Origin of the sequence: Alkaliphilus pronyensis (assembly GCF_009017275.1) — a bacterium.
Taxonomy (GTDB): Bacteria; Bacillota; Clostridia; order Peptostreptococcales; family Natronincolaceae; genus Alkaliphilus_C; species Alkaliphilus_C pronyensis.
Window position 1 is genome coordinate 1 of record NZ_WBZC01000012.1, and the last position, 57,671, is coordinate 57,671.

General features: G+C 34.8%; 52 protein-coding genes. All 52 read right to left on the bottom strand.

Going from position 1 to position 57,671, the window contains the following annotated elements:
• Nucleotides 1-121: 121 nt before the first annotated feature.
• The 52 genes from F8154_RS03875 to F8154_RS04130 all read right to left on the bottom strand — a co-directional run bounded on the left by F8154_RS03875 (nucleotide 122) and on the right by F8154_RS04130 (nucleotide 57,604).
• Nucleotides 122-1,924 carry a UvrD-helicase domain-containing protein gene (locus F8154_RS03875; RefSeq protein WP_151860285.1) on the bottom strand — a complete coding sequence of 601 codons (1,803 nt, stop codon included), beginning with the start codon at nucleotides 1,922-1,924 and terminating at the stop codon, nucleotides 122-124.
• Between the two features lies 1 nt (nucleotide 1,925).
• Nucleotides 1,926-4,070 carry an ATP-dependent nuclease gene (locus F8154_RS03880; protein WP_151860286.1) on the bottom strand — a complete coding sequence of 715 codons (2,145 nt, stop codon included), beginning with the start codon at nucleotides 4,068-4,070 and terminating at the stop codon, nucleotides 1,926-1,928.
• Nucleotides 4,071-4,114: 44 nt separating this feature from the next.
• Nucleotides 4,115-4,516, bottom strand: coding sequence for a prepilin peptidase (locus tag F8154_RS03885; RefSeq protein WP_151860287.1), 402 nt, complete (start codon nucleotides 4,514-4,516; stop codon nucleotides 4,115-4,117).
• Between the two features lie 44 nt (nucleotides 4,517-4,560).
• A complete protein-coding gene (locus F8154_RS03890) occupies nucleotides 4,561-4,827 on the bottom strand; it encodes a helix-turn-helix domain-containing protein (protein WP_192930149.1) in 267 nt (88 codons plus the stop codon).
• Entirely contained in the window at nucleotides 4,817-5,146 is a 330-nt protein-coding gene (locus F8154_RS03895; RefSeq protein WP_151860289.1) for a hypothetical protein, read from the bottom strand. Before F8154_RS03895 ends, F8154_RS03890 begins: the two co-directional genes overlap by 11 nt.
• A 10-nt stretch (nucleotides 5,147-5,156) precedes the next feature.
• Nucleotides 5,157-5,366 carry a mercury transporter gene (locus tag F8154_RS03900; protein ID WP_151860290.1) on the bottom strand — a complete coding sequence of 70 codons (210 nt, stop codon included), beginning with the start codon at nucleotides 5,364-5,366 and terminating at the stop codon, nucleotides 5,157-5,159.
• A 12-nt stretch (nucleotides 5,367-5,378) separates the two neighbouring features.
• Entirely contained in the window at nucleotides 5,379-6,218 is an 840-nt protein-coding gene (locus tag F8154_RS03905; protein ID WP_151860291.1) for a conjugal transfer protein TrbL family protein, read from the bottom strand.
• Between the two features lie 30 nt (nucleotides 6,219-6,248).
• Nucleotides 6,249-9,431 (bottom strand): S-layer homology domain-containing protein, encoded by a 3,183-nt coding sequence (locus F8154_RS03910; protein ID WP_151860292.1) that lies wholly within the window; start codon nucleotides 9,429-9,431, stop codon nucleotides 6,249-6,251.
• 40 nt (nucleotides 9,432-9,471) lie between these two features.
• Entirely contained in the window at nucleotides 9,472-9,690 is a 219-nt protein-coding gene (locus F8154_RS03915; RefSeq protein WP_151860293.1) for a DUF6133 family protein, read from the bottom strand.
• A gap of 87 nt (nucleotides 9,691-9,777) precedes the next feature.
• Nucleotides 9,778-10,110 carry an Mbov_0395 family pilin-like conjugal transfer protein gene (locus F8154_RS03920; RefSeq protein WP_151860294.1) on the bottom strand — a complete coding sequence of 111 codons (333 nt, stop codon included), beginning with the start codon at nucleotides 10,108-10,110 and terminating at the stop codon, nucleotides 9,778-9,780.
• A gap of 3 nt (nucleotides 10,111-10,113) precedes the next feature.
• Nucleotides 10,114-12,246, bottom strand: coding sequence for a VirD4-like conjugal transfer protein, CD1115 family (locus tag F8154_RS03925; RefSeq protein WP_243141155.1), 2,133 nt, complete (start codon nucleotides 12,244-12,246; stop codon nucleotides 10,114-10,116).
• A gap of 162 nt (nucleotides 12,247-12,408) precedes the next feature.
• Nucleotides 12,409-13,371, bottom strand: a complete 963-nt coding sequence (locus tag F8154_RS03930; RefSeq protein WP_151860295.1) for a relaxase/mobilization nuclease domain-containing protein — start codon at nucleotides 13,369-13,371, stop codon at nucleotides 12,409-12,411.
• The gene (locus F8154_RS03935; RefSeq protein WP_243141163.1) at nucleotides 13,320-13,646 is read right to left on the bottom strand and encodes a plasmid mobilization protein; all 327 of its coding nucleotides are present in this window, start codon (nucleotides 13,644-13,646) and stop codon (nucleotides 13,320-13,322) included. Before F8154_RS03935 ends, F8154_RS03930 begins: the two co-directional genes overlap by 52 nt.
• Nucleotides 13,647-13,703: 57 nt before the next feature.
• Nucleotides 13,704-14,006, bottom strand: coding sequence for a hypothetical protein (locus F8154_RS03940; protein WP_151860297.1), 303 nt, complete (start codon nucleotides 14,004-14,006; stop codon nucleotides 13,704-13,706).
• A gap of 217 nt (nucleotides 14,007-14,223) precedes the next feature.
• On the bottom strand, nucleotides 14,224-15,576 hold the full coding sequence (locus F8154_RS03945; RefSeq protein ID WP_151860298.1) for a PIN-like domain-containing protein: 1,353 nt from the start codon (nucleotides 15,574-15,576) through the stop codon (nucleotides 14,224-14,226).
• An 86-nt stretch (nucleotides 15,577-15,662) separates the two neighbouring features.
• Nucleotides 15,663-15,974 (bottom strand): hypothetical protein, encoded by a 312-nt coding sequence (locus F8154_RS03950; protein WP_151860299.1) that lies wholly within the window; start codon nucleotides 15,972-15,974, stop codon nucleotides 15,663-15,665.
• Between the two features lie 42 nt (nucleotides 15,975-16,016).
• Entirely contained in the window at nucleotides 16,017-16,334 is a 318-nt protein-coding gene (locus F8154_RS03955; RefSeq protein WP_151860300.1) for a hypothetical protein, read from the bottom strand.
• A gap of 66 nt (nucleotides 16,335-16,400) precedes the next feature.
• Nucleotides 16,401-17,228, bottom strand: a complete 828-nt coding sequence (locus tag F8154_RS03960) for a hypothetical protein (protein ID WP_151860301.1) — start codon at nucleotides 17,226-17,228, stop codon at nucleotides 16,401-16,403.
• Between the two features lie 13 nt (nucleotides 17,229-17,241).
• Entirely contained in the window at nucleotides 17,242-18,198 is a 957-nt protein-coding gene (locus F8154_RS03965; protein ID WP_151860302.1) for a DUF3991 and toprim domain-containing protein, read from the bottom strand.
• A gap of 11 nt (nucleotides 18,199-18,209) precedes the next feature.
• The gene (locus F8154_RS03970; RefSeq protein ID WP_151860303.1) at nucleotides 18,210-18,917 is read right to left on the bottom strand and encodes a JAB domain-containing protein; all 708 of its coding nucleotides are present in this window, start codon (nucleotides 18,915-18,917) and stop codon (nucleotides 18,210-18,212) included.
• Nucleotides 18,910-19,158, bottom strand: a complete 249-nt coding sequence (locus F8154_RS03975) for a hypothetical protein (protein WP_151860304.1) — start codon at nucleotides 19,156-19,158, stop codon at nucleotides 18,910-18,912. Before F8154_RS03975 ends, F8154_RS03970 begins: the two co-directional genes overlap by 8 nt.
• A 33-nt stretch (nucleotides 19,159-19,191) precedes the next feature.
• Entirely contained in the window at nucleotides 19,192-26,883 is a 7,692-nt protein-coding gene (locus F8154_RS03980) for a DUF6908 domain-containing protein (RefSeq protein WP_243141156.1), read from the bottom strand.
• On the bottom strand, nucleotides 26,846-27,874 hold the full coding sequence (locus F8154_RS03990; RefSeq protein WP_151860306.1) for a ParB N-terminal domain-containing protein: 1,029 nt from the start codon (nucleotides 27,872-27,874) through the stop codon (nucleotides 26,846-26,848). Before F8154_RS03990 ends, F8154_RS03980 begins: the two co-directional genes overlap by 38 nt.
• Entirely contained in the window at nucleotides 27,867-28,664 is a 798-nt protein-coding gene (locus F8154_RS03995; RefSeq protein ID WP_151860307.1) for a ParA family protein, read from the bottom strand. Before F8154_RS03995 ends, F8154_RS03990 begins: the two co-directional genes overlap by 8 nt.
• Nucleotides 28,665-28,809: 145 nt before the next feature.
• Entirely contained in the window at nucleotides 28,810-30,693 is a 1,884-nt protein-coding gene (locus tag F8154_RS04000) for a recombinase family protein (RefSeq protein WP_151860308.1), read from the bottom strand.
• A gap of 254 nt (nucleotides 30,694-30,947) precedes the next feature.
• Nucleotides 30,948-31,274, bottom strand: a complete 327-nt coding sequence (locus F8154_RS04005) for a hypothetical protein (RefSeq protein WP_151860309.1) — start codon at nucleotides 31,272-31,274, stop codon at nucleotides 30,948-30,950.
• A gap of 31 nt (nucleotides 31,275-31,305) precedes the next feature.
• The gene (locus F8154_RS04010; RefSeq protein WP_151860310.1) at nucleotides 31,306-32,004 is read right to left on the bottom strand and encodes a metallophosphoesterase; all 699 of its coding nucleotides are present in this window, start codon (nucleotides 32,002-32,004) and stop codon (nucleotides 31,306-31,308) included.
• Nucleotides 32,005-32,040: 36 nt separating this feature from the next.
• The gene (locus F8154_RS04015; RefSeq protein WP_192930151.1) at nucleotides 32,041-32,385 is read right to left on the bottom strand and encodes a hypothetical protein; all 345 of its coding nucleotides are present in this window, start codon (nucleotides 32,383-32,385) and stop codon (nucleotides 32,041-32,043) included.
• A gap of 198 nt (nucleotides 32,386-32,583) precedes the next feature.
• Nucleotides 32,584-33,363, bottom strand: coding sequence for an endonuclease/exonuclease/phosphatase family protein (locus F8154_RS04020; RefSeq protein WP_151860312.1), 780 nt, complete (start codon nucleotides 33,361-33,363; stop codon nucleotides 32,584-32,586).
• Nucleotides 33,364-33,450: 87 nt separating this feature from the next.
• Nucleotides 33,451-33,879 (bottom strand): hypothetical protein, encoded by a 429-nt coding sequence (locus tag F8154_RS04025; RefSeq protein WP_151860313.1) that lies wholly within the window; start codon nucleotides 33,877-33,879, stop codon nucleotides 33,451-33,453.
• A 166-nt stretch (nucleotides 33,880-34,045) separates the two neighbouring features.
• Nucleotides 34,046-34,189 carry a hypothetical protein gene (locus F8154_RS15020; RefSeq protein WP_192930152.1) on the bottom strand — a complete coding sequence of 48 codons (144 nt, stop codon included), beginning with the start codon at nucleotides 34,187-34,189 and terminating at the stop codon, nucleotides 34,046-34,048.
• A gap of 22 nt (nucleotides 34,190-34,211) precedes the next feature.
• Nucleotides 34,212-36,467 (bottom strand): ATP-dependent DNA helicase, encoded by a 2,256-nt coding sequence (locus tag F8154_RS04030; RefSeq protein WP_207706823.1) that lies wholly within the window; start codon nucleotides 36,465-36,467, stop codon nucleotides 34,212-34,214.
• A gap of 508 nt (nucleotides 36,468-36,975) precedes the next feature.
• Nucleotides 36,976-37,413 carry a sigma-70 RNA polymerase sigma factor region 4 domain-containing protein gene (locus F8154_RS04035; protein WP_151860315.1) on the bottom strand — a complete coding sequence of 146 codons (438 nt, stop codon included), beginning with the start codon at nucleotides 37,411-37,413 and terminating at the stop codon, nucleotides 36,976-36,978.
• Nucleotides 37,414-37,809: 396 nt separating this feature from the next.
• Nucleotides 37,810-38,355, bottom strand: a complete 546-nt coding sequence (locus F8154_RS04040) for a hypothetical protein (protein ID WP_151860316.1) — start codon at nucleotides 38,353-38,355, stop codon at nucleotides 37,810-37,812.
• 164 nt (nucleotides 38,356-38,519) lie between these two features.
• Nucleotides 38,520-39,011 carry a hypothetical protein gene (locus F8154_RS04045; RefSeq protein WP_151860317.1) on the bottom strand — a complete coding sequence of 164 codons (492 nt, stop codon included), beginning with the start codon at nucleotides 39,009-39,011 and terminating at the stop codon, nucleotides 38,520-38,522.
• A gap of 21 nt (nucleotides 39,012-39,032) precedes the next feature.
• On the bottom strand, nucleotides 39,033-39,524 hold the full coding sequence (locus F8154_RS04050; RefSeq protein ID WP_151860318.1) for a hypothetical protein: 492 nt from the start codon (nucleotides 39,522-39,524) through the stop codon (nucleotides 39,033-39,035).
• A gap of 5 nt (nucleotides 39,525-39,529) precedes the next feature.
• Nucleotides 39,530-40,147 carry a hypothetical protein gene (locus F8154_RS04055; protein WP_151860319.1) on the bottom strand — a complete coding sequence of 206 codons (618 nt, stop codon included), beginning with the start codon at nucleotides 40,145-40,147 and terminating at the stop codon, nucleotides 39,530-39,532.
• Complete coding sequence (locus tag F8154_RS04060) at nucleotides 40,123-41,172, bottom strand: ADP-ribosylglycohydrolase family protein (protein ID WP_151860320.1); 1,050 nt, start codon at nucleotides 41,170-41,172, stop codon at nucleotides 40,123-40,125. The genes F8154_RS04055 and F8154_RS04060 overlap by 25 nt, the downstream gene beginning before the upstream one ends.
• A gap of 24 nt (nucleotides 41,173-41,196) precedes the next feature.
• The gene (locus F8154_RS04065; RefSeq protein ID WP_151860321.1) at nucleotides 41,197-42,378 is read right to left on the bottom strand and encodes a PDDEXK-like family protein; all 1,182 of its coding nucleotides are present in this window, start codon (nucleotides 42,376-42,378) and stop codon (nucleotides 41,197-41,199) included.
• Nucleotides 42,375-43,430: a DUF7669 domain-containing protein gene (locus F8154_RS04070; protein WP_192930153.1), complete on the bottom strand. Its 1,056-nt coding sequence runs from the start codon at nucleotides 43,428-43,430 to the stop codon at nucleotides 42,375-42,377. The genes F8154_RS04065 and F8154_RS04070 overlap by 4 nt, the downstream gene beginning before the upstream one ends.
• Nucleotides 43,381-43,875 (bottom strand): hypothetical protein, encoded by a 495-nt coding sequence (locus tag F8154_RS04075; RefSeq protein ID WP_151860323.1) that lies wholly within the window; start codon nucleotides 43,873-43,875, stop codon nucleotides 43,381-43,383. Before F8154_RS04075 ends, F8154_RS04070 begins: the two co-directional genes overlap by 50 nt.
• Nucleotides 43,876-44,120: 245 nt before the next feature.
• The gene (locus tag F8154_RS04080; protein ID WP_330577834.1) at nucleotides 44,121-45,455 is read right to left on the bottom strand and encodes a nucleotide-binding domain-containing protein; all 1,335 of its coding nucleotides are present in this window, start codon (nucleotides 45,453-45,455) and stop codon (nucleotides 44,121-44,123) included.
• Nucleotides 45,439-46,563: an SAVED domain-containing protein gene (locus tag F8154_RS04085; RefSeq protein ID WP_151860325.1), complete on the bottom strand. Its 1,125-nt coding sequence runs from the start codon at nucleotides 46,561-46,563 to the stop codon at nucleotides 45,439-45,441. Before F8154_RS04085 ends, F8154_RS04080 begins: the two co-directional genes overlap by 17 nt.
• 259 nt (nucleotides 46,564-46,822) lie before the next feature.
• Nucleotides 46,823-47,206 (bottom strand): hypothetical protein, encoded by a 384-nt coding sequence (locus tag F8154_RS04090; protein ID WP_151860326.1) that lies wholly within the window; start codon nucleotides 47,204-47,206, stop codon nucleotides 46,823-46,825.
• A 20-nt stretch (nucleotides 47,207-47,226) separates the two neighbouring features.
• Entirely contained in the window at nucleotides 47,227-48,186 is a 960-nt protein-coding gene (locus F8154_RS04095; protein WP_207706825.1) for a caspase family protein, read from the bottom strand.
• Nucleotides 48,187-48,244: 58 nt separating this feature from the next.
• Nucleotides 48,245-49,228 (bottom strand): helix-turn-helix transcriptional regulator, encoded by a 984-nt coding sequence (locus F8154_RS04100; protein ID WP_151860327.1) that lies wholly within the window; start codon nucleotides 49,226-49,228, stop codon nucleotides 48,245-48,247.
• Between the two features lie 19 nt (nucleotides 49,229-49,247).
• The gene (locus F8154_RS04105; protein WP_151860328.1) at nucleotides 49,248-49,433 is read right to left on the bottom strand and encodes a hypothetical protein; all 186 of its coding nucleotides are present in this window, start codon (nucleotides 49,431-49,433) and stop codon (nucleotides 49,248-49,250) included.
• A 144-nt stretch (nucleotides 49,434-49,577) separates the two neighbouring features.
• Nucleotides 49,578-49,799 (bottom strand): YdbC family protein, encoded by a 222-nt coding sequence (locus F8154_RS04110; RefSeq protein WP_151860329.1) that lies wholly within the window; start codon nucleotides 49,797-49,799, stop codon nucleotides 49,578-49,580.
• 26 nt (nucleotides 49,800-49,825) lie between these two features.
• Nucleotides 49,826-50,509, bottom strand: coding sequence for a M48 family metallopeptidase (locus tag F8154_RS04115; RefSeq protein WP_151860330.1), 684 nt, complete (start codon nucleotides 50,507-50,509; stop codon nucleotides 49,826-49,828).
• Nucleotides 50,510-50,514: 5 nt separating this feature from the next.
• A complete protein-coding gene (locus tag F8154_RS04120; RefSeq protein ID WP_243141157.1) occupies nucleotides 50,515-53,643 on the bottom strand; it encodes a type I restriction endonuclease subunit R in 3,129 nt (1,042 codons plus the stop codon).
• Nucleotides 53,643-54,932, bottom strand: coding sequence for a restriction endonuclease subunit S (locus F8154_RS04125; RefSeq protein WP_151860331.1), 1,290 nt, complete (start codon nucleotides 54,930-54,932; stop codon nucleotides 53,643-53,645). The genes F8154_RS04120 and F8154_RS04125 overlap by 1 nt, the downstream gene beginning before the upstream one ends.
• The gene (locus F8154_RS04130; RefSeq protein WP_151860332.1) at nucleotides 54,929-57,604 is read right to left on the bottom strand and encodes a type I restriction-modification system subunit M; all 2,676 of its coding nucleotides are present in this window, start codon (nucleotides 57,602-57,604) and stop codon (nucleotides 54,929-54,931) included. Before F8154_RS04130 ends, F8154_RS04125 begins: the two co-directional genes overlap by 4 nt.
• Nucleotides 57,605-57,671: the final 67 nt, after the last annotated feature.

Sequence of the window (57,671 nt, forward strand, 5' to 3'; positions counted from 1 at the left end):
TCTTTTTTAAATTATCGATGTTCAATTTACATTACTTGTAATTATTTACATCCAAATCTATGTTGCATTTTGCAAATGCCTAAAGTAAAATATTTTATCAAAAATAATTAATTCGTGTAATTTAATCTATAACATCATACTCAAAATCATAACCTACTAAATTAGGGGTTGGTGACTTTCCCGAAGGATTATAATAGTTCACTCCCCTTCCCCTTTCAGATATCAAATGAAGGTTTTTCCTCGCTCTTGAAGACATCACATATAATAACTTATTTGAATTTTCATCTCCATTTTTATCTTTAAAATGTGGTAAATAATCATTTAGCAACGCAAAACCTATGACTGTATCATATTCTTCACCTTTTGTTCCATGTATTGTAGAAATAGTTATGCCTTCTCTTGGTTTAAATGCTCTTCTAAAGCTAGAGATATCACTAATAAAATCTGCTCCCTCTTTTTTTAACCTTTCAATACGAGCCTTAGAGCTTTCAAAAAATGAAATATAATGATTCTTTATTGAAGAGTACGAATCTATATTTAAGTTAAGAAATCCACACAGTTCCCCAAAAAACAATTCAAGGTGTTTAAGTCCATCACTCTCATTAATTACTATCGAATTAATAATCTTCAAAAGTCTCTTTTTTGTCAATCCATCTAATGAATAGCCAACAACTTCAAGTTCTTTAATAATGTCATTAGCCCATCTTAAACGCCTTATATAAAAATTAGGTGATGGCTCTGATAAAACTAGCCTTGCAACTTTATACCAGAAATTATCAATATCTCTTGAAAAAGGTACTAATCCCGGTCCATCAAAGCTACAGTCAGGTAATCTAGACGTTAGTTGTCTTGTTATAGACCCTAAATGTATCCACTGAGGTGCAACAACACAGATCTCATTTGCTGTGATACATTCATCATCTAAATTAAACTTAATTAATCTCACGATCTCATTAACTACCTCTTCTTTACTAAGGGATAGATTATATGTTATTTTACTAGAATATAATTTCAAATCGCCTTCAGCACGTATGGTAGATTCATATACCTTAAAGTTTTCAAAATAACTTATCATTTTTTGTGAAGACCTATAATTATTCTCTAAAGAGTACTCACACAGATTAAAACCAAATATTTTCTCTAATTCTTCTTTTTCCATTGGAAAACCGCCCAGAGTACTATAAATTGACTGATTAGGATCTCCTACAATGAACACTCTTGATAACCCTTTACCAGCATTTAATATTTTCGCAATGATATGATACTGAATTTCTTTTGTATCTTGATATTCGTCAATTAGTATAAACTTTATGATATCTTTCAATGTGTTAGCGATTATTGGATTTTTATCGAGAATTTGATAAGCATAATATAAGATTTGTTCAAAATCTACTTGCCTACTATCCTTTAATATATCAAAATATTTTCTTAAAACATCTTCGATCATATAATGCTTTTCTTTCTCGAGACAACTCAATCTATATCCTCGCGGAGTAACAAAAAAACCGCAATCATAATAAGATATACTTTTACCGTAGTTTTCTTTACATAGTTGAGTGATTAACACCTCTGATTCATGTGAATTTAGTATTGAAAAACCAAATTTCAGTTCATCAATACAATTATGATAGGGTCGAACAATCCATTCCAGTGAAAATGAATGAATCGTTCCTATCCATAATTGTTTTGTATCTATACCAATTTTATCTAAACGTTCTTTTATCTCTTCTGCGGCACGATTAGTATAAGTAATTGCAATAATAAATTCTCTAATTGATTTTAAATTATTGATTTCATACGCAATCTTATATGTAAGTGTTCTTGTCTTACCGCTTCCAGGACAAGCAATAAGAAGAACACTATTGTCATTTAATATAACTTTTTTCTGCTCATCATTTAACTTTCCATCTAATAGTAATGTCATTTTAAATCAGTTCCTTTAATAAATCTATTAACTGACTATCATCAATCTCCGTTTTGAGAGTTGTATAGTAATCATTTAATGTTATTTCTTTTTTACTATAACTGTCTAAGCTCTCATACAAAAGTTTAAAATTAGTTGCATCGTCTTCATCTTTATTTGAATTATTATAATCCAAACGAAACTTAATCATGCTTGAAATTACTGACGTTGACCACTCATCTTTTGCATGGACAATTGCTTTCAATATGTATGAAGGCACTATAGTCCATTCTTCAATATAATTACTTAGTATTATTGCATACCAACCTTTACCAGCATTATTTGCCATTGTTAAAATTCTCTTGCCATTAACAGCAATATCCTTTGAAGTTATATCTTTTTTAGCAGTTTTCTTAGTAGTGATATCCTTATAAACATCTTCTATAGTTTCCTTAACTTCATGCTTATTGCCCGAATTCATAAAATCAACTTCAAATGTATAATTTGCATAGAATGATTTTATCCATGAACTTCCCTTAACAAACTCTTCTATTCGCTCTTTTCTTTCTAAACCAGACTTTTTTGAAGCTTCAACTGATTTTTTATATTTAATCAACTTATCAGTATCACCATCATTAATAGTTGTATCGCATATTGCATCGTCTAAATCAGTAATAATACTACATCGTCTTTTGATCCTGTCATCATGAAATAATTGTGCAACATTTTCAAAACCTGTACTCCTAACATTTATTAAACTAATCCCTAATTCATCAAGACTAACCCCATAAACTGACTTAAAAAGTAAAGGTATTAATATTTCTTCCGCATCACCTTCAACTAGCAAAACACCTTTTGCAAAAAGCAGATTAGTTCTTACTGCATCTAAATATCGTTGAACATGCATTATGTTAGTCTCACTGAGTCCTTTTGACGGTTGATATGATTCCGCATAGTTCTTCTTTTTTGCTAAAATATTGATATTCTCGACGTTGCTTACTTCTGATATATGAGTAGAATGTGTCGAATAAATAATTTGAGTATCATCATAATCAAGCTTGTCAAATAATGTTTTTTGTATATGAGTATGTAAATGTGCTTCTGGCTCTTCTATTAACAAGAAATTGGCAAATACATCTTTTGACTTTTGATATTTAAACTCCAAAATTTTTAAAGTAAGAAATATTAAATTAGCGCCCCCAAGACTTAACTCATGTATACTTCCCTCATGTTCTTCATTTGGCTCACCAATGAAAAGTTTTAGAGATTGTAATAGTTTATCAGCTTCATCAGGTAAACTTGACTTTATTGTAAGAGCTGATGGTGAATATGTATGACCTACAGCATTTCTTATGGTTTCATCAATATCATTTTTTATTTGTTGAACATCTTTCAGACCTTCAATCTTTGAGTTCAAATCATTTACCATATCATTAATTGGTTCATATTCACTTACCTCTATCTCACCACTTTTTTCCTTAAGTAGCCCCAACAAGGGATTAGTTCTATTATTGTGAAAGCTACTAACTACATCTCTCAAAGCTTGAATAAATGTAAATGATATTTCTTTAGACACTGACAGTTGGTGCGGAATCTTAGTTCCAAATTTTGATGCATCTATTACTGATGGGAACTCAACTTTTTCAAAGTCTCCAACCAATTCTTTATATACCTGTGGATCATTAAAATCTACATTACTTTTTCCAGTAAAAAAAACTTCATAATTATCTTCAACTGTCAATCCACCCAGTATTTCATTCATGGATTCATGATCTCCATTATCCAACTCAGATAACTTCTGTCTAATATCTGCTTTTGGTCTGAAAAAAAGATTATAAGTAGCTCTATCTACACTACCAGTTTGAACTGCTCCAAATCCATGAATAAATAATGATTGAATTGCTTCATCATCACTTATCTCATCAAACTCAATACTAATTATAATCCAATGGCCTCTCCAGTTACCTAACGCTCTATTAAAATCTGATTCTTTTAATTTATATGCATAATGTAAAGATGAATCTTCTAATAATAAACGTATTGCTTTGAATAAATTAGTCTTACCTGATCCATTCTCTCCAATGATCGTGTTTATACCTTTATTGAATTCAAACTTTGCACTTGCAAAATTTCTATAGTTTACCAAAGATACTTTTGATATATACATAACATCCCCCTATTAATTACACTTCAAAACTCAATTTCCTACCACTAGATTAAATTTAATGAAATTATGTAGCTTATACTTCTTATGAATAAGCTACAATACCCTATAGCCAAAAAAGGTATTAACGCAATCTTTCCAGTATAATCCAATCGCATATACCAAAAGTATAACACATTTGCCAATATTCCGAAAGCCAGTCCCATGCTACTTCCAACCAGTCCATTAGAAAATCCAAAGAAGAAGGAACACGCCCCAACAAACTTAATATCGCCACCACCCATTGCCCCTTCCTTTAGCAGTGCCGCCACCAAAAATGGCAGTGGCACAAGAAGCATACCAAGAATTGAATCTAGCCAACTTACTTGAATTAATCCAAGTAATATAATCATCACATGAACCTTATCAGGAATAATTCGTATTTTTATATCGCAATAACTGGCGTAAATCTATACCACCACAAACAGTACATTCTTTATCACTAACACACCTATCACCTCACAATATACTCATTTGCTAATCTGCCACCATCCTCTGTATATCTGCTACGAATATAGATGTAGCCACCCTTTTCTAGTCGCCAAAGATTCTTGCCTACTGTTGTCTTATGTACCCCAAGAATCCTACTAATCTTTTTCTGTGATATTTGAACAACTCCTTCTCCATCTGCTATCTTACTCAAGAGCATATAGATCATTTTTGCAGATACAGTTGATTTTATTCCTCCCACTACTTTAAATTCATTAATCCTATCCGCCATGTCTTCTCCTCTCCATCCTGTAGACATACATGTATTTCTTTTGTCCAAATTGATATCTAATAATAAAGCCCATCTGGTCGACTACTGATATATTGGAGTTGTCCTTAGTTAACATAAGAACTGCTCCTGATACAGCAACCAACATAAATACAATGGTGACCACCGTATTTCTTGTTACAAAGAATTGAAAAGCATCTATTACACCTGCCACTAAAGTAACTAGAATAGTTTTCATCAATTCTTCCTTACCATATCCATTGAATATTTCTTTTCTTAACTTCAATCCTTGTGGTATATATAATGGTTTTTCTCTTGCCATCTCATCACCTCTATGTGTAATAACTGGTTATAACATCTTTTATCACATAACAACTTTCTGCTAAGACATAAAAGACTATCACGTTCCTAATCTTCTTTTTGTAAGCCTTCTCCAACTCTTCATCTGTTCCCATCATTACAAAGCAGTAAACCACTCGAAGAACTGTGCCACTCCGAATGAGAATTAGGAAGGCATCAGATAATTCTTTTAGAATATCCATCCTCTCGCCCTCCTACTTTTTAAATAGTGCCTTACCCATTTGATAAATCCTTGCTGTAGAGTAAATCTTATTGCTTAATCCACCGCCTTGACCTCCTGATATGATTAAGAACTCTTGTAAGAACTTTGGTGTTCTAATAGCCAATACCATACTGGCAACACCCCAAAAAACATGGGCGTTGAGCATAAGCCCAACGCCGAGTTTTGCCAGTACAATCTGTACAAGAACCGCCAGTGTACTTTGAAAGAATTTCTGTATATAGCTTTTAAATAAATTACTGTCGGCTCTATCCATTAAGCCTACACAGGCAAGGGGCAGTCCTATTCTTAGAATCATAATCTCTAGTCCTCTTGTCAGAAACTGAATGTATAAAACAAAGAAGCAAATGAAAAATATCAACGATACAATACCAGTAAACAACCCTGCTGTGGCTATACCTGCAATGACTGTTTCAAAGGATATGGGCATTCCTCCTGATATAAGTACGATTAACTCATTAGACATATCTTCTATGATTGTAGCAAGCCAACCATACATGGTTGGAAAACATATACTTGTAGCAAGTGCCTTTAGAAAACCTATGAATAATGTTGAAGGCTCATCTCCTGCATCGCCATCATGCCATAGGATGTATTTGTTGAAGCCATTTTTAAGGAACTTGAGAATAATGAGAGAGATACCAAAAGCGAAGAAGATATCAAAGATCGGCTCTATGGCATTGATACCAAGTAGGGTGTCCATATACCTTTCAGCATAGAGTACCATTGGCACAAGCCCTTCTAAAAGGGTGTCTACATAAACGAGACACCCTGATAAAATAGCACTTATAAGGAGCATAATTACAACTTCCAAATGTCCGCCTCCTTACATATTCTCTCTAGCCTATTCAAAGTGATAAAACACTGAATAGGTGATATTGCTTTTGTTATACATACAATTGTGGTTGGTATAATAATAAAACTCTAACTTACTGTAGATACCTGAAGTTAGAGTTTTATTGAATGTAATGCCGTTTTTCGTTCTTTGATAACTGAGTTGATCCCATACGCCTGTTTTTATATTAAAGCCACGTACACGTCCATAATCATCCCCACTATGACCACTTACTGGTGGTACTGTAAAGGTGTATTTTGTGATAGTTGCTCCCTCGATGCCTTCCTCAAGAATAACCGATTCAGGACCAGTTAAGGTCATGCCACCACCCTTATTAGGGTCAGCTACAAAGAATACGATTGCTGTCCAAGGTGATTCAGCACCTGCACTATCTACTGCTTTAACACGAATTACATTTTTACCAAGTGGATATGTGGTTGTCTGAGATGCTCTCCCTTCCCAAACATAATTAATATCATCTCCGTCAGGATCACTTGCTGTTGCTGTCACTGTAATTGGGGTACTCGGTAAAACACTATTACCACTAGGGGTTCTTGTAATAATCGGTGTACTAGGTGCTTGATTTGAGACAGTAAAGGTTAATTCTGCCCACTCAGAATATCCACCATGTTCGTCCTTTGCACGTACCTGAATGGTATGTGTCCCAACACCATAGTAGCTATCTTTTGTCGTTCCTTGATATTCATAAGTTAGCACGTCATCATTAGAATCAGTGCTATTGGCATTGATATTCACTTTAAATTTACCACTGTTAGATATCCTTGCTACATCAGCAGTTACAATTGGTATTGACGGCAGATTATTATAGATAGTGATGTCTTTTTCTGATATAAATACTCTACCTGTCACATCTGTTACTTTAGCACTCAATGTGTAATTACCTGTGGTGTTGAAAGTTAACTTACCACCAATATCAGTAAGTGTTCCATCAGTATATGCATCTAGTGAAACCGACTCATCCTCCTTCTTCAAAGCCCACTCAATGTTCATATCATTGAACTTCTGTGTATTGACTGAAACACTAGTTCCAACATGAGCTGTTTGAGGAAGTGTCAATTCTACATCAGGAATAGGATGAACTAAAATAGTTCTACCCCAAGAAAAACTTCTACCCAAATTGTCCACTATTTCTGCTGTCAAATTATATTGCCCATCTTCTATAAAACGGATGTTACCACCCTGTTTACTGAATGTGCCTTCTGTAAATTCTTCTAAGTTCACAGAATTACCATCTTTAATAAGATACCATTTTATTGGTAGCAAATTCGTATCTCCTGTAAGACTAAGATCAATGGTCTCATCCGTATGAGTTGCTTCGGGCAGTTCAAATTGGATATTCAGTACAGGATGTACTTTAATGCTATTTGTGGATTCAAAATCAAAAATACGTCCAGTATCATCTGTAACTTTAGCCACTATTTCATAGTCTCCAGTGTTTTTGAATCGGATTGTGCCACCATCATTGTTTAGTTTTCCGTATACAAAGTTATCCCAGTTCTGAAAATCATGGCTATCCTTTACCATCCACTCAACTGTTAGATTTTCCATATGCTCATTAGTTGTTGAAATTGTAATAGGCGTATCCGTATGAGCGTTATTAGGTAAATCAAATAAAACCTTTGGAACAGGATAGATAACGATAGATGCTGTGTTTTCAAAACATCTATTAGTATTATCCGTAGTAGTTGAGGTTAATGAATATGTGCCCTTATCCTTAAAACGTATTACACCACCTGCACTTGTAAGTTCTCCTTCAATGTAATCACTGAGAGTTACGTTTTCACCATTACGAGTGAGACTCCAAATAAGGGTTGTATCTTCTAAGGATTCAGAAGATACTACATTAAGATTAATACTTTTATCTGTATGTGCTTTGTCAAGAAGCTTAATATCTATATTTATGGTTGGATAAATGATAATGGATGCTTCATGACGATAACTACGTTCTTTTTCATCAGTGCAAGTTGCTATGATGCTGTAGTTCCCTTTTTCCTTTAAAGTAATGCTACCGCCTTCATTACTAAGCGTACCTTCTATAGCCGTATCCCATGCCACATTTTCGCCATCTTTGATTACCGACCATACAAGATCAAGTTCCCCTAGTTCTGTCGCCTTTACATCTATCGAAATGGGTTTATCAGTATGGGAATACTCTGGTAGTTCAAAGGCAATGCTAATCACGGGGAAGACTTTGATACTCTGAGAATAGCTTGTTGTCTTGCCATTATAGTTGGTCACTGTAGCAGTCAATGTATAGTTGCCTTTTTCTTTAAAGACAATGCTACCACCATCTTTTGTGAGACTTCCATCAATTAATTCAGAGAGCTTAAGTTCTACACTGCCATCGCTAGTTTCTTTGGTAAGAGACCATTTTAGGGTACTGGTATTTTTATAAATTGTTGTTACTTTGATTTCTGTATCCGTATGCACCTTATCAGGCAGTTCAAAGGTTACCTGTGCTTCTGGATAATAGACATAGTCATCATCTAAATGATTAGATGACTGCTTCTTTTTATTTTCTTCTTCTATTTCTTTTTTAATGTTCTTCATGGCTTCTTCTTGTCTTAATAAAAGCGTAAAAGCTTCAGCTCTTGTCGTCTCACCATTAGGTCGAAAAGTACTATCAGGGTAGCCTTTTATCAAATCATATTTTGTTGCAAGATTGACAAACGCCTTATCTACTCTAGCGATCTCATCGTCGTCTTTATAAGGTGTTCTACTGTTTAACTGCTTTGTTTCATCACCTTTGCCAATTGATCGTACCATCATCTTTACAATCTCTATTCTTGTAATTGGCTCATTAGGCATAAAATTATCGGCATAGTCTGATGGATCAAGAATGCCGATATCAATAAGTATTTCGATGTTTTTTTGTGACCAATGATTTTCGATATCTTTAAATATCGAGACTCCATCTTTAACATAATGCTCTTTACTCTCTGTGTGTCTAACCAAGAGTGCTGCAAATTCTCCTCTTGTAATTATTTGATCTGGTCGAGCTGTTCCATCTGGAAAGCCTGACACAATCCCTTTTTCCATAAGCTGAGTAATAATATGCTCTGCCCAATGCCCTTCTATATCAGAAAATGTTAATTTCTCAGCATAGCTACTCCCACTTGAGAGTAGCAGAATCAAGATCAATATATAAACCCTATTCATTTTATTCTTCATAATCTACCTTTCCTTTCGTATAATTTTTATGGACAACTGCTTAACCATTAAAATTGAACATTTCAATGATTCTTTGCTTAAGCTGCGGTAGTACTACATCGCCGATTAATGCATATAGACCTGCAAGTAATAACGCCCCTAATACGACACTTATAAGAACGGTAATTGCTGTATTTAATGCACCTTCACCTTTCTTATCCGCTAATACCATTTTTCCTCTTAATACTAAGTTCATGATTTTCCATTGTAATTTTTTCATTATAATTTCTCTCCTTTTGATTGATGTTTTGTATCTAAAAGCATTTGCTTTTAAATCAGTTTTACTTGATTTGATGCTACTTATTAACTATTGATAGTAGCCAACAATTAGGTTGATAATGGCACTACCAAGGACTGCCCCAATGACAGATATAATCGCTGTCATAATTCGGTTGTTCCAACGCTTTTGATCTTGCTCATCTGCCCCACTTCTTCTGATAAAAAAGTAGATAACAAGTAGACCTCCAACAATAGGAGCAAGTATCATTAACCATGTGGTTGCGTCCCTGATAAGAGCTTCTGTACCTTTAGCGATTTTACTGTCTCCCACTGGACCACCTGTAGCAAATACAGGGGGATTAAAAAACAGCACTTGCATCATCACAAGCACTGCTAATCCTTTGCTTTTAATTTTATCCATGAACTAATTGCCTCCCATCTGTGCATACATGACATTTTGATTGCTACTTTTAGCTGTTGATTTCTTTAACTGGTCTTTGTGAAACTCCCATATGTTCCATAGAGCAATGGCATTTACACCTTGTCTTTCTTCTCGCTCACCTTCACGGTATTGTCGTATTTTTCGGTTATGTTCTTTGTTCCCAAGTCCAAAGAGTTTATTAAACTGCCATTTACCTAAGTCAGGTATGGTCATCATGGCAGGATGGGTACGAGAGGTCACTAGAGCGTAAGGACGATTAATCAGTTTTATTTCATCTGTTGTGAGTAATGCCCTATGAGTAAGATTAGTCGAATGAGATGTTGATGGTGTGGTGTATTTCCCATGTGAGCTGCTGAGGGAATAGGTTGATACCGTATAGTTCCCTAACTTCTTGGATATTTCTTCAAGTGTTCCTACATCATCTGCCTGTAGGTAAATCCATATCTCGCAGTTACTCTTAATGGTTTGTGCAACGTCTCTGTTATAGATTTCATCTAATTGGGCAAAGGCTTGGATGAATAAAGAGAATCTTATACCACGTCCACCACCAACAGTAAGTTTATTAGCGAAGTCAGGTATCTGTGTGAAGTTACCAAACTCATCTAATAAAAGGTTCACTCGATTCAGTAATCGTCCACCTCGATCATCTGCTACTTTTACAAGTGCCATATAACACTGATTAACAAAGAGACTAGCTAAACTATAATAGGTCTTTTTCTCATCAGGTAAGATGATAAAAAGAGCTGTTTTCTTATTACTTATATCTCTTGGGTTAAAATCACTTTCATTGGTCATTGACCATATAAGTGGGTTGGTAAAGAGCCTTAGATTGGTAAGAGCTGCCGTAAAGAAACTTCCCTTAGTTTTAGATGGTGCAACCTCTGAGATGGCAAGTAATCCTCTTGCAGGATGGGTACTTGGAATGGTATTCAAATAATCTTGAAGTGGCATTTTACCGTTAACTGTTTTACACATTTCAGATATGAAAAAGTAGACATTGCTTAGGTTCTGATATTTACGGTTATGTGCGCCATCATTGAGTCTGTTATCATAAACCACTGCCATAATAGCAGCGGCGATGATACTGGCTTCACCATTCGACCATATCTTTTCATTGTGACTTTCTTCTGGTACAAGTGCTTGCGTTAAATCCCATGTGGCTTCAATGGCTCTTGGGATATTGTCTTCATCAATGGCATCAATTATAGGCTGTAAGAAATTATAACGATGAGACTTAAGAGGATTCTTAAAATCAAGGGCATAAACGTCATAACCTAAGTTTCTAAGATAGGGTGCTGTGTAAGTAAAAAGTTCTGATTTAGGGTCACTAATGACCATACTCTCTCCTGTAAGACCTAATAGACCGATACTTTCTAAAACAATGCACCGTGTTTTACCACTTCGAGTTGCCCCAATGCATAATGTATGAATATCATCATCAATATAATAAACACGCTCATTTTTACGCCCCTCTTTCTTCATACCAATGACCACACCACCAGTAGCTACCTTTTGATTCTCTTTGGATTGCGTATTTTCTTTTGATGTGGCATATATCCTTTGGTTGTCTTCAAGGATTTGATCTTCGAGATTTTTAATTGCTTTTTCTTGTTCCCCACACTGAACATCTTGCTTTTCATCTTGGGATAATTCTTCATCTTTCATATCTCCCTTCTTTATGGCATTTACTTCTGTTTGCCCCTGTTTCTTAAGTGATTTGATGGTATCATCGTCCTTCTCTAGGACTACGGATTTAAAGTGATTGTCCTTTTCTTTATCTGTTAGCCACCTTGCTGATCCAAATTGTCGCTGTCCTGCTGATACTGGTGTTTTTATGAGTGGTGTTATTTCTACAAGTTCACTGTGATAAGGTCGATTATTAAGCAAATAATAAAAAATAGCCCCTAATAGAATCACTCCATTAAAGGCTAAAAATAAGAGCAGATGCTTCTGATCACTTATCATACTCCCTACAATGGTACTTAATTTAAACCATTGAACATATTGAATTTTTCTTCGTAGTAGGAAATGAATATTAGTTGTAAACAGAAGATTTACACCTGTTCCCAAGACGAATATGCCTATACTCAGATACAACTTTAGTTTATTATCCATTCACTGCATCACCTCTTTTCACGCATTTTCTAATCATGCAATAATATTTGATATGCTGATTCCCCTCCTCATCTTTTCTTTTCATCTTATGTAGCAAATACATACAGTTATCGCATTTGCAATTATCATTGGTAAATGTAATGCCTATAATCGCCACCTCCCTTACATCTCATGCCCACTTTCTTTTTCCCAGTTAAGTCCTGTATTTTGCTTAGCATTTAAAATATCATCTGCCCCTGCTGCATTTTCCATCTGACTTAAGGGATAGGTATTTTTGTGATCCATACCCATTCCACCATCTGTTTCAAAAAGTTTTATGGCAGATAATAAGCCCTCGAACTTTGCCTTTGATACTTGCTTGTCTAACTTGACAGCATTTAATTCAAAGCGTTGTTCGAGGGCTTCTTTAGTAAACCTCTCTGGTGGATACAGTTTTCTATTTCTACACTTTTTCCCATCTATGTTGGTAAAGGTAATATACTTTCTATTATCTGACCATTCTGTTTGGTAACCTAGCTGTTTCAGTTTATCAATAAAATCTTCCCTTGAAATAGCATACCTTTTAGCTTCACTCACAGCTAAGAACAGTTCATGTTTCCAACTGTGTCCCTTTTCCATAGTACGATATTCACCACGATCGATATGGCTGCCTTTCTTACCGTGAGTTACAATCAAGCCATAGCGTCTACAGATTTCATCTGAATAATCCTTAAGCTCCTGTAAATCTTCTTTACTCATTTTCCACTTCATACCTGTATAGCTGTTGACCGTGTTAAGAATAAAATGAGTATGAAGATGTGGCTTATCTGTATGTGTCGCATAAACCATCTGAAAGCCTTTGAATTTATCCATTAACAGTAGCTCATCAGCAATGGCTTTAGCAGTTTCTGGTGATATGCCTTCACGGTTAGAAAAGGACTGAACAAAGTGGATATATTGTCTCCCTGTTTCCTTGTTATAATGCCTTTTAGTCATAACAAACTCATTGAGGGCATTATCAACATCACAGTTAAAACCGCCGTATAAACTAAAGGCTGTTTTATCATCACGAAGAATATAATCAATGGCTCTTCTTAATCCTGTATACGTTTTATTCCTTCCGTTAATGAATTCAATAATTGCCATATCTCATGTATCTCCTTTTTGATGGGCTGAATATCAATGGTATTAAGTTTGCCTTGATGTGCCAAAATCAGAGCTTGATTTAAGTTCGTCCCTAACTTTGATAGTTGATGGGTATGCTCCTTTAAGCCCTCATAAATAATAATATCCCTCTCAAGGGCTTGGAGGGATACATACTGGCTCATATTCATTTTTGCTTTCTTGGCTTTTCTTTCAATCTGCCGATGCTCCGTATCGGTTACTCTTAATCCTATAAATCGTTCTTTTCTTATGGTCATCACTCTCCTTTAAATACAAAAAACTAGCAGTATAATAACCACTAGCATTCATTGTTTTTATTCATTTAATTTTTTCATGATTCTCATGCCATCAACTTGACCCTGTAAATAGATTTGATTGCCTTCTAGTATGATAAGAGCAGAATAGATTTCAATAAATTGTTCTATTAAATTCTGCTCTGGCTTCTGCAATTTCTTTGATAGGGTTTCTATCTTGTCGTGTAGCTGTCCAAATTCTTTACGTAAATTGGAGTATTCTACACTATGTTCCCATAATTTCTTTAAAACTTCTTCTCTATATTCAGTAGAGAACTGTTCTAAGCTTTCATAGAATAACTCTTCACTTACAAAACCACGCATCACTTTCCCTCCCTAAGTATGATTAAGACCATTTTAATTCTTAACCTTACTAGAAGTCTAGTTATGGTAGGAAATATTTGTGTGTTTGGGCAACGCCCAATCTTAAGGGGACTGGGGATATCCCCAGCAAGCAACTTTGTTTAACAAAGTGGAAGCTTGCCCGCAGGAAGGCAAAGCCTTCTGAGGACTGCGGTTTGGATGGGGTATTGAAAAGATATTAATGATTATAATACTCTTCGAGAGCTTCCATTTGCTCAGCATGTGCAGTGCTTTCATCATCAGCATAAACATCATATAAGTCCCTCGAGTAAATATTCTGCAATTCAAAATCTTCCAATTCTATTGATCTACTACTATTAACTCGCTTGCCATCCTTTAAATCAAATGTCACTATAACTCTAGCAACAACATCAGCACTTATATCTCCAAGCGAAAAAACCATGCCTTCATTATCCTCATAAGAAACATATGAAATAGCAGGTAATGAAACTGATAGAGCATATTCTACTTCCAATTCATCAACAATCACTTTAACTTCTTCTAATTTTAAGTCATCTAATCGCTCAGCATCACCATTATTGTTCCTATAATAGTCATCATGCATATCGGTAAAATCATGTTCAATAAAATATCCAAATAATTTATCTTGGATTTCTTCCTGTATTTCACCAAATAAATGATTCCTTACATAGGTATCTGCGTTAATCTCTAGCTTTATAAGATTATCAACATGTTCACTTAGAGAGTAAAAGTCTGATAAATTCATAAAATGAATTTGTTTATCAGGACAATAATCGTTAAATTCTCTATACAACTCTGGTCTAAACTTACTCCCATTTTTCTTTATTTTCCAATCCTCTTTTGCATCATTAGTAACTAAAATAACATTATCATTATCCGCTTTTGAAGCATATTCTAATACTTCTTTCCATAGAAACAAATCCCCAAATTTATCTAATCCATCTCTATGGTCCTTAGTTTCTTCATCCTTAAATCCAGGGGGAATCTTATACTTATATCTCAGTTCCCCTTCTCTAGCTATTTGAAGTTTTCTCTCCAATGTCAAAGGCAAACCATAATTAAACTTTTTAACTAGATTATCAACCGCATTTTTTTGTTTTTCTATCATATCCTTAGTCTGCAACTTGGATAACTTACTATCAAAGTTCTTTCCTAAATCAACAATCTTTCGAAGCTCAACTTCAAATTCTGATTCAAAATCAATAAGTTCTTTAACATCATCTTCTTTATAACTATATCTTTTCAATCCATTGATAACACTTTTTATATCATCCTTAGCAGATTTTTTAAATTCAGTAATTGATTTATCAAACCCCTTACTAAGTTCTACAAACCTCTTATCCATCTTTGATTGTATGTGTCTATAATTTCTATGATATTCATCCCTCACTTGACTAGGAAGCCAGATAAAGCTCAATACATTCTCAATCTTTTCAATTAATCCGTTACAGGCATATTCAGAAACCCTATACAATTCCAATAAAACATTAGCATCCAATATTATTAAAGGTTCTTGCTCTAAGACCATCTTATATTCTGAATGATCCATAATGTCCTCCCTTCACATAGCATTTACCTAATAATACCATCAACATGTTGATTTAACAATGCTATCTAATCACACTTCTAGCATTTCTACTTCAACAAATTCAACCGATACATCAAAATAACACAATCACTATACCCTCTCATATAAAAGAAATCACCCTCAAGTTCCTGCACATCCCTTAAGTCCATCATATAATCTCTTATACACTGGCTTTGTTCCTTAGAACACTCGTCCAATGCCTTAAAAAATTGCTCTTCTCGTTCTTCTAACGAAGCAACTAATTCTGCATAATGAGGAATTCTTTCTAGCATATTTGCTCTTGTTGAATCCTTCATTGACTGAGTGAGTTGACACAAAGCATCCATAATATCCATTACATCATTTATGTAACCTGACATACACACCTCTCCTTTTTCTCAAAATAAGCAAATGAAGCAATACTATTTAAATAGGTTCAATCGATGTAATAATGCAATACAGTCCCTATATCCACGCAAGTAGAAATGATCGCCTTCATCACTGTGTTTATCCATCATATCCACAATGTAGCCTTGTATCACTTTTCTCCGCTCTATTGGACACTCCTCCATGATCACACGATAACGTTCTTTCTTTTCATTTAAGGATGTAACTTTTTCGATATAGTCTGTATTATGCTCTATCATCTCTTGCTTTGTTACATCTTTTAAAACCTGTGCAAAATCACATATAACATCCAAAACATCAACTTTCTTTTCATTAAAAATAGGCATGTTCACCCCCTCCTTTTCTACTCTAAGAATAGATGAGTGGGGGCTTTAATGTCTAGAAATCACCACAATAATTTACATTTCTACGCCTTCCTCTTGTCCCGCAACATATTCTTCTGAAGGGTATTGTTGCATCATCGCTTGGTAATGCTGTTTGTAAACCTCTTGGTTCTGACCTTCTGGTGTTTGCGGCTTTTTAGTTATACTAACTTCATCTGTTTCTTTATCAATACTCTTCTCAACAGGCTGACTATTTTTCTTTTCATCAGTTATTTTCTTGAAGAGGTTTTTTTTTAAGGATTCAATATTTTTTCTCGATATCTCTGCTTTGCCTTCTTCATAGACCTTTCTTATGCCTTCTATCTCCTTAGCTCCCCTAACTCTTCCATTATCTTGTTTGATACACTTAGTTAGTAAATCGAGGGGCAATTCATTCTCCAGTCCAATTCGTACCTCCCGCATTTGTTGTGGCGTTAAATAAGACTGATTGATAAGAAACTCCACCTGCTTTTTATTTAGTCCAAGTTCAAAGCCTTTTCGTATTTCCATCATCTGCTCTGGCAATAAAGTTGGCTTGGCATACATTTCAACTTGAGCATTGCTAAGATTCCCCTCAAGTCCTAGACGAACCTCCTTCATCTGCATGTGGGTTAGTGTAGGCTTATTGGCATAAAGTGCAACCTGTAGCTTGCTTAGTCCACTTTCCATGCCTGTTCTAATCTCTTTCATTTGCTTGTCATTTAAAATATCATGAGCATACATTTTCACTTGGGATACAGCAAGTCCTGCCCTTAAGCCTTCCATAACTTCGCCGTACTGCATTTTATTAAGTTCATTACATGCTAGTTCCTTTAAGCTCTTTCGATAACGTAGCTTTTCCCATAAATCTTTTATAACACCCATCTTAGTCCTCCTTTCACATAGCTATTTCTTCGCCTTTCCCTTGTTCTAAATCTTGCTTCTTGTCAGACACTTTATTTTCATGAAACTGTACTAAATCTTCATTGAAATCCTTATTCTCAGGTACATGTTTTGTGATGCAAAATCGATCACCATATTGTTCTCTAATTTGTTGTGAAAAAAAATGACCCTCTTCGTCATTGTCTAGACAGAGGATCATCTTCTTGATGTTTGGATATTTACTTTTGTAATAATCAATGGGCAAATAGGATGTGCCACCCATTGATAGCATATGGTGTTTAATAGGACTCACATTATGAAGCTTGATTAAAGTTAAATAACTCATTAGATCAATAGCACTTTCAAAGACAACAAGCGTATCATTACTGCCCTTTTTATGAAAGGGGTAAGTTTTATCTGAACCCCATAAGTCTTTTCTGAACTTCTTACTACCTGTCCCTCTAAGGCTGATAAATCGTGGTTGTTTCTCTTTATCGTAACCTACAAAGACACAATTCTTTCTTTCATCTTCATACAGTTGCTTATTCTTCACAAATTCTTGGACAACAGCACTATCTATCTTTCTTGTTTTAATGAGGTAGGCAAATATATGTTTATAGGTGCTATTTTTCTTTGGTGGTATGAGTTCGCCTTTCTCATCAATATCCTTTGGTGGTGGTTCAATAAAAGGCAGTTCATCATGGGTAATGCCTAATAATTCTTTAACAGACTCAACCCATGTTTTACCCTCTAGCTCCATAAGAAATTGTATGGCACCGCCACCTTTTCCATGAGAAAACCAGTTCCACTTGCTACCATCTGCTTTGATGTATAGTCCACCAAAATGGGGAATCTTATAAGATCTAGGTGTCACTTTTTTAACATCGTATCCTCTGCTACTGGCTAAAGCAACAATGTTAATGCTACTGGCTTCTCTAATCTGTTCATCGGTAAATCGCTTTTCTTTATACATGACTCACCACCTTACAGTTCCAACTCATCTTCATCATCTATTGTCACAAGGTTTTCTTCACAAACAGATTGAAGATGAATAGGTTCATAGTTTGATTGATTTAATACATGCTTTGGTAGACACCCTTGATTAGCCATTGATGCGTAATTGTTTCCACCAATAAGAATATGGTCTATGACCCTTATATCTAGCGGATCGAACACGTCAACGATTCTTTGAGTCACACTAATATCCTCACATGAGAATTTCAATGATGTACCTGGATGGTTATGAGATAAAATCATACCCGTACAATCATTAGTCACTGCAATTTTCAAAATATCCCTTGGCTTAACAATAGCCATATCAATAGTCCCCTCTGAAACAATCCTTGTTTCTATGATACTGTTACTATTATCTAAAAAAGCTACTATAAAGCGTTCTCTATCCTTCATGCCTTGTAGTAGCGATGAAAAGTATGCGCCTGCTTGACTAGGTGTTGTGAACCTTATACGTTCCTGATTTTTTTGGAGTTTTAGTACGCCATAAGAAGCTATAAATTCATTTAGCATATTAATTTTTTTAAGCTGTCTTTCACTTGGTTCAATAACCATTGGGTGTTCAAGGATATTAAAGGGATTATGCTCTTTAGAATAACGCTTAATCTTTGTAATAGAAATCCCTGTTAAGTCCCTGAGACTCTTATAAAAAACTTCTGAACACTCTATTCTTTTAGCCACTTCCACCACCCTTTCCCTTTTGTTCAGTAACCATATTCAGTACAAATTCTTCTGCAATGTTTCTAAGGTCTGTTAACTTTGTCATAACCGGTTCTGATAAATCGTAATGCTCTAAACTTAACAGAAATGACCGAATACCAACTAATGCTACAATATCTTTGATTATTTCTCTTTCATCTGGTGATGGCCCAGTTAAATAATCAATGGCATCCATCACGGTTACTTTTTTATCATCCATCATCTTAATCGCTCCTTTCAATAATCTAACCATCACCTACAATGCTTCACCATCGCTATACTCCTCTACTATCGAAGCTACTTCATTTACATCTTCATCACCTATAATCGTATCAGCTTCCTTATTCATATCCAATAAATGGTTCAATTCATTTTGACGTTTCAGTATGCGTTCCAGTGTTGATTGATGAGCAAATGGCTTTTCCCATTCTTCTTTTGCCTGATTCATATTACGTGTCAATTCCTCAATGGTCATTTCATGCTTTTCAATTCTCTTTTCAAAGGCTTCAAGAGTATTTTCTAACTTAATCATGTTGCCATGAGGACTATCAGAAAATCCAATAAAGTAAGTCTTATTACCATGTAAAGTCATGCCCTGTTCCATATGAAAAGGACTCTTGGTAATGGATAACTCAAAGCCTTTTAGATTACCAACAGTACGCGTCTCACCATCTTTCATGCCATTAAGAAGTGCTAACATGTATGTACCTGCCTTTTCTCTTTCATGAAAGACTTTACCTTCAATGGTTACTTTGAACTCTGTGGATGTATCCATATCCCTTTTCTCAGTATCCTTTACAATACATTCAATGGCTTCTTCATGTCTTTTGATTTCTTGTGGATACCGATAGAAAAACCGATCTTCAAGAGAATACTTGTTACTATCATAAGCACCTTTTAAAAGAGTTAATCTAGAAACTTCATTATCCACTTCCATCTTTTCTTTAATCAGCGGATTACCTGTAGCAATAGCTTTTACCTCAGCATAGGACAATACTGTTTCATCAATATCCTCAGCACTTCTGGATACAGATTTAGAAGTCATGATCTGGGATATAAACCTCTGCTTATTCTCCACAAGCTGCCAGAGGTAAGAATCAAAAGTGGATTTGGTTACATACTTATAAATGTTAACTTCCTCATTTTCATTTCCCTGACGTAAAATACGACCTTCTCGTTGCTCCAAGTCTGCGGGACGCCAAGGGCAATCAAGGTGATGCAGAGCCACAAGTTTCGACTGTATATTTGTTCCTGTTCCCATTTTAGGCGTTGAACCGATAATGATTCGCTTATGACCACTACGCATATCAGCAAATAGACTTTCCCTTTGATGGTCACTCTTTGCATCATGGATAAAACAGATTTCCTCAGCAGGAATCCCTTTCTTAATCAGTTCTTCTTTAATATAGGGATATACTGAAAAACGCCCATCATTTGTAGGCGTTCCTGTATCAGAGAAGATAATCTGTGTTCCTTTTACTTCACTGCTTTCCATGTATTCTTGATAGACTGCTTCTATACAGCGATTAACTTTTGAATCAGGGTCATTTGGTGCGTCAGGATCAAGGGTTCTTGGATCAAGTCCTAGAAGCCTTGCTTCATTGGTCACCTTTAGCATATTGTCTATTCTTGGGTCTATACCACCCCTTATATGTTCTGCTCTTTCTGCAAAAGAAGCCATCATTTCATCAATGTAATCATTACTCTCAGCTACTATCACCTTGGACTTACCACCCTTTAATTTAGGTACTGGAAGATTCAACATGTCTGCTGTTTGTATGTCTGCCACATTCTTAAACATGGTCATAAGTTCAGGTAAATTAGTAAACTTAGCAAATCGATTCTTAATACGATAACCTGTTCCTTCAGGTGCAAGTTCTAGAGCTGATACTACTTCACCAAACTGTGCTGCCCAACTATCAAAGTGCTTTAATCCTCGGCTTTCCAGTTCCTTATTTTGAAGGTAGCGTTGCATAACGAATAACTCTGTCATGGAGTTGCTAATAGGTGTACCTGTAGCAAATACTACGCCTTTTTCGCCACCGTTAACCTCTTGAATGTATTGAGTCTTCATAAGCATATCACTAGCTTTCTTAGCTTTTGATTGCCCTACACCACCTACATTACGCATCTTAGAAAAAACTGCACAGTTCTTGTAATAATGAGCTTCATCCAAATAAATAGCGTCCACACCTAACTCCTCAAAGTTAATCACATTATCCTTTGGAGTATCATGTAAACGCTTAAGTTCAACTTCTAACTTTTTCTTTTCTGATTCCATCTGTTTTACTGACCAGTTCTGACCTTTTTCTGACTTGGACTGATCAATACCATGAATCAGGTCATTGATCTGTTTGTGTATCATATGCTCTTGTCGTTCAATGGATACAGGGATTCTCTCGAATTGACTATGACCGATAACAATGGCATCATAGCTACCTGTAGCAATTCTTGATACAAACCGTTGCCTGTTTTTCTTCTCAAAATCCTTCTTAGTGGTCACTAGTACATTGGCGTTAGGATAAAGCCTTAAAAACTCTGAACCAAAATCCTGTGTGATATGATTAGGGACAACGAAGATAGCTTTTTTAAGTATCCCCATACGTTTCTGTTCCATACAAGAGGCAATCATCTCAAAGGTCTTCCCCGCCCCCACCACATGTGCTAGTAAAGTATTGCCACCATAAATGGTTCTCGCAATAGCGTTGACTTGATGAGGTCTTAGCTTAATATCAGGATTCATTTCAGGGAAGGTTAAATGACTACCATCGTATTCCCTTAGTCTTATGTTATTAAAGTTTTGATTATAGAAATCTACATACTTCTTACGACGTTCAGGGTCTTTGAATATCCAATCTTTAAAAGCTTGTTTTACAAGGCTTTGCTTTTCTCTTGCAAGCATGGTCTCTTTTTTATTTAAGATATATTTTACTTTGTCCCCTTCTTCTACTCTATCTTTCACCGTTACATTTTTAAGGTTTAAAGTATCTTCAATTATATAATAAGCATTCATACGCCTTGTGCCAAAGGTTTCTTTGGCGGATACAGAATGTCCATCTAGCCCTTTACCATTGATGGTGTAAGAGGTGTTGTAATTATTATAGGATAAACAAATTTCATCCCTTGCACCTGTTCTGTTCTTATAGTAATTAGGGGTTTTAAGAAGTTCATAGATAAACTGTTCATAATCTTGATTGTCAATCCATGTAGTGCCAAGTCTTACGTCTATCTCACTGGCATCTAGGTCTTTAGGTTGCACCTTCTCTAATGCAGTCACATTGATTGCAAACAACTCAGGATTTATCTCTGCATAGACTTTAGCAAATTTCAGTTTTTCTCTGACATTACCTGATAAGTATTCATCGTATGTTTCATAGCCAATATAGGGATTGTTCTCATCGTACCTAACAGGATTTAAAAAGATTTCTCCATTAAGTTCATGAATAATGTCCTCTACATCCTCATCATAAAGTTCTACCATATAGATCAGGTCAATTTCCCCTTTTTCATTTAATGACACTGATAAAGCATCTCTTGCAGTATCAACAGATGTGACCTTTTGATTAGGCTTGATGGTTTGCTTGGTAAAGATATCTGCCTTTGTGATTTTCTTATCTTCATCCATGACCTCTAGCGAACATAGAAGGGGATAATCATTGTCTTCTCGAAAGGCTTGCATATTGGTCTTAGAAGATATTGCACCATTCTTTTTCACAAAAGCATCATACTTTGAATTAAGGATTTCTTGTTTCTCTTTAAGAGCATCAAGGGTACAGCCTTCTACTTGCATATTGATGATGTCCCTTGTAATCTCTCTTAACTCAATCATCCCTTTAATACGTTCTAACTTCTTACCTGTGATGTCTAGCTTTCTCATATGGCTGTTTTCACGGTAATAAAGGACATTATCCAAGTATGCATAGGTGTAATTCTTTACATTAGGATTAGCAGGTATTAAACCGTCTTCTTCTTCATCTTCACGGACTTCTCTTACATAAGGCTTTACCTCCCCCTCAATAGACCTAATAGCCCCATTTAATCCTTCTTCAAGGTTAAAGGTATCATCCTGAATCATACAGGTAGTATAACGACTGTCTTCACCATACATCCTTGTATCAAAAATCATCTCACCTAAACACATATGAGGGTTGTCTAGGAAGTATTGATTCATAGGTACGCCATTTTCATTCTCTCCTACCTTAAGCCAACTTGGATTCTTTACCGATAACCGCTCACGCTTTTGTAAGAATATAATATCCGTTGTTACATCTGTTCCAGCCACTTCTTTAAAGGCTGTATTAGGTAAACGAATAGCACCTAGTAGTTCTGCCCTTTCTGCAATGTACTTTCTTACACGATCATCTGCTTTATCTAATGTGCCTTTAGATGTAACAAGAGCAATGACCCCATTAGGTCTGACTTTATCAAGGGTTTTTGCAATGAAGTAATCGTGAATGAGAAAATTATGTTTGTTGTACTGCCTGTCATAAATCTTATAGTTTCCAAAGGGAATATTACCAACAGCTACGTCGAAGAAGTTATCCTTCATATTTGCTTTTTCATAACCATTAATGGTGATGTTGGCATTTTGATAAAGTTGCTTTGCTATTCGACCTGATAGATCATCTAGCTCTACCCCATAGAGTTTAGAATCTGTCATGTTCTCAGGTAAATGAGAGAAGAAATTGCCTACACCCATACTAGGCTCTAGGATACTGCCACCAGTAAAGCCCAACTGATCTAAGGCATGATACATGGCTTTGATAACTACGGGAGACGTGTAATGGGCATTTGGTGTAGATTCTCTGGCACTATTATATTCTTCTGGCGATAATAGTTTCTTTAACTCTTGGTACTCATTTGCCCATGAACTACTGTGGCTATCAAAAGCACTGGCAAGTCCACCCCATCCACTGTATTTAGCTAAAATACTTTGCTCCTCAGCAGTAGCCAGTCTATTTTCTTCTTCAATAACCTTCAATGTTTTAATGGCTTCAATATTCTGTTTATACTTAGTCTTTGCACCACCAATACCAATGCCATCTTCGGATTTGTAGCTATAATTGATTTTAGTCACTGTCTCTACTTTGCCCTCAAGATCATTTGATGATTCAATTGATGAAGGGGTCTCTTCATTTTGGGGTTCAATAACAACTTCCTTATCTGATTTTCTTTGAGTGCCTGTTTCTGCAATTTCTATATCTTCACTGATCTCACTGTTCATCAAAAATGTGTTGTTATAAACCATTGTTTCAATATGCTTATAAGCTGCATCCCAAAGGTAACCATAAGTGCTATATGTGCCGTTCTCAAGTTTAGCTACTAGAAGATTATTGGTTGTGGTTTTGAACATGTAGTTTTCATCTTCTAGCTCAAAAGTAATGGTCTTTTTCATGAGTATGTCTTTTACAGACTGAACCTTTTCATCATCTGAATCGGTACTACTCAAAATATATTCTTGGATTCGTTCCTTCTCATCATTTAAATCAGGTACATGTTGTATCACTTTTAAATGCTCATTAGGGTTACTTAGAAAACCAACATTTCCATGTGATTCTTTTTCTTCACTTACTTCATCCTCTGGTATATCATTAGTGGTAACTAAATCTGTTTCAGTAGCTTTATAACTCTTAGCAATCTTAACATCTTCACCCGTATTATAAGGCTCTTTTATTTCCCCTTCTGCTGCCATTACTTCAAAGAGTTCTTCCTGCCATAAACTTTCCTTACCATCACTATCAAAGGTAATGCTTTCATTGTTGTAATCTAGTAAATGTGCTTCTACTGGCATATATCCTTGAGATTCAATATTGCCTAACCATGTGCTTAGAAAATCATTAAGCTTTTCACTTAACTGAGGTGACCATTTGTTATCTTCCAAATAGACCTCTTGATAAATCCCTAAGCTGTCTTGCTGAAAGGTTGCCGCCATAATGATTTCTCTTTCATGATCTATTATGAGTTCCATATTAGGGTCATACATCTGGTCACCGTTCTGGATAAAATAATGTCTCATAGCGATTCGATTATAATCTAATCGCTCAATAGTTAAGTCCATATAACCCTTAGATTTTAACTTTAGATAACTATAGCGTCCATTGATGATACCTGTAGCAAGAGTGGTTAAATAGTCATAGTTCTTCTGAAAAATTGATTTTTCTTTATCTACATAATCAATACTTTTCGTGGCAATAGATTTAGACTCTGCTTCTCTCATTTCATCTATTTCATCAGGAATATCATAATCACCAAGTACTATAGATTCTTGTTCATCATTAAGTGGAGTTGGAATATCTCCTGTATCAGTTTTAACTTCTACATGACTTTCTTGTAAAATACGCTCTTGATTATATGCTTCGTCAAATAGAGTAGGTTGCCTTTCAGTTTTAGGAGTAGGCGGTTCTTCACCTTTATATCGTGGTTTAAAGTAGTCACCACTTTTAATAAGCCTCTCAATTCCTTTAACAGCTTTTGACCACGTTATTTTGATTTTTCGCCCATCATTGAGCCTAAGTCTTATACCTTTACTGTCATGATCTTGAAAACCTATAGTCTCAAATTTCTGAACAGATGGATCATTGATTATGCTATAAGAAAGCGTTCCACCACCTGTACCATATTCATTTTTAAGAAATTCAACCTTTTCTTTTGCTGTGGCTTTGCCTGCAAAGAAATCTACAATTCTCTGTTTACCATTTTGAAAACCACTTCCTCGATTAAGTTCATACCTAATCAGCTCATCATCTGAAATATCAGCCAAAACAAAAGAGCCATCATATGATGACTCCTTAGTTGGTGTTACCTCGCTTTGTAAATGATTTCGTGAAGGACTATTTCCTCTGCTGAGGTTCTTATCATCTCCCTGTGTTTGTAGCTCTCGTGAAAGTTCTGTGGGTTGGGAATGGGGTCGGTTTTCAACATTTGTTCCTGTAGCACTTCCATTCGCCCCTGTGCTTCTTCGTTGACTTTCTCCATGATTTCCATCAGCGTTCCCTCTCCTCTTAGCAGGCTGTACCTGTGAGGATATTCTTCCTTTAGATAATTCATGGCTCTCATGCCGTACTGCCCTATTTCCTGATTGCTCCCCTCTACTTCTAGTACTGGTTCGAGAAAGCCCTGTGGATTCATTTTGTAATCCAGTTCGACTGGTTTCATGACTTGCACTCCTTTCTTTTTGAATAGCTTTTATTTCTCTTTCAATATCCCTCAGAATTGATTCCGATATGTTACTGACCACACTCCCTAGCCTAAAGATAAAAGGCTTCGAACTAAAATAGCTAATCACCTTAAACTCAGGTTCTACTTCCATACCACATCGTATAGCTGTCATATAGTAAATACTTTCTGTAAGTGTTACTCTAAATTGTTCTTTAACCTTTACTGGGTCAAAATTTGATAGTTGACTAGTTTGGATGTCCCTTTCAAAGCCACGATAAATCATTTGCTCCCACTTATCTAGTTCCATTTCTGTGGCAAGTCTCAAATAATCAGCTACTGTATCAATAGGATACTCCTTTTTCAGCCGACTCAAAAGAAGTGGTGTTTTTTCTTTGTCCAGTTGCCAGAATACAGGATGGCTAAAACGATTCTCAACCCTCACTGTAGTATCTTTAATGTCGAAATAATTCTTTAAAGTTGGAAGGCTTTTGCTATTGTCAAAGACAGCTATGGATTTTGCACCTTTCTTAATCCAACGCCCTACTTTCTGATTCCATGTTTTCATATCGGCAACGAAAGTATCATCAGGTCTTTGAGCATAGATAAGAACTGCATCATCAAAAGTATGTTTGTACACTCTAGCATGGAAGGTTAAGAACTGCATCCATTCTTGACGGTCTTTCACAATCTCAGAAAGGGTATAGTCATAAATATCCTTTACCTTGTCATATCGCTTCAAGTCGTCCCTCCTTTCATAGCTCCATTTCTTCACCATTTGTATTAGCTTCAACTACTTCTGCCACCTTCAATGATTCATAATACATAGCCAATGCCTTATCAATGATGCTTATAACTTCTGATTCATCTTGGTCAGGCTTAAAATGTTTAACAAAGACCTTGCCCCAATACTTAGGTGGTTTAGATTTCTCATTCTTTTCTTTCTTTTCACCTTTAATAATGGCACTAGCTGAATCAAAGGTTAGTGGTGCTTTTTTATCTGCTCCACGTAAGTCCCTTGCCCTTTTCATATCAATCTTGAAGTTTTCTTCTGTAACAATAGCATGGACAATATCAAGGCTTTCTTCTCTTAAGTAAGAGAGGTCAACACCTGCTCTGATAGCAATTTTACCTTCGTCTACTAATTCCTTAAATTCTTCGGGAAGTTTGGCTATACGAAGATAACGAGCTACACTATCTTTACCTAATCCGAACTCTTCTCCAACTTTTGATAAAGTTTTTGACTTGTTCGCCATTGGAGAACAAGTTGTATCTCCTAAGCTAGGTGATTTAGATAACTTCTCAATCTCTTCCAATAAGTCAGTTCTAAACCCTTGTTTCTTCATCGCTTCATGTCTAACTGCAATGACTGTTGCCCTTTCCGAATGAACCAAATCAGTAAATGATCTTTGCATTGTATTGGTTTCTGTAACAATCAATGTAGCTTCTTCCTCAGTTAATCCTTCCTTCACAACAGCAGGTATCTCTTTTAACCCAAGTATCTTACACGCTTCTACTCTGTTATGCCCACTTAAGATTTCAAACTTAAGTCTTTTTTTCCTTACAACAATCGGCACTATCACACCAAACTGCCTGATACTCTCAACCATTTCATTAAGCCGTTCCCCTTCATACAATTTGAAGGGGTGGTTCTTAAATGGCACTAACTGCTCTATCTTAATCAAGTCTTGATTGAGGGTTTCCCTATTCTCTGCTTCGGGATTATAATCCTCTCCGAATATCGCCATAAATGGCTGAACTTTTTTTACTTCACCTTTACTCAAATGACATCACCTCTTTTTTCAGCAACTCTCTTGTGAATCTTTCATAAGCAATTGCCGCTTTATTCGTAGGCATATAGTCAATGATACTCTTACTTCTTGCGTTGGCTTCACCAACCTTTACTGACTTAGGTATCTTGGTTCTAAATACCTTGATATGCTCTCCATAAGAAGCTTCAATCATTTCTAGCATTTCTTGTGCAAGATTGGTTCGTTCATCAAACATGGTCAGTAGAATACCCTCAAAATCAATCTTTTTATTGATACGTTTCTTGATTTTAAATATGGTTTTTAGAAGTAACTCAAGACCCTTAGCTGATAGATATTCAGGTGTGGCAGGAATCAATACACTATCACAACTGGCTAATACATTCAGTGTCATTAAACCAAGAGAAGGCATGGCATCAAGTAGCACATAATCATAATCCTCTTTGATTTCATCAATAATGGCTTTAAGAATATACTCTCTACTCATAGCTGACACCAACTTGATTTCAATATCCGATAACAAGATACTGGCAGGTAGTACATCTACCCCTTCCCTATTAATAATGTACTCTTCCTTCTCAGGCAAATCCTCATCCATAATAATGCGTTCCATTAAATGATAAAGGGTCACATCCAACTTATCAGGACTTTCAATACCAAAACAATCTGTCAAATTCGCTTGGTTATCACAATCCACAACCAACACCTTGTAACCCATATATTTTAAAATCGTCGCTACGTTTCTACACGTTGTACTTTTTGCAGTGCCACCTTTTTGACTTGCTACAGCTATCACTTTACTCATCTTCATATCTCCCTTCGATTTTGATGTTTTTTCTGAAAAACAAAAGAGATAGGTATCTGATTATTAATCAAATCCTATCTCTTTTGCTCTCTCTCATAAAGTCCTCTGAATCAGAGGTACTGTACGTTGACATGTCTATATTGAGTTAAGTGCGCACTGCAATGATAATTTCAAGTTCTCCAACGGGTAATTTATTCCTAAAATCACGTCCATCTTTAATAAACTTAAAATCACTTGTAGCCCTTGAAAATACAGCTATTTCGCTGATTCCTTCCTTTGTATTCGTACAATAGTCTCCACATGCCTTGTTAGGGGCATAGGTACACGCTAGTCGCTTGTCGTCTGTTGCGTAAGTAGACAAATTGTTTTCTTCAATTATAGCAGATGAATTAGCAACTTTCTCGTAGAAATCTTCATTGAACTTCATCCCTGTTTTGAATACAAAAGTGACCACGTAAGGATTTGGATTCCCATCTTCATCTGTTGCTCCAATTACAATCTTCTCAATCAAGCTATCCATAATATCACGGTCGAACTCTTTAATCTCTAAATCTTCACCCAATATTTTTCTGAACTCGTTGATTCTTGTTGTTATTGATTCTTCTCCCTGGAGAGCTTCGTACTTTTCATTTCGTTCGTCCTTACACGCTTTAAGTTCTTCTTCGATATCAGTGTACTTCTTTCCATAATCTGCCTCAGTGATTTTTTCATCTAGTCGCAGGTCCAAGAGCGTTTGTGATTTCGTTTCTAACTTCTTGATTTTAGACGACAATTCATTTACTTCATTTCTAAGATAACTCACATCCAAAGCTTCTTCAATATTATTGAAGAATTCTTCTATATCAGTGTTATTCAAATCTTGAATCTTATTATAGGCACTTACAAAGGCATCTTCTAAAAAACTCTCATGAATGCCCTTAGAGTGACCACAGGTTTTTCTGCCTTGTTTAATTGCTTTGCCACATTGCCAAGCCGGCTTTTCATGATCTGTTCCATGATGCCAAATCCTCCTTATGTACGTACCACCACAAAAGCCACAGGTGCACATACTACTAAAGGCATGCTTTCGGCTGTACTTTCTCGAGTTATTATTCTTACCGTGCTTCTTACTTCGCATACTCAGTATTTCTTGAGCTCGTTCAAACATTTCATCTGAAATAATTGCATCGTGATTGTTTTCTACATAAAACTGCTCTTTTTCACCCATATTATCTAAACGTCTATGTGTAATTGGATCAACCGTAAATGTCTTCCCTTGAAGGAGGTCACCTTTATATTTTTCATTTTTTATAATGCCTCTAACAGTGCTTTCATGCCACTTTGTACTTCCACGTCTAGTTTTATAGCCCAGATTTGAAAGCTCTTTTGCTATGACAAAGCAGCCCGATCCTTCAATATACCTTCTAAATATATACCTTACAATATCAGCTTCTTCTTCATTTATTGATATTGTCTTAGATTCCGAATCATAATCATAGCCTAGGCAGCCATTGTAGCCAACCATTTCACCACGTTTCATTTTCATCTTAAGTCCCATGGTTACATTTGCTGAAATGGACTCACTTTCCTGCTGAGCCAAAGAGCTTAAAATAACCAATAGCATTTCACCATTCATGGTCAATGTGTTGATGTTTTCTTTTTCGAACAGGATTGCCACATTCTTTTCCTTTAGTAAGCGTACATATTTTAAAGTATCCAGAGTATTCCTAGCGAATCTAGATATAGATTTTGTAATGATCATATCAATTTTGCCTTCTAGGGCATCATTAATCATTCTTTGAAAATCTACACGTTTATTGATCTGTGTACCTGAAATTGCTTCATCGGCATAAATGTCTACGAGTTCCCATTCTGGTTTTGTTTCAACTAACTGTTTATAATGAAGCACTTGAGATTGATAACTCAGTTTCTGTTCATCTGAATCCGTACTAACTCTACAATATGCTGCAACCCTTAATTGATTTTCAATAAAGCTGTTTCGTTGTCTTCTTGACTGTTTGCTTGCTTCAATAACTTTAACTTTTCCCATTCAAAATCCTCCTTGTCTTGATCTGCTAATCTTTTGGTGTGAGTTTACCATTCTTGAAACATAAAAACCATGTTTCGCTTATTTTTTTGAGCAACAAAAATACCTTCTCATTTTTAATTCGAGAAGGCATAGGTATAGCAAAATGCTAATGTTTTGTTTATAATTATCATTTATACGGATTTTCTACTTTAACATATTGATTTTGATGATGCACATTAATAAACTAAGCTATGTATGGAAGTTTATTTTTCCATTCACTTCTCATTTAAAAATTGAACTAATTGGGATTTTAGATAGTCCCAACTACTTTCTTCCGTATCGGATTCAAAGCACCATTCAAGAGAAGGTTGAAATGGTTTGATATATTTCATCTTCATGTACATATGAAAAAAATAACTTACATGTTCATCTATTTCAATTAGTTCAATAATTTTCTGTGCTTCACTGCCTACTGGTTCATGTAAAACATCTAAATCCTCAAATATGGAACTGTAAAAAGCATACCTAGTCAATTTGACAATATCTTCATTAGTTTGATCAGGTATTCTATTTAATAATTCATAAAGCTCTTTCGCTGTCATAAGTTCCCCCTAGTTCACATGCTTATTCATTTCAAAAATATAATTCTTCATTTGTATTTAGGCATAAAACTCCCAATTGACCACCAAAACCCAAACCACAATCAACATTGATTGAATCACCGCATCTATAAATCTTATCAGGCTCAGCACCGTCTATAAAGCGTGTTGGTTGGTGACCAACTATAACTATCGTATCTGTAAAATGTTTAACCTCATACCAGTGCTGCCCAAATAAAAGTTCCTCTTCTGTAAAAAAATCCATATCCCACATATCTTCCAACTCTCCCATTTCTTCAAAATCTGGAAGGCCGGCATGAACAAGTAAGTATTTCTGATCGTTAACTGAGATTATTTCATACAACTTTAATGACTCTAAATAATCGATCACTCTATATTGTTCTTCCCTACTTAAACGGCAAAATTCAGTAAGGGTTTCTCTTTGTCCAATAGGACATATAGCAATATCAGTCATTATAATTTCATTCTGAGATATAGGATCACTATAAGCAAGTTCTTTTAGTGTTGGTAAAAGCATATGCTCGTGATTACCCTTAATAAGAATTACATTTTGTCTTTGCATAATATCCAGAAGAATCCTTACCCCATCTGGACCTCTATCAATAACATCTCCAATGATATAAAAAACATCATCATCCGAAAAATTACTTGAGTCTATAAAATCATAGTATTCACCTAAAAAGCCATGTATATCTGATGCAACGTAAATCATTTAACCTCCCAAATAAAGTAGTTGAAATTTTTTCAATTAATTCCACATATTTTTTATTAAATCTTTTATATTATTATAGCTCTCCTCCCCTTCACACAACTTTAGAAAGGAATTGAATAAATCTGCATAATAATCAACAGCCGCTTCAATTTCTTTGGCACATTCATCAGGCATTATTTCTAAAACATTGTAATCTAAACGTAAGCTGTATGCTAAATCATTATAATCATCAATGTAGAATCGTCCCCATGATTTAATATACCAGTTAAGAAAGTTTACTGTCTGTAATACTTGCCAATATGCTTTACTATCTTCAGTAAGGACTGTTGGAGATATAAAACACAGTATATCACACCACTTTTTTTCAAATCGTAAGCTCATCTGTAAATTGTGCGATTTACTATCCATCTTAAATGTCAGATGGATAGTGCTAATATTTAAATTTTTTCTCATATATAGGTATTTGAATTTGTTTTTCAAAATATCTTCAATGAAATTTTTAGCGCTCATCCAATTCATATAATCACCTATGTGAAATCTTTCTTGCATGTATATTTTTACTTGCACAAAGCTCAATTCTCAATATTTACACAAATTAAGTTTTGAAAAAATGACAGAGTGATCAGGAATTCCAATATACTTAGAACGCTCTCTCTGTGTTCCCAAGTGATCAAATGGATCGTCGTACTTGGCATCAATAACTTTTACATTTGACGATGTTGCAATGTGATCGATTTTCAAGAAACCATCTTTACTGTATCCTTCAATCGGTACGATTGGCAAATTCCGGCTTTTTAAATCTTCAGATACAATGTGATAGTTATAAAATCGACGTGCTTTGCGATAATACCTTTCTGAAACTTCAAAATATCCATGGTTAAAATCTCCTGCTAATACAATATTGCTTTTATCCTTAAGGTTATCAACATACTGCATAACTCGCATCCATTGTGCATATCTGTCCTTAAAATCTGCGTCAGTAGAACTACTGATTAGAATACGTATAATAAGTAAATTAATACGCATGTCTTCATTGGAGATCATAACATGTAAAAAATGTGGATTAGTCATTGAAAATATTTTTTCGACAGAATATACATCTTTCACCCAACAGGATACACCGCGTTTTTGTCTGTCATCGGTAGCTGCGATTCTTTTATATGATGCTGCACTAAGAATACCGTCGTACCCAGCTCTATCGCATTCCTCCATATCCTCTAAATTCACCAACACATCTGGTTCATAATTCAGTTGAACTGATGCTATGCTACCATCTAAACTGTAGTCCTTATTTTTTTGACCTTTTTCAATTCTTAAGTTAAGGCTTGTTTGCAATATGCTTAAATACTTCTGATTCATTTAAATTTACTCCTTCAAATTTTGGTTACCTTTGATTACTTGCTTTTGTCATAGCAAAGAATATCATTTGATCACTTATTTTATTCTCTATTCATTTTTAAATTTCTCGTAAAGCAACGCGTTATTTACTGATAAATTTTGCTTTCCGTCGTTAGTTTTACTTAGTCTCACATTACTAAAAGGTTCCTTACCTATTTTACTTCCAAAACTTCGACCTATAGAAGCTCTTACTGTACTTGGCTTTTTTCCATTTGTCATTTCAATATTTCTATAAGTCTCTGACGCATCATTTAAATCAAATTGAATCTTTGCCTCAGTTTTTGTTAGATATTCTTCTACTTCCTTTAAAACAATAGTTGTCAACTGAGTTAAGTTCGGAATATTTTTTTTGGAAAATCCATAGTGTTCATTTAGTAAATCTGTTACAAAAGCACTTACACTAACACCTTTTTTCTTTGCATCAGTTTCTAAAATTATCGCTAATTCTTCACTCGGGTAAAATTGAATTCTTTTCATACATATCCTCCTCTTAGTGATTAACTCATTCACTTTTTTTATAATTTTACCATCATATAGCGAGTGAGTCAATCGCTATGTGATAATTGTTACATCAAAAGGAGGCAAATTCTGTTACGTGTTTACTTATTTCGGAGTCCATTTAAGTATTCTTGTTACAAGAACATTACTCCATCGCATAGATTCCAATTTTATACTTCTTCTTGATAAATAGCCTGATCTTATCATACTCCATTGTCGTAATTACCTTTTTATTTTTCAAGTGATTCAGCATAGCAACTTGCTCACTAAATTTCAATCTATCATCCATTGGCTCTACCTCCACTATTTATCTAATCAAAGAATGCTTCATCTTTTTTCTCTATTAAAAAACCTCGAATATCATCAATACTCTCTGCTCTCCTGCATTTTGGTAATGCATCTAAAACATCTTGATGATACCGACCATTATCACTAGCTCTAACATCTAGTATAGAAATAACACCAGTATCAGTCTCACTCCGTATCAATCTGCCAACACCTTGTCGTAATTTGATTAGCATTTGGGGAATCAAGACCGATTTAAGATATTCATTCATATCTTGATACAACGACTTTTCATAATCACTTATTGGATCTGGTATTGGAAACGGTAGCTTCACAATAATTAAATGAGACAATACATCGCCTGGTATGTTTACACCTTCCCACATGCTTCCAGTTGCAAACAGGACAGCGTTTTGACTATTCTTAAATTCGTCGATGGCTGTATTTCTGCCACGGTTCATTGCTATCAATTGACGATTCACTTGCATTTCCTTAACCTGCTGAAATACTAATCGTAGTGGCTTATAAGAAGTGAATAGAACTAAGGCATGTCCATTGGAAGCATCAATTAAATTTGATATTTCCCTGCTAATAGCCTGAATGTATTCCTCATTATCTGTATTAGGAAAGGGCATTCTATTTGGTATATAAATTAAGCAATTCTCTTCATATTTGTATGGTGATGATTTGGTAAGTTCCTTAACCTTAAAGTCAACCACCGATTTCATGCCAAGTTGGTGTTTAATGTAACTGAAATCGTCATCGACAGCTAAAGTACCTGATGTTAGAATCATAGACTTTTTAGCAGTCCATAGATCCTGTCCCAGCTCATCACTGATGTTTTTGGGGATGGAGGATAGCATCCTTTGCCCTTTTGCCTTTGGGTTTTCCATCCAATAAATACTTTTGTCTAATAGAAAAACTTTCAAACCATCTAGAACAGTTTTTAGGTCAATAAGAAATTGTCTTTCAGTGTAGCTCATCTTCTTACTGATTTCATGAATGGTGAATACCATTTTCCTTAATAGTTTCATCATTCTTAAAGTGATTGCTGTTGGATATTTTTCTGTATCATCAGAAAATGCATTGCCAGGAATTTGCTCAGTTAAAGCATCAAAGAACATTTGATTAAGCGCCATCACTTCACTCGTCAAATTCTTTAATTCCTTTTGGCTCTTCTTCTTAGAATGAGTGGGCGAGATCTTCTTCATAAAGTGATTAATCTCATGTTCATTAATATTTGTTCCGTACATCTGGTTTGCAGCATCCATTAACTTATGTGCTTCATCAATTATAACCGCTTGATAATCCGGCAATAATGATCTTCGACCATCCTTTCTCTTTAATAGGTCTGCCAAATAATAGTTGTGATTGCATATTTGAAAATGATAGGTGCTTTTTCTCGCTTGTTTCATAAACTGCTGAAAAGCACATGTTTTAAACTTGCTGCACTTCATACACTGGCAACTTTTGACATTGATTTTTCGTTTGTCATACCCACTGATATCTTCAGCATCAGCTAGATCAATATTTCTGCTTTGAATTAATTTTTGTATCCCTTTATATTCACTAGAAGGTTTACGCTTGGAATCAAGTGATTGAAAATAATCGTTTAACCGATTTTCGCAAACATAGTTTTCCTTACCCTTCCTAAGCACACAGGTGATGGGTGATGAGATAATCCCATTTTCTATCAGCATTTTAGAAATCTCCGGTATGTACTCTTTTATAATTGAGCGTTGCAATTCAATACTTGATGTAGTAATCACGATTGGCATTTGCTTATAGAAACAACCCTTTCTTTCAAAAATACTATGCACGATAGCTGCTATTAAATAGGCATGTGTTTTGCCAAGACCAACTGCAATGTCACTTAAGGATATATTCCGTTCTTTCATGTTTTCGTATATATGCTTTGATAACTCTACCTGCTCTTCTCTGACAACAAAACCATACTTAGGAAAAATATCCCTTAAGATATGATCAATCATTTCAGTGCCATCTGAAGCTTGTTTCATATCATAAAAAGATAGTGTTTTAATTTTTTCTATCACGCTTTCATACTCATTTTTATTCATTACATGTCTTTTATAAAACAGATACTTTTGATCACCCGTAACATAGTTAACCACCCGATAGGTGTAATTTTTCCCGGTAAAGCTCTGGATTAAGATACAGTCTTTTATAATGAATACGCCTGTCGAGTTTTCTGCGATCCATTTTTCACCGATTACTTTATTTAGAATATCTTTCGTATATAAATTTGCTTGTATATTATCCATCATTTCTCCTTCAGTTAAGTTTGTTTCACTTAACAGCACAAACCTAGAACCATGTCATAACAACTTCGTTACACGTTTGTACTGTTAAGCGATTCTTTTAAAATATAGTTAATAAATACTTTAGGCGGTCAATGGTCATTGACCTCATAGAAGCAACCTATGCCATTGGCTTCCAGGCAAAGGCTGTATTCTCCTGATGATCTTTCAGGCTGCCATCCATAGGATGCTTAGGACTTGGCAGAAGTATCGTTCAAATTTCCCCTTGTGGATTATGGCGAATTATCTAGACCACCTGATAATTTAAAGCCGGATGTAATCGCTCTGGAATTTCCGTCATGGCGTATCCGCTTACGTCGCTTCCCTCTCGGTCACAAGGTAACGTACCTAAAATATTGAATATGAGTAAATGTGTTCTTACTGTTTGTCAAAGTTCATAGGGATATAAAAGACCCCTTCACTCTTAAGCCGAAAAGCGAGGGGGTCTGGTCTATTAATTTGAAAAACTTTTTTAAAAACTTATTTGATTTCTTATTCTTTCAAGTGCTCGATTCTTTCTAAAATGAAGCGCAGTCTTTGAAAGTCCTAAATCAGCGGCTAATTCACGTTCAGTTTTCCCATAAAAAAACAGCTCTTGTATTAGCGATTGATCTTCTTCATCCAAGTAAGATAATGCTTCAAGAACTGCTTCAATATAAATGTTTGTTATGGCAGTATCGCTTACATCAAGCTCAACGTCGCCAATGATTTCATCCGCTGTATATGCAGAACTACTGATATCACTGAAGGTTTTAACGCCTTTTTTGATATCCCTTTCTTCCAAATAGCGCTCCCTTCTGTCCATTTTGTAATACACTTCATAAATCTCTTTAGTTGTTTCATAATACTTTCCATCTACAGGAATATAGTATTTTTTTGGTTCTTTGCTTTTTACTTCTGATTCTTTCATGATCAGTACCTCCTATTTTGTAGTTAGTGAAATGTTCTTTACAAAATAAAAAGTTACGGACCACGAATCCAGCTTACATATCCTTGATTCATTGCAAGTTCCTCCTTGTTGAAGGCAATAAAAAAAGCCACACATAACTGTGCAGCTCACTAAATGCCTCCAACTCAAAGTGTTCGGAGTCACTATTTAATTTTTATCACCATAATTCTGGGCATAAAGAAAGCCCCTGAGGATGAAATCACTTCATCTTTAGGGGCTTCAGCTCAAAGTTTTCCCAGTATGGTTAGTATATCAGTCACAAAATACCGTGTCAGTACCAGACAAGTTCCTATTTAGTACTGATTGAGTTCCATTTATGTATCACTTAGGTGTCAAATTAGTCTCAAAACAGTATCATCATTGTACCTGTGATTTTTTGATATCAGGAATCACAAATCCCCACAAAATTACACCTAATAGTGTAACTGCTTTTTTCTTGTCTCGAAAGAATGTAGATCTTGATATATTCATGCTTTCAAGGATTTCGCTTTCGCTATATTTCACAAACACCAAGTAAGATTTACTTAATATCTCATAATATTTCTCGCCGTCATTGGGATAATTCTTCAAGAGGACCAATGCTCTATCGATTAGTTCTAAAATACTCTTGCTGTCCTCAATACTTTGTAGTCTGCTTTCTATTCTTGCTTTATCCACTCTTGGATCAACATCAATTAATGTATCAACAACATCGAAAAGTCTGCTGCCGCTGGACAGATAACACTCTGCCTCCATTTCCATAATTGAGTTGCTCATTCGCCACATGACTTTTGAGTACAGTTTCAAAAGGAGCTTTGTATTATGATACATTTTGTCACTATACAATGCTTCAAAATTATAAATCTTACCTAAATCTTCGATAGATTTCTGTTTTTCATCTTTTTCCTTCACTTTCTCCAACATTATCACCTTCACACTCTCATATTTAATTCATACACTTCCAACTTTCTAATTCGTAGATTTTAGGACCAGGGAAAGGGCTTATCTATATTTTATATCGAACATACGTTCGGTGTCAATGTAAAAAAGAGAACAGTCCAAATTATCGGACAGTTCTTGTTTTTTAATTAGCCATGGAAGCCCTCGCGATAATTAATATGTGACACTGTGAAAATATTGGCTCTACATTCGTAATGGTCTAAAATATGAAATTGATTTATGATATGAGATTCCTTAAATATTGTCAAAGCGATACTATAATCTATTTTAGTAGTTCGTACAAGCTCATATAATACTTTTAAATCATCTTTTTCAAAAGCATCATAAAGCTCGAGATCATACAAATTATCATGTTTACAGAATTCACTTGCTGCTTTTATCACAGCTTCGTCTTTAATCACATGAATACCAATTAATAACATAGCATCTTCTAACATATTATCCACAGTTGGAATCCATCGTACTTTTTTCTTGTCTATGTCATCACCAAATAAGTCAATAGTATCCAAAATCCATGCTGGTCTGCTATTCTCAGATAAATAAACTGAATGTGATGGGATTATCCCTCCATGATTTCTATGATCATGTCCAACTAAAATTTGTGCTGTAAATGTACCCATAATTTCCCCTCCATTAGTTTGCTAGATTAGCTTTGAATTCCAATATTCCACATACTCTTCAAAACCTTCAATCATAAACGGTATATGCTGTTCCATGCGAACAATATATGCTTTTATATTCTCAACGTCATTTTGTTTCGCCTTTACCAGTCTATGATGACCATCAATCAAATTATATCCCCTCGAATAGTAATCCTTTGAGATGGTAGGATAGCCATGATGCAGACGATCAGGAGCAATCTCAGCCAGTATTACTGGCCTATTCAAATCTGCTGCTTCAACATATTCAGGATTCATTTCTTCATTGCAGAAATACCTAAAGTACTCATTCACATCAATTTCTTCTACAATGAACTCTTCACCATACTTATCAATGTGTTCATTTAGCTTAGTGATATGAAACTTGAAAATTCCATTCGGAAAGTACTCATCTCCTGGCTCAAGTTCAATGTGTTTTCTAGTTATTTTGTTATCCAATTTTCGTTTACTTTTAATTACGTTTTTCTTTTTCATAACAATCACCTAAACTTTTTCCCAGAGATTTTTTTCATTAATCTACAGAATTCATCCCAACTCTCCGGATAATTATTACTACCGTGTCTGCTAATTTTCTTTCCTAGCATTTGAATTTCTACACTCCACTGAGTGCCATCAATAATATCTAAATCAATGTATTGTGATTTCCAGTTCAATATATCAATAGACTTAAGCTCTTCGACAAATCTTTCAGCAGTAGCATTTCGTACTATTTTCTTAAACTCTTCTTCATGACCGCAGCCAAAGTGCTTCCATTTCAGTTCTTTGCTATGCAAGTCTATTGTCACTTCATAGTATCCATCAAAATAACCGCCTACAGCCGCTTTGATATGTTTTATCTGGTTATACGCGTAGTTCACACTGTCATCTCTATGCCATTCATAATTACAGTCACTGCAATAATATTCGGGATTATTGTCCATAACAAGACAACCGCCAAGTTTAATTTTACCTTCTTCAGCTTTAACAAAGGTATCATGTGTTGGCATGCCATAAATAATCTTCAGTGTTTTCATTGAACCACAATTTGGACAAATCTTGTAGTTTACAGCCATTCGGCACCACCACCTTCTCATTAGTATCCAGGATATTTTCTCCACCACTCGTCGCCATCTTCATATACGCGATGAAGATCATTGGCAAGCTGTGTTATCTCTTCTATCAATTCTGTATTCTGAATCCATTCCTTTGGAATGCAATCAATGCCACTATATGCACCTAGTATATTTCCAGTTATTGCTCCTGTACTGTCACTGTCACCACTATGATTGACAGATGCTATTAATGCTTGTCTAAAATCATTTTGATACCTAATGGCACAGAAAACACCTATACCTAATGCTTCTTCACCGATCCATCCTTCACCAATCATTGAAATGGCTTCAACATCAGATAAGTCACTTTGAGAAAGACTTATAGCATCTTCTAACTTTGATATACATTCAATACTTTCATTTTCATTTCTTAATTTATCAATTGTATTGAAAGTAGCTGCAATTATACTTTGATCCTCGAGAATCTCAGCAATCATAAAAGCCAGCGAACCTGCTGCAAGTTGTCCAGTTGGATGTCCATGAGTAAGAGCTGCCGTCTCAATAGCTATTTCAAACGCTGTGTCCTTATCAAGAAATAATCCAAAAGGGGCAGACCGCATAACTGCTCCACAACCCTTACTATTGTTTGTTGGATTATCCTTTGTTCCTTTTTCATCCTTCAGCAAAGAAGATATGCATGAATTTCCTGGAGCTCTTGAAGCAAATAGTCTATCAATTTCTAACAACCAACCGTCATAAATAAAATCAATATCCTTCTTTTTTGGATACCCCTGAGTAAACAGCCATCTCTGAAACGCAAAGTAAATTACCGTTGGCGCATGACAAATCCCTTTATTAGTCAATCTTGACTCTGCTCTCAATAATCCTTCAGCTGTAAACATTGTCATTTGAGTATCATCGGTAATTTGAGCCTTTCCATCATCAGAAAGAACTAGATGCGTTAATCCATTTTCACCATAAGTTCTCTTAATCTCATTTAACTTCATGAATTCAATTGGCCAGCCTAAAGCATCGCCTAATGCTCCACCGACAAGGCAGCCTTGGAAATATTCAATTTCCCTTTTCTTCATTGAATCACCCCACTCCTAAATTGATTAGAAAGACCAGTCAAATTGACTTATTGATTCAATTACTTTCTGTTCAATTTCTTTCAGCTCGTTCTTCTTATAAAGATTTGTCATTGCATTTGTTATTTCCTCAGAATCAGTCCAATCTTTAATCTGGATTGTTTTTGTATATATCCTTGTGTACTTTCTTCCAAGTTCTTTTGCTCTCTCTTGAATTTTGATACCATTTTTCTCTAGTAATTGTAGAAATTCAATCCGCTTTGAGGGTTCATCAAATGGTCCAATTTCGAGTGTTAATTTCAATTTTCCATAATACTCACTAAACCAATAACATACCGGATATTCAGCATACCAACCTTCAGACATTTTCTTAGTTTTCTTAAATTCTTCTATTAGGAACCAATATACTTTATTCCTTGATAATACCTTCTCTACTTCAGGAAACTCCTTATTAAAATCTTCTATTGATTTTTCAATATCAATCTCATTCCCAATAGAATAAATCAAGTCGATAACATCTTTATTCTTCAAATATATATCTTTACAAATACCTTTTAATTCATCATCCATATAGTACTTCTCCTTGATAATTGAGACATAATGTTCAATAAACTCTATAACCTGACTTGACGTTCTGTCGGCATAATGCTTAAGGATAAATTCAATACTATGAATTACGTCTTCATAACTTGCAGAATAATATCTTTCCGATGAGGGCTCCGATCCATCTAAAGTCAATAAAATTGGAATAATCTTGTAACCGTTGTACTCACTTTGAACTATCTGCAAATATCTTTCTAGCTGATTAGAATGCTCACCCGAATATACTTTATTCTCAATTAAGATTACTATCTTACTTACATCTGAAACTATCAATATGTCAATGTTACTTTTTTCTCTATAGATAGCACAGTCATTAAGATTTTCATGCTGTAAATCATAAATGCTTCCAATGTCAGCTACTACATCGCCATTAATTGGTTTTAAAAGCACTTTGAGTAAGAATCTTTTTAATATTTTTTCATCAAAGTTATGGTTCTCAGACGGATTAAACAGCCAGGCCAATAGGTTTGAATGTCTCACTTCATGGTCCTGAACTCTTAGTACTTTCAAGGGATTAAAGCGATTCAGCTTTGCCTTAACTATTTCGAGGTTATCATTATTTATTATAAATTGAAGAATGTCCTCTCTTCCAATATCTAAACTCATTCGATTTTTTCTCCCTCTGCATTCCAATTACCATCACTCAGACGATTATACAACCTGAATTGTCCATTTCCGATTGTATAATACATGTCGAGTTGGCCACCTTTATAGTGTTTTCTTGAACTATGGTTGACACAATCCGCATAAATCTGACATCGAATCGTATTCTGATTGCAATCTGGATACTGCTTTATCACTTGTGAGATAACCTCTTTACCTGTAAAGATACCATCATTCTTTATTTTAAGAACTTCATCCACAGCATTTTTTACAACTTGTTTTACGGGTACATCCCCATTCCAGCCATATGAAGCAGATGTCATACGACTACCTGAATGCTTTGATTCAACAGGAGAAGCTTCCTCAATTTCAGTGCTGACAAAGAACTCTCCTGATTCTGATCTAAACACTTCGTATTTCATACAACTTATATCAAGATTCCCTTTTTTATTTAGAAATCGAACGACTTCTTTTACTGACTTTGAAATATCTTCAGCAACGATAAAAAGCCTTAGCTTCTGATTAAAGTTCCGTTCAACAGCGCCATCTAAATCTGGATAAAAAATATTTTGATGAATTTCAGACAGTTCCATGCCGATATACATTTCATCTTTATCATAGTATTTCATTGTTAGAACATTCAAGTCTTCATAGCTTAGGTTGTCAGCCCAAGCAGCATATTCCAATAATTGTGCTACAACATCTCTAGGTGTCCTGCCCTTTTTTAGCTCAACAAGAACCACATCTCCATTTGAGTCTATTCCCATTAAGTCAGGAAATTTAGTTGTTTCATATGTAGTTGTGGAAACTTGTCTTCCGATCCACATGATCGTTGATGTGTCATCCTCAAATAGTACGTGCGGGCTATTTTCTAGCCAATTTTCAAAGTCTTTCTCATAATCAATAGGCTCTTTATTTGCTTTTTCCATATAACCATCAGATAAATCTGTTTTATTGTAATTCAGTTTAAATAATCCCAAACTCCCACCTCCAATAATCTCAATTCTATCTTGATATCCACTTCTCAAAAAAGTCATAATCTTTAATTGAACCATCTTGATTCAGAAGATCCAAATAAATACCATCACCTTTTCCAACTGTCCATATAGCGTTAACCGTATTAGGTTTATCTGAAACTTCATTACTGTAAATGAATTCTGCAAAAATATCTTTTCCAGGTCCATATTCATTTGCAACATAAGCTACCAAATAAATATCAATGCAGCTTGCTCCAAACTGTGCTTTCTCACCGTTAAGCATATGGTTCTTTATTAGATCTGGCCAGTTTTTTTCATCAGTCTTAAGAATTGATGATTTTATAGCCTCAATATTGTATGCTTTGTAGCTTCTCTTCTCCCACTGTTTTAGTTGACTGAAGTCACCACTGACGGCTTGCAACTTCTCCAACATGTTCTTCAAGTTACAGACCGTTGGTATCACCTTATATTTAATGCTATGCCCCATAATTCGATCCGGCATATTTTCAAATTTTCTAGCCATGACTCATCCCCCTATTTAATCAATTTCTTCATTAACTTAAAAATATCAAATGATGTTCGATTATATACCTTGTTATAAGCATACTTCCTTGGATTTCTAACCCAACCACATCCTCTTGGCATCTTAATTCCAGCACAAAGCCTTTACTCATATATGATACATATTGTTCCATAAATTAATTCATTTTTTCATCTCACTGCCAGAAATTGATTGAAATATTATAAAGTCTTCACATAATCTGCTATCTAAGCGATATCAATATTAACGACCTCTCTTGCTACAGTTCTTCCACTTCTTTTGACTGAACAAATCATAATATGAGGTCCTCTGTATTTTGTACTTTCCCAATGAATACAAGAATTGTGTTCCTCATGTTTGTGATGAGTATCTCCTGCTTCTTCAGCTTCATCACCATAGTTATATACTTCCCACTCGATACTATAAGGTTGTGGTATGTTATGGTTTGCTCTAAACATAATCCACTTCTTCTTTGGAATATAATGAATACCATGCGTTATTGGCAATCTTACATTACCATTCTTTCTAAAAAAAACATCAACATCAACATCAAGTCTGTATCCATCAGCACTAAATGAGTTAAACCATGATTTTGCGATATTCATTTCAGATACTATCACTTCTGCTGACCAGTAGCTATGATCAAAGAACTTTTTCCAAGCTTTTCTTGCTGTTTTCTCATCACATCCGTACTCGAATAAATCACTTAGTTTATCAAGTTTCTGTTCAAGTTTCTTCTTTAATCGCTCAATCTTCTTAGTTGTCTTATCATCATGATTTAAAAGTTGGTCAGTATGAACAGGATTGTATACATCCGTTGAACGGTCCAAGCGATTGTATATTGTAATCATGGTATTATAGAAGGCAACATCTTCACGATGATAATCTGGCTGATAACATTCTGCAACTAGTGCTGACAGTATGAACCCACCTGGCAACGACCACGTTAGTCGTGATTTCGAGAACATCTTTAATAGTCTTACAATTCTTCTCATTTGACCTTCACGAACTGTGGCACCAAATAATTTTTTAGGACTCTGATTATTAATCTCATTCGTGAACCAATTCTTTACCTCTACTGGATCTCTTTCTGTCCATGATTCCCCAGCATGTTCAAAGTAGGTATTTCCCCAAAACGATGTTCTCTGTCTATAAACAGCAAAATCTATATGATAACCATCTTTATACCAAACAGTAACTGCATTTGTTCGAGCTGTTGGAGGGTCTGAGAAATTTGTACATTTCTTCAATAATGCTGCTTCAACAATTTTTCTAGCTTCAGCTGGGTCGTCAGGAATATTGACTTCATCAAAAATTACCGCAATATCAATGTCATATTCCTTGTTATCATTTTGAGTCAAAGTGCTCATCGAGACACTACCCTGCTCATAATCTAGCAAAATCTGATAATCTGTATCTTCATCTTCATTAATTTCAACCAATCCATCTTTAAGTCGTCCAAGATTTAGAGTTTTATACTCTCTCAGCTTACTCTTCTCTGATTCTGAAAGTTTTACATGGTTATCATGAAATTCCAGGATGTTTTTACTCATGTCGTACATGTAATTCCCCCTTTTCTGATTCAAAATAAACGTCTTCACTTCTTCTATTTTCTTTGGAAAGTATCAACCCCCAAGGATAACGTATATCGTTCTCATTTTGTTTGGCATGCTCATAAATAACAACTTCCGCATCCATTCTTTCGCTTATTTTACTTCCTATGGTGAAGACAATTGACGACTGTGCTGACATGAATAAATGAATTCGTTTAATACTTGGATACTTATCATTAATGTCATCCATCAGTTTCCTGAAGGCGTTCTGATACTCAACGATTTGAGTTTTACTTGTTATAATTCCACGTTTTGGAACTTCTACTCCAAAATCAATTATATTTAGAACATTCAAAGCTAAGTTTTCAATATGTTCATCTTCAACCCTTGTTGTAAAATTAACTCTGACAATAAGTTCTCCACTATTTTTAGTTCTATCAAGAGGATTCTTAGAAGTTACTAAAATTTCAGGATAATCAGTATCCTCTGATAATCTTAACCATTCTTTCTGATTGTTGTCCCATTCGTTGAAAACTACATCGTATTTGTCAGAAATATTGTATCCAAGAAGCATTGTAAATGGTATGCTTGCTAAACCATAGTAATTGACTTGTGAATGATTTTCACGTTTAATCGTTTCTTGAATAGATTTTGTCAAATCGAATTGTTTCTCAATTGCTTTCTTTATTCCATAGTGTGATTTGTCTTTCAGTTCAAATCTCAAATCAATTTCATAGAGTTCTTCATCGTCTGACACAGGATTCTTATTTACTACATTTTCTATTGAATGTTGATAAATAGAAATATCTTTAGGCTTCGGTACCTTCTGTTTATGAACCATTAGCCAGTAGAACATCAATCCAATAGTCCATGATAAAAAAGCAATCGTTATTAACACAACCATTAAAGTTGTATTGGATTCACTTAAGTTTGTACCTAAATATTTATCGCTAAGACGAAGTAATAGGCTCTGCCAAATAGGTGTTGTTAATCCTGCAAGTAGTATTGTCCCACCAAAATTAAGAAAAAACTTTACAACCCAAGATTCAATAGGTTTCTTTGCGAATGGAAGAAGCAATCTCAATAATTCAACAATGTTTTCTTTTGAAATTTTCATAAATCACCTCATTTTTTGTCAATCAAAATATGAACAGTAATCTTAGTCAACAATAGAAATACTCCCATATTTCATCTAGTGTTTTCTTACCAATCTCTAACTGACAACTTACAATCTCCAGCTTATACTTTCAGTATTGATATATTGAATTAACCTACCATCTTTCATATCTTTAATCGATCTCTCTTATAAAGGATATTCAGTTAAATGACATCACCTTTTCCAACTGTCTAAATAGAATTTATGGAATAAAACAAGCCTACACATTTCTACTAATCCATGTTTCTAGAGCATCTTTTCTTTTTGATACAACAGGAATATTTAACTCTGAAATATATCTACTTGTACTTTCTGTAATTTTTATTGCAACTACAGGCTTTCCAATACTAATTGCAAATTTAATTTCATCAAGCGACATGCCCGAATTATTCGCTGGTCGATTTGAACAGATAATTACACTTGCATATTTGATTTGCTTTTGAATCTGCGGGTCTACACTGAATCTTCTATCAACACTGTCAAATGGTGAACTACTTGGCACAGAATAATCCCTAACACAATATTTTGTTCTATCTAGTAATGCGGTAATATCTGAATAGTCATTATTGTTCCAGCGATGTGGTATAAAAGCATTTATTTTCATAATCCTTATCCTCCAAAATATTAAAATCGTGTGTCTTTAGATAATTTCCAATAGTGGAACCCAAGTGCAGTTAACTTGCATGACTTACTTTTCATTACTGCAAAATACATATGTTCTTCATCTACCGGTTCAATTAACCCAACACTTTCAAAAAGTTGAAGCTCTTTGAATATATTTACATTTTCTTGCTTAGCATGTGGTTCTAATAATTCATGCTCATACTCCGGACTATTTGTAAACTCGAACGAAGGATCTAATCTATATTCATCACTAGGTGAACTAAAATATTGACCTAGCTTACGCAAAATACTTTTAGGAACCCTTGGCTCAATATCACGTATTGATATAAAATGAGAGATGTTGGTTTTGAAAATGGGACGTTGCTGCCAAGCTCCTAAAGATTGATCAATAAATGCATATATCCCTGCTGGAGTAATCTTGCCTGTTATGTCAGCAGCACTTCCTCTTAGGCCTTGTAAAAATAGACCCGTGAAAAGTCCTTGCCCTCCACTTTCCATAGCAACTTCATCTCTTGAGCTTGCGGTCATAATTGTAACACCTTCTCCAAGTGTGGATTCATTACTTTGAATTACTGGCGACTCTCCAAATTTCCCCGAATAACAACAATCTAATATGATTATTTTATTCTTGCATTTTGAGTTATTTGCATAACCTAGTACTTCACTCATTAACACACCTAAATCTTTACCTTTATAATCTGGCGTAACTAAATGTCCTTGCTCGCTTCCATGTCCTGAAAAATATAAAAACGAGGCCTCTGCATCGCCATTAAATAAGCTTTCAAGTAAATCTAAGAATTCAGCTTTGGACTTAATATTAAGTTTTAACGATACATCAAAGTTTGGACCACCATCACCATTAGTCTTCAGTAATTCTGCAACAGCACTTGCATCATTAACGCATCCTGCAAGTGGCGCATTTGGATACTCATCAATTCCAATAATTAATGCTTTTTTCAAAATATCACCTCTCAATTTTCTTTTCATAATCAGTCCTATTGAAAAACGCTAATCTACTTTAATAAATATGTGTTATTTTCATTATTGTACTAATCATTTCTTCTTTTAAGCTTTCTGGTTCAACTATCTTAACCTTATCCCCAAACATAAATAACCAGCTTAAAAAAGTGTTTGTAGCAACAACATCAACTTCAATCACGAAAGCATCTTGATCCACTTTTTGAATCTCAACTTCCTTTCCAAACCTATCAATTACAACATTAATCAATGAATTATCGAATTGAATTTTTACTTTTTCCGTATCACCGCTGAACATTCTGAAAATCTTTTTTGAGTAGTCAGCAACGTTAAACGCTTGGCACTCTCCCTCGAAAACTCGATCTTCATCAATTACCTCAATAGACGTCATACGATCAACTCTGAAGTTGCTTATGTCTTCGTATCGTTCATAAAATGCAATCATGTAGTAATTATCATCATCCCAAGTGAAAGCGTAGGGGCTCGCATAATACCATTCGCCATTTCTTCTATATTCAACTTGCTTGTCCAAGTTATAATCAAAATATTTAAAACGAATCTGCTTGTTCTCTTGAATCGCTTTGTTAATGTCATTTACGTTATAGTAAATGCTTTCGTTCATCGTTTTGATCTGATCCGATATCACAACATGTCTGTGAAGTTCTTGTGCTTCATGAACGCTTGTTAGTTTTTCAAGCTTACCTATTAACTCTTCACTTTTTTTATAAGTAATAAATCTTGAAGATTGAACTGCATCAACTAAGAGCTTTAATTCTGGTAATTCAAAATCTCTAACTCCAATAAAATACTGATTAGCTCTACCTTTTTGGCAGATGATATCCAGCCCAAACTCCATTAGCATTTCAATATCAGCATAGATTGACTTTCTTTCTGCTGATATTTCATATTTCCTGAGTTCTTCAATAAGCTCATTCACTGTTATTGGATGTTGCTCATCTGTTTGTTCCATCAATATTTTCATGATGTAGAACGGCTTGAGTTTTAATTTAGAATTGGCTCCCATACGTGTCCCCCTTTCTTATCTAAGTAAAAAGTTCTTTAACCCAATGGAATGAGCCACTAATCATCAATGCAATAACTAACCACAAAAGCTTGCCACCTCTTCTACCAAACCATATCCCAAAATAATCATTTGCAGACCGCATGATTTTGCCTGCCACTATATATGCAACAAATCCAATTACCAATACCTCAACTGGATTATTCATTATAAAATCTACAATTACAGTTCCGATACAGTCCACATCCTTTTTTTATATGGATTATTATTCCATTACATTTTTCCAAAAAAGGCACTCAAATAAAACCATGATTTATTAGAGTGCCCGTCAATGATGTCAGTTCATCTGTTTTTATAGATCCATGTCATTCAAAATTTCTTTTAACTTAATTAATTCATCTTTAGATAAAGTTACACCTTTACCCATTTTTTCGTGTTCAGTTGCCCAGTCTCGAATATCAAACTTCGCTTCTCTATCGTTCCAGCTAATAAGATTTAACTCTTTAGACCAGCCTTTATTGTTCTCAGATAAGACTCCAAGAGTTTCTTTAATTTCATATTTGATTTCTGCCATAAAATCCACCTCTCAATTTGGGTTTACTATAATTCTTCTTGAACTCTTTGACCATTTTCTTTAAGCCACAATTTAGCTTTTTCCATTTTCGGCAACTGTGCTTTTACAATATTCCAAAACTCTGGTGTATGATTCGCTTCAATTAGATGAGCAAGCTCATGAATAATAATATAATCAATTACAAACATCGGTGCTTGCATCAATCGCCAACTAATATTGATATTATTTTTCGTGGTACATGAACCCCAACGGTACTTATTATCTACAATTTTTATGCTTTCTGCTTCCACACCTAAGTCTTTAGCGAATTTCCTTGCTCTGGGAATTATTTTTTCTTTAGCACATCTTACATACCATTTTTTTAAAAGAACCAAATTCTTTTCCTTTTCCTGCATAGGAAACAAAAACTTATTATCAAATACTAGCTCATCATTAGTCGATTCTATTAATTCAACTTGATATTGATGACCTAAGTAATATAAAGACTCACCATTGATAATTTCTTTACCTGGTGCGTGTGGCTTTGCAGCAAACTTTTGCGGATGGCCTAACTTCTCATGAATCCACTGTTTTTTTGAATCAATGACCTGTCTGATTTTTTCATCAGAAGTATTCTCAGGTGCTAAAACCACAATTCTACGATCTCTTTCAATATTTATTGTAAGCTTTTTCCTCTTCTTCGACCTTCTTATCTCATATTTGATATCCATAAACATCACTCCGCATAAAGAATAGTATCATTATTCTTCTCTGCAATTTCCATAACACGACTAATAAGTTCATTTTTCTTACTAACCATGCCAGGTATTCTTATAAACTTTTTAGACAATAGCATTTTTTGAATTTCTGCTTTTAGTTTATTTCTTGCAGGAATACTATCCCAAAATCCAGAAAGACAAATTTCTCGTTCTACAAGTAGATATATTTGTTGCGTCAAATCCACTACTAAAGATATCTCATCATCATTAAGTTCTCTATCATCATATAGATGACGTTTAAAACTTCTAAAGAACGGCATTTGTTTCTTTTTATGCAAACCATAAGTAGGTTCTTTGCTGGCATTCCTTATACGCTCTCTTAACTTCTCAAGTTCTTCATAAATTTTGTTCCAGTTATCCTTGAATGCCAAAAAAACACCTTCAAGCGCTTCTGCAAAAGATGCTTGCAAATCTGGATCATCATCTAATTCAATATCGATATGATGTCGTATAGCATGCTCTACTTCTGCTGCTTTTGTTTTTGAACGTTTCCTTTTTTCAACTTGTTTCTGGAAATCATCATCTAGGATGGAAACCGGTTCAACCTTTTGCTCAATCCCACGAGACTCTAAATATGCATCAGTTAAACTCCTTAATTTTGGTGGAATACCCTTCATACTTAATCGTGCGTCTCTGAAATGCTTACCTGCTAATACATTTATTTCTGTCAGTGCTTGATAATCTGACATATACCCTAGTGCTTCTTTAGCAGGGAATACTAAATTTAGGTTACGTGTCAGCTTTTTAAATGCAAGCATATAATCAAACCGAATATCCTCATCATAAAACAAATCAAAGAAAGCATCATGATCAGTTAAATCTTCTAACCCATATTTCTTGAGTAATTCCATAATTTCTTTATAACTTAACTCGAGATCTCTTAACTCATCTTCGGGGAAGCTTAAAGCACTTGTTACTTCTTTTTGTTCTCTCTCATCGTAATTGTCTATGGCTTTCTTTAAGTGGTGTCCAATCCCTACGTAATCAACAACAAATCCTTTATCTTTTGATGAACCACCTATTCGATTTACACGAGCAATAGTTTGGAGTAAATTGTGTGCAATAATTACTTTATCTAAATACATGACTTGTTCTACAGGAGCGTCAAATCCTGTAAGTAACATATTATTAACAATGAGAATACCCATGTCACCAGAAGTCCCATCTTCGCTACTTCCAAAACTCAATTTGAAGCTTTTTATACTTGTCTCATGGTTAGTCTTATTTGAGTATTCCTTTAGGTGTGGTAAATCATTATGCCCACTTGAAATAATTACATCTGTTTTAAAACGTCTCAACTGCTTAATGTCAAGACTACTAGGATTATCAATCTCTAACGCCTTAATACGTTTATCAAGAGTTTTATCAATATGCGTCTTATATCTAACTGCTGCCTCACGAGAAGTTGCAACAATTTGAGCTTTGTATCCATTAGGGTATACATGTGTTAAATAATGGTCGACCATATCCATTGATTTTTCTTCAATTGTAGATTCAGCTTCCAGATATGCATCTCTAGATCCATAACCTAAGATTTCCATTCTCTGCTGTAGATTATAGTCGCTAAATACATCTTCAAATGCAGCATCCATTCCTGCTTGATCTGCAATCTCAGCATTATGTGTACGCCCTTCGTATACAATTTCTAATGTTACACCATCTTCAATTGCTTGACGCATTGTATATTTGTCAATATACTCGCCAAATACTTTTTCAGTTTTATCAATAGGTGTACCTGTATAACCAATCTTTGTCGCATTAGGTAGTCCTCTATCAAGGTTCGCCCCTAGCATAGAATATTGAGATCTATGGGCTTCATCAGTCATAATTAGAATATGAGGACTCTTGTTAAGCTCTGGAAACATTTCTACTAAATCAGCTTCTCTGAACTTATGAATCATGGCCATAACTAAATCAGAAGTATCAGCTTGCAGCAATTCCTTTAATTTTCGTATACTATTCGCAACTTTAACGGTAAAACCAATACTTTGACTCGTCTCTGTCAATTGCTCTTCTAATTGAGTTCTATCTGTAACAAAAACAATCTTCCATTTCGATAAAGATGCATGACGGTACATTTCTCTTACCATAAACATCATTGTCAGTGATTTCCCTGAACCTTGCGTATGCCAAATAATACCGCTTCTTTCTCTAGGACTCTTTCCTTCCAATAAACGATTAACGGCTAGTTTAACAGCTCTAAACTGCTGATATCTACCTACAACTTTTATAGCATGTCCTTTATCATTTGTTGAGAACAAAGTAAACGTACGGATTATATCCAATAAATTTTGCTTATCTAGCATACCTGCTACAAGTCGTTGCTGATCATTTGGACCACTTGCACCATGTTCTAACTCTTCAATACTCCTTGGATATGGATCTGCCCAACGGTAAAAATGCTTTTCATTATGCGTTGTTATAGTCCCAAACTTTGCTTGGTTTCTACATGTAACAATAATAAATTGATTATAGTAAAAGAGTGGAGAACTCCCCTCACCTTTGGCTCCACGCTGTTCACTGTATCTCATAATCTGATCAATAGCTTCAGGAAGAGCATCTTTAACTTTTGGCGACTTACACTCTACAACTACAACTGGCAATCCATTTAAGAACAATACAATATCTGGTTTAATATGATGTTCTGTCCCAAGTATTCTAACTTTCAACTGGCAAACCGCTATAAAGCTGTTATTTTCTTTATTTTTATAATCTACAAATTTGACTGTAGGACTGTTTTCTCCTGTTTTTCTATTCTTACTTACACTTGTATTCTCGAGTAAATAATGCAATACTTGCTTGTTATTTTCAATCAAACTTGTTCCTGAAACATTAGCTGTTAATTGCTTAATTACTTCATCTACCTGATCATCCTCTATCCAAGGATTAATCTCTTTTATTTGCGCTCTCAATACAGGCTCCATAACAACATCAGTAAAGCTACTTCGATGACTATCTTCTGGATGCTGTTTAGCATCCAGATCGATAATTTCCCAGCCTAATACATGTAATTGATCTAAAAAAGGCTTTTCAACGTGATTTCGTTCATCCATTTTTATATGTTCTGGTGTTATATCTATTTTCACTAGCTGACCACCTCCAGATCATTAAGTAAAGATGTTACACTCTTCTTTCCAGATAATAAATCTTGCATTAGAGCGACTTTAATTGATTTCAGCTTATTCAGATGTAAAGTATTATCTGTAATTGTTTGTTCACACTTGTTAAAAATTCTAGTTATTCGTTCTTGCTCTGGTGCTGATGGCATTTTGATTGGAATATCTAAAATATTTGATTCATTCAGATTAGCTTGCTTAGTACCACCTGCACTATCATACAATCTTTTTAAATAATCTTCACTGTGCAAAATGATTAATAAAAACTCAGGTGTTATATTATTAGTTACAAATTTACACACTCGTTGATTTAACAAGAACTCATCTTCAGTATCAATTTTCACAGCAAAGCCATAATCTCTTTTACCTACAGTTCCTGTCATAGACAAAATGATATCACCTTTACGAAGAAGAAATCTTGAATAATCATTTCTAAAACTTTCATCTAAGAATACTGGATCTCTGTTTAGTGACAATGCATTTTTAAACAAATTACCTATTCGGATAAGCTGTATTCCTTCTTCAACATAATCTTTGCTACTAAAAGCATAGCCTCCATAAATAGCTGCATAGCACCTAAGCGGTTTTACTTCCCATTCTATCGGAACTCGACCCAACTGTGTGTCTTTAAACTGATGAGATTCTTCAGAGCGAATATCCCCATTTTCATCAATGCCTTTGGTCAATAAATCTTGCATTAAGCCGGTTTTTATTCTTTTTTGTTTTGCGATTAAGTCCTCGAACTTCTCAATTGCAGAATCCACTGTTTCTATGACTTCAGCGATTTTAGATTGTACTAATTTTGATTCTGGATATAGAAACTTAATCCGCTTTAATTTTTCTTTATTTAACGTTGCACCTTTTATAGCTTGATCAACATCTTGAAGTAAATTCCACTTCTGAAGACCATAAAATAAAAATTTATTATCCAACTTTTCTGTACTTAATGCTGCAATTGCTTCATTTGTATACAATGGCCTTCCTGCAAAAGCAACTTTCCCAATAGTAAGTTTGAAACTTAATAAAATTTCACCTTTATGAATTTTTTTTACATTGGAGTTTTTCACACCTGCATCTGATATATACTCTGATGTTTCTGTAATATGACTTGCATTAAGGTCTTTAATTGAAACCCATAAATTCTCAGTCTCTTTTTCAGTATCCCAATAATCCTCGTTATTTCTAGAGGGAGTTCCACCAATTCGTATATCGCAAAAAGCTCCTAAAGTTCCTTCACTCCATATATCTAAATTCTTCATTTTATATATCCCAGACCTTTCAAATACTCATTCAATTGATTCATTGTTTCTTCGCACTGATTTTCTATCATTTCTTTGGAAACTGAATACTTAGCCCATAATTTTTCAATCGAACCGATTAACTGCCTCTTTTCAGCATTAAGATATCGAATCATTTCATCACTAATTTGATCGTAAAGCTTCTTTAAAATAAGTTCTTTAGATTTTTCCTCTGTTATCTGCCCACCGATAGCAAGTAGGACTTTGTCAGTATTATCAATTTTACTTTGTAGAGTACTTTTATCCTTCTTTAAAGCACTGATTTTTCGCTTATCACTTGAATTTTCTGGGTTCAATACACTATTCTCCTTGTCAATTTGTTGTATCAATCGAGAATTTTCTGCAATAAACTCAGCACTACCCAAACGCTTTAACTGTATCTTTAACTCTAATTCATCAGCCTTCTTTTTTTGCTTAGACTTATTGTCTTTGATACGTTTATCTAGACCTAGTATTCTATACTGATGCTCTTCAAGTTTTTGTTTTTCTTTAACTGCAGATATTGAATTATTATCTTTGAGATCAGCAATTTGGTCTTTTAAGATTTTTTTAATCAATGTTAAACTCAATGATTCTTCTTCATCTAATTCATAACTAGATTCTTCAAAAGCTTCCTCTATTGATTCCGAAAGCTCATTTTCAAGCTCTGAAATTTTGTTCTCTATAAACTCTATCTCATCAGCTTCATTTAGGAAAAATTCATTAATCAAATAGATATCTGGAATCAAACTATGGTGCCATCCGGTAGAAATAATGGTCTTGAGATCATATTTTATATTTCCCCACCAATTCACAAAAACTCCAGCGGTTTGAAACTCTCCAAGTGTTCCTAGAGTTATGAGCTTATCTTTAATGGTATTTAGCAATTCCAGTCTCACTTCTGGCATTTTCTTTCCATCTCTTAAATCAGAAAAATCTTCTTTTGCCACATCCCACCACTCTTTTAACTTAATATGATGTTGAGAATAAATGGACTTAACAGTTTCAAGCCTATCAATTAGAACTTTAATATCACCCTTTGCCTTAATTTGATCATTAAATCGTAAATATCCTTCTCTATCATCAGAGAATGCTACATTAGTATCTAATTTAAACTTTGAAAGCTCATCATTTAAGGCATCTACTTCGTTCTGAGGAATACCTCCAATCAGATGACCTTGAACATCTTCAGGTTCTGGTTCAGGTGTATTATCTACGTACTTCCTGATATTAAGATCATAATCATGTTCTCTAACAATCTTTTCCTTATCAACGATCCTGCTGTATTTACATATTTCTATTTTATTTGTAAATACATAGTCAATTTTCTCTATATCCTCAGGTCTTAATTTATTTTGAGCCTTACCTTCTGCATACTCTCTATCTGCATTAATAAATAATACCTTATCTTTCAAATCGTCTGGTTTATTTTTATTCACAACTAAAACACATGCAGGTATTCCCGTTCCATAGAATAAACCTGGTGGTAAGCTAATAATTGCCTCAATAATATCGTCTTCAATGAATATCTCTCTAATCAGCTTCTCTTTTCCACCTCTAAAGAGAACACCGTGTGGCATAACAGTTGCCATATGACCGTCAGGTTTTAAACATGCAATCATATGTTGAACAAACATTAAGTCAGCTTTTTTTCCTGTTTCAGGACACCACTCTCTGAACCTGTTTGGATATTTTACATTTGCCTTACTGTAATTTTGAGAAAATGGAGGATTTGCAAGAATTCTATCAAACTTTATCAATTGCCCATCTTTTATATTCAAAGGATCTTCCAATGTATCACCATTTTCAATAGTGAATCTAGTGATATTATGCAGAATCATATTCATATTACAAATTGACCAAACAGTTCCATTGGAATCTTGCCCGTATAGAGATAAGTCATTAGGATTTTGCCCCTGCTCTTCTACATACTGATGTGCTTGTATCAAAAAACCACCTGAACCAGCAGTTGGGTCATATATTGTATTACCTTCCTGCGGTTTTGTTATTTGAACTAGTAAGCGAACAACTTCAGCAGGCGTATAAAATTCGCCACCTTTTTTTCCTGCACTATCAGCAAAGTATTTTATTAAATATTCATATGCTGCACCCAACAAATCTGGAAACTCAAAATTATCATTAACCAATATAAACTTTGGATTATTGAAATGATCCAAAAGGTCCTTCCATTTTTGATCCGTAATCTTTGTTTTCCCTTTTATTGCATTAAAATTGATGTTGTTTTTTAGAACACCTGCCAATGCGTCATTTTCATCCTCAATAGCTCCTAACGCTTTATTAAGCATACTCCCAATATCTTGTTTCAAATCTTTCAAAGCAGGTACTTGCTCACCATTCTCATCAATCCAAGATTCATTCCATCTAGCTCTTACTGGTACAAAGAAGGTTTCGCCGTATGACGTTTTATCTTCTAATATTTCTTTCAATAATTCAGGTTCATCTTTTAAATGACTATAATCTCTTTCCGATAAAATCTTACGTTTTAAATCAAATTCATCAGACATTCTTTTCAAAAACAACATTCCAAAAATAAATTCCTTAAATTCAGATGCATCCATTTTACCTCTAAGAATGTCCGCTGCTTCTAGCAAAAAACGTTCAAGTTGAGCTAATGATATTTTTTCTTTATTCATTCTATAATCCTCCAAGTATAACGGCCTATAAGCCAGTTTTTTACATAGTAAACATTTACTCGTACAT

What these genes read in the sequence shown, in the direction of transcription:
- F8154_RS04070 (WP_192930153.1), bottom strand. Translation starts at nt 43,430, where the DNA reads ATGGTTCAATTAAAGATTATGACTTTTTTGAGAAGTGGATATCAAGAT.
- F8154_RS15020 (WP_192930152.1), bottom strand. Translation starts at nt 34,189, where the DNA reads ATGGATGATAGATTGAAATTTAGTGAGCAAGTTGCTATGCTGAATCAC.
- F8154_RS04130 (WP_151860332.1), bottom strand. Translation starts at nt 57,604, where the DNA reads ATGAATAAAGAAAAAATATCATTAGCTCAACTTGAACGTTTTTTGCTA.
- F8154_RS04115 (WP_151860330.1), bottom strand. Translation starts at nt 50,509, where the DNA reads ATGGATATCAAATATGAGATAAGAAGGTCGAAGAAGAGGAAAAAGCTT.
- F8154_RS04085 (WP_151860325.1), bottom strand. Translation starts at nt 46,563, where the DNA reads ATGAAAATTTCAAAAGAAAACATTGTTGAATTATTGAGATTGCTTCTT.
- F8154_RS03910 (WP_151860292.1), bottom strand. Translation starts at nt 9,431, where the DNA reads ATGAAGAATAAAATGAATAGGGTTTATATATTGATCTTGATTCTGCTA.
- F8154_RS03880 (WP_151860286.1), bottom strand. Translation starts at nt 4,070, where the DNA reads ATGTATATATCAAAAGTATCTTTGGTAAACTATAGAAATTTTGCAAGT.
- F8154_RS03875 (WP_151860285.1), bottom strand. Translation starts at nt 1,924, where the DNA reads ATGACATTACTATTAGATGGAAAGTTAAATGATGAGCAGAAAAAAGTT.
- F8154_RS03900 (WP_151860290.1), bottom strand. Translation starts at nt 5,366, where the DNA reads ATGGATATTCTAAAAGAATTATCTGATGCCTTCCTAATTCTCATTCGG.
- F8154_RS04020 (WP_151860312.1), bottom strand. Translation starts at nt 33,363, where the DNA reads ATGAATCAGAAGTATTTAAGCATATTGCAAACAAGCCTTAACTTAAGA.
- F8154_RS04110 (WP_151860329.1), bottom strand. Translation starts at nt 49,799, where the DNA reads ATGGCAGAAATCAAATATGAAATTAAAGAAACTCTTGGAGTCTTATCT.
- F8154_RS03945 (WP_151860298.1), bottom strand. Translation starts at nt 15,576, where the DNA reads ATGGATCATTCAGAATATAAGATGGTCTTAGAGCAAGAACCTTTAATA.
- F8154_RS04010 (WP_151860310.1), bottom strand. Translation starts at nt 32,004, where the DNA reads ATGATTTACGTTGCATCAGATATACATGGCTTTTTAGGTGAATACTAT.
- F8154_RS03950 (WP_151860299.1), bottom strand. Translation starts at nt 15,974, where the DNA reads ATGTCAGGTTACATAAATGATGTAATGGATATTATGGATGCTTTGTGT.
- F8154_RS04015 (WP_192930151.1), bottom strand. Translation starts at nt 32,385, where the DNA reads ATGAGCTTACGATTTGAAAAAAAGTGGTGTGATATACTGTGTTTTATA.
- F8154_RS04040 (WP_151860316.1), bottom strand. Translation starts at nt 38,355, where the DNA reads ATGTTGGAGAAAGTGAAGGAAAAAGATGAAAAACAGAAATCTATCGAA.
- F8154_RS03995 (WP_151860307.1), bottom strand. Translation starts at nt 28,664, where the DNA reads ATGAGTAAAGTGATAGCTGTAGCAAGTCAAAAAGGTGGCACTGCAAAA.
- F8154_RS04090 (WP_151860326.1), bottom strand. Translation starts at nt 47,206, where the DNA reads ATGAAAATAAATGCTTTTATACCACATCGCTGGAACAATAATGACTAT.
- F8154_RS03960 (WP_151860301.1), bottom strand. Translation starts at nt 17,228, where the DNA reads ATGGGTGTTATAAAAGATTTATGGGAAAAGCTACGTTATCGAAAGAGC.
- F8154_RS04125 (WP_151860331.1), bottom strand. Translation starts at nt 54,932, where the DNA reads ATGAAGAATTTAGATATATGGAGTGAAGGAACTTTAGGAGCTTTTTGC.
- F8154_RS03975 (WP_151860304.1), bottom strand. Translation starts at nt 19,158, where the DNA reads ATGATGGATGATAAAAAAGTAACCGTGATGGATGCCATTGATTATTTA.
- F8154_RS04100 (WP_151860327.1), bottom strand. Translation starts at nt 49,228, where the DNA reads ATGGGAGCCAATTCTAAATTAAAACTCAAGCCGTTCTACATCATGAAA.
- F8154_RS03930 (WP_151860295.1), bottom strand. Translation starts at nt 13,371, where the DNA reads ATGGCAATTATTGAATTCATTAACGGAAGGAATAAAACGTATACAGGA.
- F8154_RS04035 (WP_151860315.1), bottom strand. Translation starts at nt 37,413, where the DNA reads ATGAAAGAATCAGAAGTAAAAAGCAAAGAACCAAAAAAATACTATATT.
- F8154_RS04025 (WP_151860313.1), bottom strand. Translation starts at nt 33,879, where the DNA reads ATGAAAAGAATTCAATTTTACCCGAGTGAAGAATTAGCGATAATTTTA.
- F8154_RS04075 (WP_151860323.1), bottom strand. Translation starts at nt 43,875, where the DNA reads ATGGCTAGAAAATTTGAAAATATGCCGGATCGAATTATGGGGCATAGC.
- F8154_RS03935 (WP_243141163.1), bottom strand. Translation starts at nt 13,646, where the DNA reads ATGACCATAAGAAAAGAACGATTTATAGGATTAAGAGTAACCGATACG.
- F8154_RS04060 (WP_151860320.1), bottom strand. Translation starts at nt 41,172, where the DNA reads ATGAAGAAAAGGGAAATTGAATATTTCCAAGGCTGCCTTGTCGGTGGA.
- F8154_RS03890 (WP_192930149.1), bottom strand. Translation starts at nt 4,827, where the DNA reads ATGGCGGATAGGATTAATGAATTTAAAGTAGTGGGAGGAATAAAATCA.
- F8154_RS04065 (WP_151860321.1), bottom strand. Translation starts at nt 42,378, where the DNA reads ATGAGTTTAGATATTGGAAGAGAGGACATTCTTCAATTTATAATAAAT.
- F8154_RS03940 (WP_151860297.1), bottom strand. Translation starts at nt 14,006, where the DNA reads ATGCGTGGTTTTGTAAGTGAAGAGTTATTCTATGAAAGCTTAGAACAG.
- F8154_RS04105 (WP_151860328.1), bottom strand. Translation starts at nt 49,433, where the DNA reads ATGAATAATCCAGTTGAGGTATTGGTAATTGGATTTGTTGCATATATA.
- F8154_RS03895 (WP_151860289.1), bottom strand. Translation starts at nt 5,146, where the DNA reads ATGGCAAGAGAAAAACCATTATATATACCACAAGGATTGAAGTTAAGA.
- F8154_RS04080 (WP_330577834.1), bottom strand. Translation starts at nt 45,455, where the DNA reads ATGTACGACATGAGTAAAAACATCCTGGAATTTCATGATAACCATGTA.
- F8154_RS03925 (WP_243141155.1), bottom strand. Translation starts at nt 12,246, where the DNA reads ATGGATAATAAACTAAAGTTGTATCTGAGTATAGGCATATTCGTCTTG.
- F8154_RS04045 (WP_151860317.1), bottom strand. Translation starts at nt 39,011, where the DNA reads ATGGGTACATTTACAGCACAAATTTTAGTTGGACATGATCATAGAAAT.
- F8154_RS04030 (WP_207706823.1), bottom strand. Translation starts at nt 36,467, where the DNA reads ATGGATAATATACAAGCAAATTTATATACGAAAGATATTCTAAATAAA.
- F8154_RS04000 (WP_151860308.1), bottom strand. Translation starts at nt 30,693, where the DNA reads ATGGGAAAAGTTAAAGTTATTGAAGCAAGCAAACAGTCAAGAAGACAA.
- F8154_RS03965 (WP_151860302.1), bottom strand. Translation starts at nt 18,198, where the DNA reads ATGTATAAAGAAAAGCGATTTACCGATGAACAGATTAGAGAAGCCAGT.
- F8154_RS04050 (WP_151860318.1), bottom strand. Translation starts at nt 39,524, where the DNA reads ATGAAAAAGAAAAACGTAATTAAAAGTAAACGAAAATTGGATAACAAA.
- F8154_RS03920 (WP_151860294.1), bottom strand. Translation starts at nt 10,110, where the DNA reads ATGGATAAAATTAAAAGCAAAGGATTAGCAGTGCTTGTGATGATGCAA.
- F8154_RS03915 (WP_151860293.1), bottom strand. Translation starts at nt 9,690, where the DNA reads ATGAAAAAATTACAATGGAAAATCATGAACTTAGTATTAAGAGGAAAA.
- F8154_RS04005 (WP_151860309.1), bottom strand. Translation starts at nt 31,274, where the DNA reads ATGACAGCGAAAGAGCTTTATGAATTATTAAATAGAATACCTGATCAA.